Consider the following 53,764-nt stretch of genomic DNA (forward strand, 5'->3'; position numbering starts at 1 on the left):
CGAAACGGCCGGCGAGGACCACGGGGTCCCAGATGGTCGTTCCATAGATGATGGTCGTCGCGGAAGTGACCACGACACCGATAAAGGCGAAGAGCGTCATGGAAGTCGGCAGGCCGAGCGCCTGGCCTTTTATCTGCGCACGCTGGCTGACGGCATAACGGGTGAAGTCGGGAATATTGAGACTCAGGGTCGCCCAGAAGCCGACCATCCCCGTGAGACCGGGGACAAAGAAGGCCCAGAAGGCAGCGGAGTTTTGGAATTTCGATGGTTGCGTGAGGATGGGGCCGAGTCCGCCGCGAACATGCGCGATGGCCCAGAAGAGGAGGGCCAGCGCCGCCAAGGGCAGGAAAACAGCTTTGAACACGAGCAGCTTCCGGATGCTTTCCACGCCAAGCCAGACGACGTACATGTTGAGCGCCCAGAAAAGAAGGAAACAAAGGGCCGGTCCCGTTGCCAGTCCCAACACCCGCGGCAGCGCAGGCAGATGATCGAGGGCGGGGATCCAAAGATGCAGCATCTGATAGAGGGCAAAGCCGCCGATCCAGGTCTGGATGCCAAACCAGCCGCAGGCGACGATGGCCCGCAGCATCGCGGGAATATTAGCGCCCTTGGTCCCGAAGGAGGCCCGGGCGAAAACAGGAAAGGGAATGCCATATTTTGCACCGGCGCGGCCGTTGAGGATCATCGGGACCAGGACGATGCTGTTACCGAGAAAGATGGTGGCGATGGCCTGCCACCAGTTCATCCCGCCGCCGATCAGGCTGCTGGCCAGCATATAGGTCGGGATGCAAAGGCTCATGCTGATCCACAACGCCGCATAGTTCCAGGTATTCCAGGTCCGCTGACGCTGCTCCACCGGAGCAAGGTCTTCGCTATAGAGGGAGGTGGATGAGCGTTCGGGGTGCATAGTTTAACGTGCCGCGAGGTTGGGATTACCCGCAGGCTGTTTGCGTTTTTTATAAAAATTGCGAATAAGCGTTATCGCCGGCTGCTCGATATACACCATCACCAGCCACGCCGCTACAAATACGATGGCCATGGTGACCGGGACATAGACGATGGCGCTGTCGATGACCTTCTTGATATTGTAGATGATCGTCTCACCGATTGTTTCATGAATAACATATACGCTGTACGAAGTGCACCCGAGAAATTGCAGGACCCGGTTCGGGCCGATGACCAGGATGCCTTTCACCAACAGGAAAAAGACGAGGAAAAAGACGGCGACGACGACGATCGGGATCACCGAACCGGTCGTATTGTATAGGATAACAGATTCGACGCCATAACTGGCAACGAGTAACCCGATCCGATACGGTGTAAAACCCCTCTTCCACGCGTTATAATAAACGACGCCCGCGACGAACATCGGGGCAAAAGGCAGAATAAAGACCTGCTGGAGAATATTCCCAAACGGTATGGACACCACCTGGTGAAGAAGCGAAAGCGCAAGCCAGGCAACCGAAAGCACCTCGATCGTCCTCAGCTTCTTAAAGCAGAACAACACCCACATCAAAAAGTAAAAAGTGAGTTCGACCGCCAGGGTCCAGAAGGCAGCATTGATATCCTTTATCTTCAGCCAGTGCTGCAGCATGGTAAAGTTGACCAGCACCTCGGTTAACGTATAGTGGCCATAGTCGAATGGCGCCGGCACAAGAGAGCAAAACGCGATAGTGAGCAGGATGGCCGCCCAGTAAGTGGGATAAAGCCTGGAGAATCGCGACACCAGGAAATCCATGGAGGTCTTTGTCCGCTCGAGCGTCATGAAGATGACGAAGCCGCTGATCATAAAAAACAGTTGCACCCCCAGATTGCCATAGCGGAAATAGAACCTGCCGGGTTCAAAGTGGCGCAAGCCGTTATCATAGCCGTACGTGTAGTGAAAAAGAATAACCGAGACGGCCGCGAGGCCTCTTAAATAATCCAATTCAAGGAACCGTTCTTTTCCTGTTCTGTTTGTCGTCATGTGTCGGGATTAAAATCAATTTGTTGTATGCTGGTCGGCGATCGTCAGCGCCTCGCTGATCATCGCCAGGCCTTCGTCCACCTGTTCACGGGTGATGCAGAGGGGCGGAGCGATAAAGAGATAGTTCCAGCGGACGAAGGTGTACATCCCCAGCTGTCTCAGTCGCGTGGCCACCTGGTTCATCACCGTCATCTCCTCCGGTTTGGCGTTGAAGGGAGCCATCGGCTCCTTGGTCTTTCGGTTCTTTACAAGCTCGAGACATCCGAGCAGCCCGGTGTTGCGCCAGTCGCCGATAGAGGGATGTTTTTCGCTCAGGAGCGCTACCTGCTTGTCGAGATACCGGCCCATGGCGGCGGCATTTTCAATGAGGTTCTCGTCCTCATAGATCTTCAGCACTTCCACCGCGGCAGCGCAGGCCACGGGATGATCCGCATAGGTAAGCCCCAGCCAGAGGACGCGGTCGTTGAAGTGATTGGCGATGGTGTCGGTAACGATAAGCGCGCCGAGGGGCAGATAGCCCGAGGTGATCCCCTTGGCGGTGGCGATCATGTCCGGAACAACCCCATGCAGTTCGCTGGCAAACCATTTGCCGGTCCGGCCGAAGCCGCTCATCACCTCGTCCGCGATCAGCAGGATGCCATACTTGTCACACAGCGCCCGCACCTTCTGCAGGTAGTCCGGCGGATATTTTATACACCCCGACGTACCGCTCTCACCTTCCATAAGGATGGCGGCGATGCTCTCCGGGCCTTCGAATTCGATGATCCGCTCGATATGGGACACACATTCCCGGTGACAGCTGCTGATCTCCTGGCTCCAGGGGCAGCGGTAGCAGTATGGGTCTTCCACATGAATAAAATTCGGCGCCTGCTGTGCATCGGCCGGCAGCTTACGCGGATCACCGCCGGCTGTCATCGCGCCATACGAACTGCCATGAAAGGCCCGGTAACGGGCGATGATCTTAGGTCGGCCGGTGTAGAGCCGGGCGAGTTTTATCGCGTTCTCGATGGCGGTGGCACCGCAGACCGTGAACAGCGTCTTGGTGAGATTGCCGGGAGTGATCTCGGCGAGTTTCTTTCCCAGCTGGCCACGGACCTTCGTCACAGAGGAAGGCGTAACATAGCTGACCTCCTGCATCTGCCGGACGACGGCTTCGGTGACCCGGGGGTTGCCGTGACCGATGTTGACGTTGATCAGCCCGGAGGAGAAATCAAGATAACGTTTTCCCTCATAGTCGTAAAGGTAGACGCCTTCGGCGCGTTGTACGGCGATAGGCGCGATCCCCTTTTGTTTGCTCCAGGAGAAAAGAGTGTAGTCGAGACTATCCTGCAGGATCTCCTGTGTTTCGGATAAAGTGCTTGGTTGCGGCATATAGCGTGTCTTTTAGCTCATCCAGTTTACCCCGGCCTCGGGGTTCCACTTCACAGTGCTCTTCTTAAGGCGTGTCCAGAATTCGATCGAACTCTTGCCCGTGATATCCCCGACACCAAACTTGCTTTCGTTCCAGCCGCCGAAAGAGAAGGGCTCGCGCGGAACCGGGACACCTACGTTCACGCCGACCATACCCGCGCTGGCCCGGTCGATCACATAGCGGGCGAAGGCGCCGTTCTGGGTGAAGACCGAGGCGGCATTCCCGTAAGGGCTGGCATTCTCGATCGACAGGGCTTCGTCGAGGGTGTCGACACGCATGATGCTGATCACCGGGCCGAAGACCTCTTCGGTGGCGATGGCCATCCCCGGGCGGACATGGTCGATCACAGTCGGCCCGACATAGGTCCCGCCTTCCTTACCGGGAACGGTGCAGCCCCGGCCGTCCACCAGGATCTTCGCCCCCTGTTGCTCGGCTTCGGTGATATAGCGTTCGATCCGTTGTTTGGCCGTTTTGTCGATCACCGCCCCCAGGTTCTGACCCGGGACGATGCGGCGCGCTTCCACGCAGATCTTGTCTATGATGGCGTCGACAGGCCCCACGGCGACCATCGCCGATGCAGCCATACAGCGCTGGCCGGCGCAGCCGCTCATCGAGGCGGCGACATTCTGCGCGGTCATCTCTGGCTGGGCATCGGGCAGCACCAGCAGGTGGTTCTTGGCGCCCCCCAGGGCCACACAACGTTTCAGATTGTGAGTGGCACGCTGGTAGACCAGCTTCGCGACCTTTGTCGAGCCAACAAAAGAGACAGCGTCGATCCCGGGATGGTCGCAGATGCCTTCCACGATGCTGCTGTCGCCGTTGATGATATTAAAGACCCCGTCGGGCAGCCCGGCTTCCTTCAACAGGAGCGCGATCCGGGCGACACTGAGGGGAACTTTCTCGGATGGTTTGATGATCATACAATTGCCCAGTGCCAGGGCATTGGGGATGGTCCAGTTGGGTACCATGGCGGGGAAGTTGAAAGGGACGATGGAGGCCACAACGCCCAGCGGAACATGCTCCGTCCGGCATTCCACGCCCTTGCTGACTTCCAATACCTCGCCGCCGATCAGTTGGGGAAGCGAAGTGGCGAATTCGGTGAGCTCGATACATTTCTCCACCTCGGCGAGGGCCTCGCCGCGGGTCTTGCCGTTCTCCTCGCTGACGAGGGCGGCCAGTTCATCGAGATGCTGCTCCAGCAGATACTTATACCGGAAGAAGACCTGGACCCGTTCTTTGATCGGCGTCTTGCTCCAGCGGGGGAAGGCATTTTTCGCGGCGGTGACGGCCGCATCCAGCTCCGCGGCGGTGGCGCAGGGCATCTCGGCCAGCAGGCTTCCGTCCAGCGGGGAGTGAACTGAAAGGCTTCGTCCCGAGTTGCTCGTGACGAAGCCTCCGTTGATATAATTGTTGAGTCGGCCGTATTTGCTTTCGGTGGTGACGGTGCTAGCCATTGTATTACTGTTAAGTAATACAATTTAGCCTATTTTGGGCTGACCACCAAGACTCCGAAGGTTCCGGGAATCACCTTTGGACGTTCACCCGCAGCAGCAGGTTCGGTGTCGGCAAAGGGCAGATAGACTGCGTGGGTACGGCTGTCGACAGCAATGGTGCGGGCGCTGCGTCTGGTGGGAACATTTTCCAACGTCCGGAACGAAGCCGCATCCAGCTCCCGGATGATACTAAGCGTTCCCTCCCCGCAGGAGGCGAAGACAAGACCTTCCCGCTCGTCAAAACCGACACCATCGCAGCCATTGCCGATAGGCAGCTTCGTGACGACGGTCCCCGTCGTCGCGTCCATGACGACCAGCTGTTTGTCGCAGCCCGCAAAAAGGCGTTTTGTTTTGGTGTCGATAGCCAGCCCCGTCGGACTTTCGCCGCCGAGCGGCCAGTCGGCGATCGTTTTATTGCTACGAATATCCACCACCGTTATCTTGTTCTTGTCCTCGATATTGACATAGATCTTCCCCATGTTATCCGAAACGGCCGTCTCGGGTTTCCCATCGAGAGGGATCGTCGCGACGACGGCGCCCTTGGCCGCATCGATGACCGTGAGATCGTGGCTTCGGCCATTACAGGTGATAATCGTCTTGGAATATGGGTCATACATAATGGCATCGGGATTCTGCCCGGTGGCGATCTGCCCGAGGACCGCAAAGGTCTTTAGATCGAAGACGGTGACGTTGTTGAGGCGGCCGTTGCTGGTATAACCCTTCCGCGCGGATTCGTCGAAGGCGATGCCATGGACGCCGGTGGTATTGGGGATCACGCCGGCCGAGTCACCGGTCTTCGCATCGAGGATGTTCACCTGGGTGCCGTGGGAGACATAGAGTTTGCCGTGGGGGCCGACGGCGATATAATCCCAGCCGCCGGGGCTGCCGATCTTGAAGGTTTTGGCCACGGCATAGCCTTTTTCCTGGGCGCCGGCAAAGGCGGCGCATAGACAGAGCAGCAGAGTGATGGTGATAGGACGCATATTTTTTTCCCTAAGCTAGGGGCCGATTCTGGGCAAATGTTGTAGCGCCCGATACCCGCGGGGATCTTCGGCGCGCCCTAGCTCACCCTCTTCCCCTCCAGCAGCATATCCACCGCCTGATCCAGGCTGCCCGCGCGGGTGATCTCGCCGGCATTGACAAAGAAGATCTCGTCGGCATTCTCGATGGTATTCAACCGGTGGGCGATGATGACCCGGGTCGTAGTCTCAGGCAGCCGCCGCAGGATCTCCTCCAGCATCTTCTCCGTGACCGTATCGATATTGGCGGTGGCCTCATCGAGGATCAGCAGATCGGGATTGCGGAGGACAGCGCGGATAAAGGCGATAAGCTGTTTCTGACCCAGGCTGATGCTTTCACCGGCCGACACCACCTTCGTCTCCAGGCCCTCGTCAAACCGGGTGAGCAGGGTCTCCAGACCCGACCGGTGGAGCACCTCGGTCATCTGGTCATTGGTATAGTCTTTATATTCTTCGTTACCGTATAAGATATTATCGCGGACGGTGCCCGTAAACAGAAAAGGTTCCTGCAGGATAAAGCCGATCTTCTTCGCACGTTCGCCCGGCGTGTAGGTGCGGATATCGCGGCCATCGAGAAAGATCGATCCTTCGGTGGGATCGTAGAGCCGGGCGATGAGCGAGGCCGTGGTGGTCTTGCCGCCGCCCGTGGGTCCGACGAGGGCATAGGTCTTTCCCTTCTCCATCCGAAAGCTGTTATGATGGAGGACATCCTTGCCACTGGTATAGCGGAACGAGACATTCCTGAATTCCAGCAGGGCGGGCGCGCCGTTTGCCGCCGGTGATGCCAGCGCCGCTCCCCCGTTCGCCGCGGAAGCCGCCGGCGAAAGCACCGGCAGGTCCGACTCCAGCGAAAGGATATGCGAGATGCGGTCCCACCCGGCAATAGCCGTCTGGAAATTGGCCCACAACGCCGCTATCTGCCGGATCGGATCATAGAAGCTGTTGGTGTACATAAAGTAGCTGATCAGGAAACCCACCGCCAGATGACCGGTGCTGATCAGGTAGACGCCATAGAGCAACACGACCATCTGACCGGTGCTGGCCAGCAGGCCGTACACAGGGGTAAAGACGCTGTTGGCGATACCCGCCTTTATCGACGACGAATAGTTATGGGTGTTGACGGCATCGAAGCGCTGACGGAAGTAGTCCCGGCGGTTGAAGGCCAGAACGACCTTGAAATTGCCGAGGCTTTCCTGGATCTCCGCACTCATGGAGCCGGTGGCCTTGAGGCTGATGGCGTTCTTCCGCTTCACCCAGGGCGAGACGAGTTTAGTGTAGATCCACATCACGGCGGCAGGCGCAAGCGTAGCCAGGCCAAGCCGGGGATTGAGCCATACCAGCGCGACACCCGCACCGGAGATGATAAAGATACTCGAGACAAACTGCATCAGGGACTGGGAGAAAAACTGGTTGAGCTTGTCGGTATCGTTATTGATCCGGGAGATCAGGTCGCCGGCCTTATTACTGGCAAAGAAAGCGACCGGCAGCTCCTGTAGTTTGTTGAATATCGCATTGCGCAGGGTATAAAGCAGATGCTGGCCAAAGCCGCCCATAAGGATGGTCCGCATATACACCGCAGCGAGGTTGAGCAGGTAGATGACCAGCAGGATGCCGCACACCGTCAGGACAAGTCCGAAGCCGCTGCCCTGCAGGATATGCCAGCCGAAGAGATCCATCGAAGTGGTAGCCTCCTTGCTCAGCAGCACCTTGTTGATGGTAAACCCGATCAACACGGGTGGCAGCATGCTCAGGATCGCATAGATCAGCATGATGAACAGGGCCAGGATCAGTTTCCCCCGCTGTTCGGGCAACAACGCGATGAGTTTACGCAGTGCCGGCCAGGTCTTGCTCTTCGGTTGTCCTTCGGTTAAGCTGTTAAGATTGTAATTCTGGCTGCTCATAGTGGCTGGTGCTTCTTTGTGATTGATAGATTTGGACGTATTCCGGGCAGGTCTGCATCAGGTGGGGATGCGTGCCGGAAGCGATCATTTCGCCTTCCATCAGCAGGATAATCTGCTCGTAGTCCTCGATGGAAGCGATCTTCTGGGTGACGGAAAGTAAGGTGATGCCCGGATAGTTCTGCCGGACATTCGCCAGGATCTTTTGCTCCGTCTGGGTGTCGACCCGCGCGGTGAAATCATCCAGCAGCAGGATCCGGGGATCGATCGCCAGCGCACGGGCCAGCATGATCCGTTGCTTCTGGCCGCCGGAGAGGGTAGTGCCCCGCTCGGACACGACGGTATTGATCTTTTCAGGTAGAGAATCGACAAAGTCTTGCAACTCCGCGGTGGCAATCGCCTTTTCAAGCGAGGCATCGGTGACGGTATCGCCGAGGCCAAAAGATATGTTCTCGCGGATGCTCATGTTGAAGATGATGCTGTCCTGGAAAACAAAGCCTACCTGCCGGTGAAAGTCCTCTTTTTTATAATTGGCGAGCGGCTGGCCGTCGAATTCGACCGACCCGCTGTTGGGTTGGTTAAGCCCCGTCAGCAGATAGAGCAGCTGCGTCTTCCCCGCCGCGGTGGGGCCGATGACGGCCGTCTTGGAGCCGCCGGGGATCGTAAAGGAGATATCCTTGAGCGCCTGTTTCTCGCCAAAGGCGACCTCCACATTCTTCAGCTGGATATCCCCATCGAGGTCCTTTACCAGGGTGCCGCTCTCCACCGGGTCGGGCGTGTTGAGGACGCCGCTGATCCGCGCATAGGAGGCCTGGGCCTGGGCGATCACATTGCTCATAAACCCGATGACGAGGATAGGGAAGATGAGCATGTTCAGGTAGTTGTTAAAGGCCGAGAATTCTCCGAGGGTCATCTTTCCGCCGATGACATAGTGGCCGCCAAGGGCCAGGATGGTCAGGGTGGCGATATTGGCCGTGAAGATGATCACGGGGATCAGCGACGCAAAGAGTTTTAAGATCCGCAACCCCAGTCCCAGGGCCTTGGCGTTGGCTTCGAGAAATTTCGCATACTCAAGCTGTTGGGAGTGGATGACCCGGATAAGGGCCGCGCCCAGGATGCTCTCGTTGATGACCTTGTTCAGCCAGTCGATAACCTCCCGGCTGGCCAGGAACAGGGCCCGCACTTTCTTGAGGATGATATAAAAGGTGAACCCGATGATGGGGATGATGGCGATGACACAGAGCGCCAGCTGCCAGCGGATGGTCAGCAACAGGATGCTCGCGCCGATGATGATGAACACCGACGAGACGATGGAGACGATGGCCTGCGAGACGAACATCTTTATCGAGTCGGCATCCGCCGTAAGGTTCGTCAGCAGTTGCGCGCTGCTGGTCTTCTGAAGAAAACTATAGTTCTGCCGCGAGATCCGGTTGGCCAGCTGGGTCCGCAGATCGCGCGCGACTTTTTCGGAGGCATAGGTCTGGATAAAACTCATACCATAGGTGAAGATGAAGACGCCCAGGGTCGCCGCGGTCAACTCCCAAACGACACCCGTCATGTCCCATCGGCGGCTGACAAACGCGTCGATGCCCTGGGCAATGATCTTGGGGATCATCAGGCTGATGGAGTTCATGATCAGGGAAAGGATGACCAGCAGCAGGATAAGCCGGCGGTAAGGCTTTAGCAGCGAGAACAGGCTTGGGCCTTTCGGCTTTCCTTTAGGCCCCGTTGGTTTCTCTTGTGTACCCGCCGGATTGGATGGCTTTTCTTTACTCATAACGGCCCCAAAAGTAGCTAAAATACCCTTGGTGTGAAGCCTATTCCCGGAAGCAATGGGAAAAGGGCGGTGGATGGGGGAGAAATGTCGGTGGAAGGATTATATTTGCGCCTATGAGGAAAACGCTATTGTGCCTTATGCTGCTGCAACAGGTAGCATTCGGACAATTACGACAAATGCCCGCTTACCCGCTGGTCACGCATTCCACTTATTTTAGTGTATGGTCGTTTTCGGACTCCCTTGCTACGGAGGAGACCCGGCACTGGACGGGAAAGCCCCAGCCGCTGCTGGGCGTCCTCACCGTTGACGGGCAGCGGTTTCGTTTCCTCGGCAAACCAACCATCGAAGACAGCAGCATGGCATCGACCATCCCGGCCCTCCAGCAATGGGTAAGCGTGAATGCCACCCAGACCAAATATCAGTTCGCCTGCGGCGGCGTCGATCTCTCGCTGACCTTTACCTCACCTTTATTGCTGAATGACCTGACCCTGCTGTCCCGGCCGATCACCTATCTGTCATTCCGCATGCGGAGCAACGACGGCGTCCAGCACCACGCCCAACTGTATCTCGGTGTCGCGGGTGTACTCGCAGCAAACACCCCCGACCAGGAACTGAAGATCGACCAGGGCGCCAGCGGAAAGCTGGTCTGGCTGCGGGCCGGAACAAAAGAGCAGCCGGTATTGGCAAAAAAAGGGGACGATCTGCGGATCGACTGGGGCTATTGCTATGTCGCCGCCCCTTCGGAGCCCGGGCTCATCCAGACGATCGGCTCCGGGTTTATGCATACAGGTTTCCCCACGATAAAAGTGGGCGAGGACCCCGTGGAAAAACTCGTGCTCCTGGGGTATGATGAACGCTATTCCGTCCGGTACTTTCACCGGAAGCTGATGCCCTGGTGGCGCAGTCATCCGGAACCTGCCGTGAAAAAGGCGACGCTGCAGGGATTGCTTCAGACGGCCTATACCGGTTACGACAAAGTGCTGTCGCGCTGCGACACGTTTAATAAGACGATGTATTCGACGGCCATGGCCGCCGGCGGACAGAACTACGCCGACCTCTGTGTCGCCGCCTACCGCCAGAGTATCGCCGCCCATGCGCTGGTACAAAGCCGCAACGGCGAACTGCTGTTCCTGTCCAAAGAGAATTTCAGCAACGGCTCCATCAATACCGTGGATGTCACCTATCCTTCCGCGCCGCTGTACCTGCTGTACAACCCGCGGCTGCTCGAAGGCATGCTCAACGGTATCTTTTATTACAGCGAGAGCCATCGATGGAAGAAGCCGTTTGCGGCGCATGATCTCGGCACATACCCCGTCGCCAACGGCCAGACCTATGGCGAGGACATGCCGGTGGAAGAATGCGGCAATATGATCCTGCTGACCGCCGCCATCACAAAAGCGGAGAATAAACCGGACTATGCCCGGCAGCACTGGACGACGCTCAGCACCTGGGCACACTACCTGGAAACACATGGCTTCGACCCCGTCAACCAGCTTTGCACGGATGATTTCGCGGGGCATCTTGCCCGCAACGCCAATCTCTCGGTGAAGGCGATCGTCGCCCTCGGCGCCTATGGCTGGATGGCCGGGCAGCTGGGGATGCAGGCGGAAGCCACCAAATACCGCAATATGGCCGCGGGGATGGCAAAGAAATGGATGACGCTCGCCGATGCGGGCGACCATTATGCGCTGACCTTCGACCGCAAAGACACCTGGAGTCAGAAATATAATCTCGTTTGGGATAAGCTGCTGGGGTTGCAATTGTTCCCCGCAGCCGTCTATGAGAAGGAAGTGGCCTGGTATCTCACCCATCAGCAACCCTTCGGGCTGCCGCTCGACAGCCGGAAGACCTATACCAAGTCGGACTGGGTATGCTGGACGGCCACCCTGGCTTCGAACCCGGAGGATTTCATGGCCCTGATCGATCCGCTCCATCGCTATCTGACGGAGACCCCCAGCCGCGTTCCGCTGAGCGACTGGCATGAGACCACGAATGGGAAAAAAGTGGGATTCCAGGCCCGCAGCGTGGTGGGCGGCTATTTTATCAAGCTGCTGGAACAGCAGTGGCAGACCCGCCCCGGCAAGTAACCGTCAAAAAGCATTCGGTTCCCCGCGGAGCAAATTATAGATCGTCATAAAGACGATCCGGACATCCAGCCACAGACTCCAGTTCTCCAGATACCAGATATCGTGCTCGATCCGCTTTTCCATCTGGCCGATGTCCCGGGTCTCCCCACGATAGCCGTTGACCTGCGCCCAGCCCGTGATCCCGGGTTTTACAAACTGCCGGATCATGAACTGGTCGACCCGCTCGGCATAATCGCTGGTATGCTTCAGCATATGCGGCCGGGGGCCGACGATGCTCATATCTCCTTTCAACACATTGAAAAACTGCGGAAACTCATCGAGACTGGTCCGGCGCAGAAACCGGCCGACACGCGTGATGCGTCCGTCATTGCGCGTGGCCTGGTTCATATCCGAGTGGGAGTTGTTCACCATGCTGCGGAATTTCAGACAGGGGAAGGACTGGTTGTTCTTTCCCGAGCGATCCTGGACAAAGAAGACGGGCCCGCGGGACTCCAGCAGGATCGCCAGCCCGATCAGCGGCACCATCCACGTCAGCACAAAAATACAGACCAGCAGGCTGATGATCACGTCGAAGATGCGGCGGCGGATCTGGTTGCCGAGGTCTTCCAACGGTTCACGCCGCAGGGAAATGATCGGCATGTCTTCGAGGTAATCGATATACACCTGTTTCTTCAGCATGAACGACCCGAGATCGGGGACCAGGCGAAACCGGATACAACTGCGCTCGGCGCCCCGGATAAGCTCGTACAGCGAATCGTTTTGCTCCGGGGCGATCGTCGAATAGATCTCCGTCACGCCATATCGCTTGCACTCCTCCAGCACCCCGCTGATATTGGCCAGGATCGGATAGTTTGTCACTTCCCTTACATTCTCCTGGTCCTCACAAAACCCGATGACCCGGGAGTTCATACTCTGGTTCTCCAGGTAATGAACCAGCTTCTTGGCCACGGGATTATAGCCGATGACGACTATTTTCCGCGCCAGGTAAGCGCTGTTGCGAAAGTACTGGCAGATGAGCAGGAAGATAAAACGGTTGGCAAACAATAGACATCCGATGCCTACGAGTTGCGTCGCGATAAAGGTCCTGGAAATGACGGTTTGATGAAAAAAGTACAGATAGATGATGACCAGACCGGTGAAATAAAGGAACGCAGTTTTCGACCTTCTTGAAAAGGTCTCGAAGTTGACGATTGTCTTGCTGGTATACACCTGGCCGATCCAGGTCGTCAGGATCCAGCACAGATTCATAAAATAGAGAAAATAGGCGTATTCCATCGGCGCGGACACCCCAAGTCTCTGGCGGAAGAAACTCCGGGACAGAAAAAAGATGAGGTTGATCACGGCCAGATCCAACACAACCAGCGTGATCTGCAGGTGTTTGAGAAATCGGTTGTTCATGGTAAGAAGTTTTACCGGATGATGAGTAGATCAGTTCATTTCATGGTTCTCGAATTTTTTGGTGAAGGTCCGGTGCACCAGCTCACGGCTGAGGAGGTACAGAAAGACCGAATTGGTAACGAAATAGCGTTTGAAGAGCCGGCGCGGTTCCTGGAGAAACCGGAACAGCCACTCCAGTCCGGCGTCCTGCATCCATTTGGGCGCCCGCTTCTGCATCCCGATCAGCACAGGCAGCGCTCCACCGATGCCGATCATGACGGCATTGATCCTGCCTGCCATGGAAGCCATCCATTGTTCCTGCTTGGGACAACCAAGAACGACGAAGAGCAGCTTGGCGCCCGAGCTGTTGATCCTTTCGACGGTCCGGTCCTCTTCTTCCGGCGTAAGCTCGCGGAAAGGCGGACTGTACAGCCCTTTGATGCAGATGTCCGGATATTTGCGATCGAGGTAGTGCCGCGTGCGCGACAGGAGATCGTCGGTGCCGCCATAGATATAGACCGGCGTCTGGCTTTTTTCCGACTGCTTCAGCAGGGCGGGAAGGATATCCATCCCGGCCACCCGGTCCTGTTTGATGCCATGCAGCAGCCGGAGGGCCCAGGTCAGCGGTTTGCCGTCCGGGGTAACGAGTCCGGCATGGCGGACCTTCTCATTGAAAGATTTGTTCCAGAACGCCTCGACCACCATATGCACGTTCGCGACGTAGATGTACTGGCTACTGCCGTTGGACGCAGACTGCATAATGTATTCGATATAGTCCTGGTACTTCCCAACACTGATTGGGAAGTTGAAGATCTGCATTGTTTTCATGTAAACACCGATTTATGAATGTTAAGGAATAGACATCAACCGGTTTGAGGAAGGGGAGAGAGCGGGAGGGGAGAGGGGGATCAGAAAGGTTCCATCAGACCATACGTGGATTCCGGGACGCGGTTCCTGAGGCGGGTCAGATCGCTTTCCACCATTTCTTTTACAAGCATGGGGAGGGTATAGCGGGGCTGCCAGTCCAGCAGACGTTGCGCCTTGGAGGGGTCGCCGATCAGCAGATCGACCTCGGTGGGCCGGAAATAGGCTTCATCCACCGCCACCACCTTCGTACCCGGGGCGATCGAATATTCCCCGGAACTGCAGGCCGTAACGATGGCCGTCTCTCCGACGCCGCTGCCGACAAATTCCACGGTGATGCCCGCTTCGGCAAAAGCCATGCGGATAAAATCGCGGACGGACGTGGTGACACCCGTGGCGATCACAAAATCCTGCGGCACGTCCTGCTGCAGGATCCGCCACATCGCCTCGACATAGTCCTTCGCGTGACCCCAGTCGCGCCGCGCGTCGAGGTTGCCGATGTAAAGGCAATCCTGCAGACCGAGCGCGATGGCGGCAACGGCACGGGTGATCTTGCGGGTGACAAAGGTCTCGCCGCGTTGCGGACTTTCATGATTGAAGAGGATGCCGTTGCAGGCATAGAGGCCATAGGCCTCGCGGTAATTCACGGTGATCCAGTAGGCATAGAGCTTCGCCACCGCGTATGGGCTTCGCGGATAGAACGGTGTAGTCTCCCGCTGCGGGATCTCCTGGACCAGTCCATACAGTTCGGAAGTGGACGCCTGGTAGATGCGGGTCTTATCCTGCAGGTTCAGGATGCGGATAGCCTCCAGCAGGCGAAGCGTGCCGATCCCGTCGGCATTGGCAGTGTATTCGGGAGTGTCGAAACTCACTTTTACATGACTCATGGCGGCGAGATTGTAGATCTCGTCCGGCCGGGTCTCCTGGATGATGCGGATCAGGTTGGTGCTGTCCGTCATATCGCCATAGTAGAGCCGAAAACGGACGTGCTTCTCATGAGGGTCCTGGTAGAGATGATCGATCCGGTCGGTATTGATCAGACTGGACCTTCTTTTTACCCCATAGACCATATAGCCTTTGTCGAGAAGCAATTCTGCCAGATACGAGCCGTCCTGTCCGGTGATACCGGTTATCAATGCGGTTTTCATTTATTCTGTTTTGGTTTTATTCGGTTTTGTGATTTGGTTATCGGAGTGTCTGATAGGTGATGGCGCCCGAAGTAGTGACGATCTCGATATTTTGCTTTTCGACTTCCGCCACCATGATATAGCCCAGGGAAGGAAGGGCGATCTTGACAGTCCGGGTGTTTACGGCGATGACATCGCCTTCCTGCGTGATCAGGGGGCCCTTTACGACCCGGACGCGATCGTTGAGGTTGACCATCGTCTTTTCAAGCTGAACATTCGGGTACTGACCGGTAAATCTCTTTATCGCATCCACTTCCTCCTGCCGGATGACGGCCGGCTTGCGGAGCCAGTAGACGAGGTTTACGACGCCTGCCGTCCGCATCAGATCAGGGTGCCGGTTTTCTTCCGTCTGCACGAAAACATAAGAGGAGAACAGTGGTTCCAAAATCCATTTCTTGCGGTCATGCCATTGATGAAGTACTTTGTTTAAAGGGCAATAACTTTCAAATCCGTTTCTGGCTAAATTCTCTGCGACTTTTTTTTCCCACCTTGGTTTGGTGTAAAGGGCATACCAATTCATGATCATAGATGTATTTTTTGGGACAAAATAGATTTCAGGGAAAAGGCTTCGCCTACCTCAGTAACAGGGTGACCTTTTTTACTGAGTGATAAAGCGATCGATCGAATATTGAATTAACAAATAACAGGGTGGCGCATGCACAAATGAATGTGCATGCCGCAATCGGCTACAGGTGCGATAGAAAGGATGATAGGGGGCATGGCAAGCAAGCAGTCGTGTCCGGCGGGGTAGATCTATGGTTCGAGGTGGGGAAGTAGCACGGGTCTTTCAATGGATTGACGAATAGTGCCTTCGAATTACATGCCAAGCATTGCCAATTCTTACGCCGCAATATAGTAGCATTTATAATCGACTGCTAATTAGACCAATACCTATGTAAATGTGGATATGTTTTCCAGACGGGCCATGCCACGGTCCATGTGTACCGTTTTACTTCTTCTTCGAGCCGACCCCGCTGTAAACGGGGAATTTTTTTTGGCATTAAGTTTGGTGCCCTCCCACTTCATCTCGCTGAGATCGTCATGTCCGTCGGCTCCCGATCGCCCTCCTTCCGTATGCATCCCGCATAATATCCCGATAACATTTTTGCAATGGCTTTAGCAATAAGGACAGCAAGCGTATTTTTTTTGTTATTCTATTTTTCTTTCCATGGATCGGGGCAGATTTCCCTGACACTGCAGGTGACGAATTCGGTCTGCGGTTATGGGAATGGGGTCGTCTTTGCGAAGGTAAGTGGGGGAACCGCGCCCTATAGTTTCTCGGACAATGGAGGACCGGCCCAGCCGAGTCCTTTGTTTTCCGGGTTGACGGCCGGGACCCACCAGATCACCGTCGTCGATAAGACCGGAGCAACCGTAAGCGCAACCGCGACGCTGACCAACACCTTTCCGCCTCCCGTCATCACCGTGCGATCAAAGACGGCCCCAACGGATTGCAATGCCGCCGACGGCCGCCTCACCCTCGGCGCAAGTGCCGGCACTTCTCCGTATACCTTCGGCGCAAATGGCGCCGGCCCCCAGTCCTCACCCGTCTTCACCGGGCTGAGCCCAGGGTATTATACCGTGTCCGTCACGGACAACAACGGCTGCAAGCAGAGTCTCAACGTCGTTCTTCGCGCACCCTGCCGATCTGCGGGCGCGACACTCAATTATTCCCAGTCGGTTTGCGGGGCCACCGGCTTCGTCACGGCCACCCCGGCCGCCGGAGCCTCACTTCCCTATGCCTATTCATTGGAGGGAACGGCTTACCCCGCCACCCCCTACCAATCTTCGGGGACCTTTTCGAATCTTCCCGCGGGCGCCTACCATCTTACGATCCGGGACCGGCTCAGCCGCACCGCGATCTATGCTTTCGATATCCAGCAGTATTGCGGATTGCCCGCCACCGTAAATACCCAGCCGGAACATTGCCACCACAAGGACGGCACCATCGAGGTGAACGTATCCGGTGGCAACCCACCGATCTTTTATTCCACGGATGGAAAGAACTACCAGCAAAGCGACGTTCTCACCGGCCAGCGGGCGGGTAAGCATACCGTTTATGTGATCGATGCCTATCTCAACGCCGACACGCTGACCACCACCATCGCCTCCGACATTCCGCTTACCGTCGACGCCGGCAATCCGCTGCAGGTCTGCGCCGGTACGTCCGTCCGGTTGAAGGGGTCTTCGTCAGCCGCGGATGCGCAGTTCCACTGGTCGCCGGCTTCCGGACTGAGCGACACCAGCAGCCCGACGCCAACAGCCAGTCCGGCCGACAGCACCACCTATTATCTCTCGGCAACGGCGGACAACTGCACCGTCAGCGACTCGGTGAAGGTGGCTGTCGATCCCTTACCCGTCGCGGACGCGGGCAGCGATACCCGCGTATGCTATGACCAGACCGATACCCTGCATGGAAAAGGCGGCGCCACCTACCACTGGTCACCATCCACCTATCTCAGCAATGCATCCAGCAGCCAGCCGGCAGTCATCCACCCCGAACAGTCGGTCACATACCAACTAACGGTGACGGACAGCAACGGCTGCTCCTCAGCAGACCCCGCGGCCGTCACCGTCAACGTCGTCCCGCAGGCCGTCGTTGACGCGGGCGAGGATACTTCCATTCTGGCGGGACAGTCCGTCACGCTTCATGCACAGGACGTGAACAACAGCGGATTCACCACCTGGTCCTGGTCGCCCGACGCCGGTCTCGACAACCCGGCCAGCCAGGACCCCATCGTCAACACCGACCAGGAGGAGACCTATACCGTCACCGCCGCCACGGAATCGGGCTGCAGCGCAAAGGACGCCATCAAGGTCATCGTCTTCTCGAAGGCCGATTTCTTCGTGCCCAATGCCTTTACCCCCAATGGGGACGGGCATAATGACGTGCTGCATGTGCGGCCCGTGGGGATGCGCGGGCTGGATTATTTTGCGGTGTACAACCGCTTCGGGCAACAGGTCTACCAGAGCCGCGACGCCGCGCAAGGCTGGGACGGGCGAGCCAACGGCCAGCAACAGCCTGCCGGAACCTATGTGTGGACGGTAAAAGGGACCGACCTCAACGGCAGCCCCGTGCAACGCAACGGCACGGTGTTACTCATCCGTTAGTCCGGCGTCATCAAAACCGTTAATCCGGCGTCATCAAAACCGTTAGTCCGGCGTCATCAACCCGCTATTTCAGCTTCACAAGGATCGCGCTTGCCCTGGGCACAGTCACGGTCCACTGACCATTCACCGGGGCGAGGGTCTCCTTCGACGCGGCAGCCCACCTGCCCGACCGGTCGACACTCGAGCCGCCAAGGGTGATCGAATCCCTGCTAAAGATAGAGGGAGCGGAAAGCCGGGAAAGCGTTGCCCCGGAAAACCGGCCCTTCAACGCGAGATGAACGACGACATCGTTGTCCACATCCTTGTTGATCAGCGTCACCGCGACCGAATGACCATCACTAAGTGTGGCATAGGCCTTTATCGCGGGATTATCGGGCGTCTCACTTACCGGCAGCAGACTGCCCTGGCCCGCTAGATGGAAGAACAACATCGCATAATAAAGGGGCTGGGGGAGGGGAGCGGAATTCTTCTTGATCCGGATCGGTGTAAAGTTGCGGCTCCCGCCATGAAAATTGACACCCATCGCATGGTTGGCAGCAACAGTGAACATATAGTCGAGGCCCCATAAAGCCGCCGCGAACCGGTCGGCAACGCCAGGCCCCTCGTCCCCGAAGCTGTTGCATTCGCCGATGCGGTAACGCACGTTCCGCTGACGGCACATCGAATCGACGGCCCGCGAAAAGTCGGCGGCCCGCCGGGCATATTTGTCATCCAGCAGCTGATAGACGCTCTCCGGGGTTTTCGAGTCGCCCACCGGGTATTCATGCACCGTGATAAAATTCACCTTATCGGCATCCTGCCGGATAAAATCCTTGATGAACAGCTCGGGATGCAGCGAAGCAGGCCCACAGACCGGCGCATCGGGAAGCTCCTTTTTCAGCAGTTCGAAATAAGGCATCGCCACCTTCCGGTACTCGTCATAATTGCTTTTATACAGTCCGTCGGGCTCGTTGCCGATCTCAAAGGCACGGATAACATCCTTGCCTTTTGCCCACGCATATTGCAGTTCAGCAAGCGCCGCCGCCGGCGACGAGTGATAGGCGTTGACCCCAAGGATAACCTTCCATTTTGTCGTCCGCATGAACGCGAACAGCGAATCCAGATCGGAAGACGCCACCGTATCGGTCTGGTAATTGTTATTGCCCTTCGTCATGGCAAGCGTGCGGGTCCGGCTGGTCCACGGCACGAAGTTTCCGTAATACCCGTTCAATCTCAAAGTACCCTCGCCCAGGTTATTGATCAGGTTCCGGAGCCTGGCCTGACGCCAGCGGAAATAGACAGTATCGGTCAATGCAGTGATCTCGTAGCTCAACCCGAGGAAATCCGCGGGGATCACCGCGCCCGGCCGCGTGTCATCGACGGTTACGCTCACCGCAGCAGAAGCCGCCGCAGCCGAAGCCGCCGCAGCAGAAGCCGCCTTTTTCCCGGCAGAGCCCCACGTGTCAGGCAAGCGTACCGCAGCGGACAAAATACCGAGCAGGGCAATGAAGCCGGCGAGTTTCGTTACGATCCGATACATATCCCAAAGTTTTAAAGGTGTAAACGAACGGCGATACAAAAACCCCGCCAAACGCCGGGTCACCGGCATGCTTAACAACCGCGTTACATTTCACGTCGCGGCAAGTGCCCTCCCGCAACGCGGCAAGCGCAATCCCGCAACGCGGCAAGCGCCCTTTCACCTCGCAGCCAGCTTCTGTTGATGCAGCATCAGATCCTCCTTCGAATCGAACCGGTCCTTTATCTTCCTCGCCGGGTTTCCCGCATAGATGCTATAGGCTTCGACATCCTTCGTGACGACGGAACCGGCGGCGATGATCGCCCCATTATGGATCTTTACTCCCTGCAACACGGTCGACCCATAGCCGATCCACACATCATCCCCGATATAGGTGACCAGGTCCTTCCCCTTCCAGTCATAATCCTTGTCCCGGATACACGAAGCCTGGCGCACCGGCGTTCCGATCTCGGTGAACCGGTGATCATACCGGCCGACAACACCCACCTTATTGCCGAAGATGACATAGTCGCCGACAAGACAGTCCGTTTCGATCATCGAATCCCTGCCGATATAACAGTATTTCCCGATGACCAGGGTCTTTCTCGCCCAGAGCCGCACGCGCAGCCCGGCGTGAAACCCCTCCCCGATATCATACCTCCGCCAGCGGATCCTGACGAGGTACTGGTTGCGCAACCATTTCAAAAGTCTTGCAATAAATTTCATACCTGTTTATTAAATCGAAAAAATGCCCGCACCTCTGCATTGCCCATGGACCGGAAATTGCTGTTGGCAACCAGACCCATGATCAACCAAAGAAAGAACGTATTCAGATCGAAATTGGTAAACTCCTCCACGAAAAAAAGCAGCCAGCGCACCGCAAGCACGAGGCCCAGCATCTTGCAAAGGAAATTGTTGGACCGGTAGATCGCATACCAGGAACAGGAGAAGAGCACGCCGAGATAGATCAGCACCCCGATCGTCCCCGAATAAAGGGCGAGGTTCAGGACACCCACCTCGGAGCCATAGCGGCGCCCGGTATCATCCGCCGTCTCGAAGTATTCCGTGGTGTAAGTGCCGGTTGCGCCCTCCCCGGCCATGACACTGCCGTTCGTATAAAGAGTGCTCAGCACCTCTTCATAGAGAAAGGTGCGCGTATCGCCGGTGAGATTCACCTCCCCGAGATCGCCCTTTTGCGCCTTCACCGTATAGCTGCCGCTTTTCTCCGCCTGGGCGAAGATGTTGTAACTCCCGGTGATCCCCAGATAAAACAGGACGATAGGCGCGAGGAATAACACCGCGTGAACGGGTTTTACCAGCCACCGAAGATAATTTCTGAAAAAATACAGCAAGAGCACCAGCATCGACAGGCCGATCTTGATGATATTCGTCCGAAAGTCGATCACCACCAGGATCGATGCGCAGGCCACAAGCACGATCAGTTTCTTCCATCGCCCCTTCAACCAGGGAATGAACAGAATGAAGAAGCTGATGGGGATCATCAGGCGCGAATACAGTTCCCGGTTGGCGACCAGCGCCAGCGGGATGGTGACGAACCCGAAAAGAAAAAGATATTTCAGCACGTATTTGAAGACCAGCTGGGCAAAGGGCAGATGCTTCCCCACAAAAAAGGACAGCGGGATAAGAAAGAAGAGAAGCGAATTCAGCAACAGGAACTTCCAGTCCCAGTAACCGGCGGCGGAGAAGACGCCGCGGGCAATGGTGATGATGTTCCAGCCAAGAAAGGTGACGAACAGGATATACACCGGTTTGGGGATGTTGTTCCGCCAGGAGCTCTTGGCAGCTATAAAGATCAGGATCAACAGCGCCAGATACCTCACCACCAGGGACAGAAAAGTGAAATAATCCTCGTTATGCCCCGAATTGGCTACGTTCAACAAGCCGTCGGACAAGATGATAAAGAAAAGCAGGAACAATATCAGCAGGGAATATTTCAAATGGGATTGGCTTTATAAAGTTGGATGATTTGATTGACACAGTTTTCCCTGCCATGCTCCGACCGCACGTAGGCAAGGGCGCCGGCGCCTTTCTCCGCGCAGAGGCCGGGGTCCTTTACAAACCGGCGGATGCTCTCCGCGAGCTCCCGATAACCGGGCTTTATCAAAAGACCGGTGTCCTCGTTCCTTATCAGGTCACGCATACCCGGGTTGTCATACAGGATATTCGGCAACCGGCAGGCCATCGCTTCCAGGGCGGCGATGGGCGCTCCTTCGGTGGAAGAGGACATCACATGCAGATCGGCGGCGATCAGATGCTCGCGGACATCGTTGCGGTTGCCCTGGAAGGCGACCCGCGCATCGATGCCGAGGTCCGCGGCGAGTTGCTTTTCGGCGGACTCGAGATGTCCGCTGCCCAGATGAACAAGGACAAGTGGCGGAACCTCTTTCACCTCAGCGACGGCCTTGATGATATCTGCGTGGTTCTTGATCTCGGTGCACCTGCCCACGGCAATGACGACAAAGGCATCCCCGGCGACGCCGATCTGCCGGCGGGCGGCCAGCTTCTCCGCTGGCCCGGTGGCGGGAAAGAACCTCTCCGGATCAAACCAGTTGTTGATCCATACCGTCGGGTTCTTAAAATAATCCCGTTCGTTATCATGTACGCTCCGGCTGATGGACTGGAAGGTAAGCCCAAACCATTTGCGGGCGGTGAGCCGGCTCAGGTAGTGAAGCAGCCAGGTCGTCTTCTTCGCCTTGAAAACATTGTGGAGGGTCATCACGGATCGCCGGCGGGTGAGCCGGCCGAAGCCCGAAAAATACCAGAAGACATTGCTGCGATGGATGTGGATGACATCGATGCGGTTTTCCCTGATGAAGGTACAGATATCCCGCCCGTACTGCCAGATATAGAACGGATTAAGGCTTCGCCGGCGGAAAGGTTTGTGCGCCACTCGGATGCCGGCCTCGCGGAAGCGGTGGACGAAATTCCCCTCGTTGGCGCCGGTACTGAGTGCAAACAGCTCGACCCCCTTTTGCTGAAAAAGGCCCGCGGCGTTGGCATACATGATCTCCGCGCCGGAAAAGTTGATCTCATTGAATATGTGCAGCACTCTCATCCAACCAGGTTGTGTTCAATAATGTAGTTTCCAATAGCCGTAGTCGTCTTTTACCGTTCGGTTCGGGTTTCCGACGCTGATCGCTTTTGCCGGCACGTCGTTGACTACGAGGCTGCCCATCCCGACAATACTGCCGTCGCCGATGGTCACGCCTTTGAGAATGATCACCCGGCTTCCCACCCATACCTTGTCGCCGATGCGGATCGGTTCCGCGGGATTGATGAGCCGGTCGGCGTTATCATAGATGGGATGGGAGTCCCCCGCCCAGATCTCGATATGATCGGCGAAGAGACAGTCCTTCCCGATGGTCAGCGAATTGGCTTCACCGGCATTCACGATCCGCACTCCGCCGAAGGTGGTGCCGCCGCCGATATGGATCAGACAGCCGTTCCCGCGGAGGTGGATGGTCGCACTTCGCAGGTTGACGCCGGGTTCGAGGATCAGCCGGTTGTTCGAACCGGTGATCGTGATCGCCGCCCGGCTGAGGGCGGACGATTCGATGCGGACCGTATTGGCAGCGCCCCGCACCTCGATCCTGCTCCGCTGGAATTCACTACCGGAAACCTCCAGCGTATTTCCGGGTTCGCAGTGGACCCCGGTGAGGAAATAGGTGTTCGATCGCAGCGGGACCCGCGACCGGCCAACCGCCAGACGCAACTTGTTGATCGCCTGCAACAATATTTGTATGCCTTTTTTCATCCGGTTTACCAGTAACAGGCTCCCTCCACGACCTGGGCGTTTTTGGGCTTCTCCGCGCTGCCGGGGCGGACCCAATAATCGTTGTACAGGTTCTCATAGGGGTACACGATATAGTTCTCCCAACGCCTTCCTTTTATTCCGAAGAGCAACTGGGTCACGCCGCCAAGGTGGATGGCCTTCTTGCCGCAGCTTTTTACAAAAGCAGCCAGCGGAAGCCCATAAGCGCCACATCCCAGGATACAGATATCGTAATCCTGCGCAGCGATCTCCCCCTTCATCTGTTCAAGCGCCTCGAACCAGTTGTTGTATTTCGAACGTTCGCCGGCAAGCGTGAGCGCCGCCTTTACCGTGTGCAGTTCGAACTCGGGCAACAGACCGTTGTCGAATAGTTGATCCTTCCGGAGATACTGTTGCCGGATCGTTTCTTCAAACGGGTGCACCACCAGCACTTTCTTCCCCCGCAGGGCCGCCGTCCAGGGCCGCTCCACGAAGAAAGGCTCCAGGTCTTCCAGCATCACCCGCTTTGCGCCGCCAAGCTGCTCGCGGAAGAAGATCTCGTCCTTCAGCCAGGAACCGAGGATATCGACATTTTTCAAATCGGCCAGCATCAGTTCGGAGAACCGGCCAAGCATCTCCTCGGTGACGGGGAAGAACCCGGCCACATCGTGCAGGTGATCCTTCACCGACTGCTCCCACCACCACGGCGGCGTCTGCCCCTTGATAAAGCTCCCGGCATTTTTGTACCTCGCCGGCCGGGTGACGCCCAGGTAGTTGCTCACACACAACGCTTCGTTGGAACCGATGCGGGCGATCATGACCGGATCGGGCGAGAGCAAGGCGTCGGCGATCAGGTCGGACGCATACTGCTTGTTGGGAAACAGTTTCCAGTTACGGCCGAAATTGCCCGTATCGGGATGGAGGACCTTGTGGGCCTTCCGGAGAGACTTCAGGGTAAGCCGGTATATCGGATTCATAGATGATCGATTGTATGGTGATGCAGCCGGTTTTCAAGATGGGCCGCGTCGAAATTGCCTTCGTTATCCGCCAGGATGAAATCCGCCGAGGCCGGGTACTGATGCCAGAAATACCGCGGACAGAGTTTGATCCCCTTCGAGATAAGGGCAGGTTTATAAGAGAACGAGCTTTTGCTGCTGATGAGCACGTCGGCATGCACCAGGTGCAAAAAGGAATCGGGGGCATTCATGTCGAGACATAAGCGCACGTCACCCAGTTGCAGGAATTCGGTGAAGTCCTCGGCCGACCCCTGGGAAAAAAGATAGAGGCCGATCTTCTTCCCGTTGTCGAGAATCGGCAGCGCCTTCTTCAGGACGTTTAGATAGTACCCGTCATCGAGCCAGCGCTCCTGCCATTTTTCGGGACTGGCATCGCGCATGGCGACGATATCGCCGCGCCGGATATGAACAGCGACATTGAGCTCCGCCGGATCATAGATCAGTTTGTCCCGATCCATTTTGCGGGCGGCGGCATCGAAGAACTTGCGCTGCAGCGCCGGGGCCACCTCATATTGCGGGAGCCAGCCCTGATCCATCTCGAGGCTGAAACAGATCTTTTTTCCGGCATAGGAATGGATAATGCGATCGATAAGCTGCCGGTGGGCGGCATCGGCCGCGTCGAATTTCGGCAGGACGATCTTTTTGTACCCCTTCGCCAACAGGTCCCTGGCGGTGGGCTCCTCTTCGCCGAGGCCGAGAAGCTGCTCCCAGGTGGGGCTCGAAAAAGGCCAATGCGCGAAGTTGAGTCCGAAGTACCGGGCAAAATAGAAAGCGGTGTTCCAGTTGGACATCTGGTGACCGATGCCCGCACCGGGGTTGGGTTGCAGGAAAAGATACTGATCGGCTTTATCGTCGGGCCGGTCATTCCCGGGAAAAAGCCGGGCATGCCACCAGCTGGGATAGCTTCTGAACTGAAAGGGAGTGCCGTCGATGCCTTCGACGAACTTCATTTTTAATTTTCGTTTGATCTTGTTCCACATAGACCTAGGTTTGAACGATACGGGCACGCCCATTGCGGCCGATGGCCGCGAGAATGCCTTTTATCTCCTTTTTAAATGCGGGGCTGAACAGCGCCACCAAACCGACGAAAAGGATGCCGTAGCCAAGGCTGCCCGCCGCCAGCAGGGGCCAGCTCAGATCCACACGCAGGTAGAACGAGCCGATGCCGCTGGCGACCAGGAGAAGTAAAATAAGTCTGACCTCTTTCCAGGCGCTTTGTTTCAGCGGCCTGTCAAATAGGGTATGGGTGAGTTTCCGGGGGTAATACAGGACCATGATGATGGAAGGGACCAGGAAGGCAGCGACCGCACCCATCATCCCAAATCCTTTTACCAGCGGTAACAGCGCCGCGATATAACAAAAGCTGCGCAGGATCGTGACGATGGCGTTGTTGCGGAGATCGCCCATCGAAAGCGTGACATTCGACAGGTTATAGCCAACGGTCCACAGGAAGATGGAGCAACAGATGAGCAGGTTGTTGGTCGTCCCGATCCAAAAACGTTCGCCTACCCAACGGCTGACAAAGGAATGGTTGAAGATCAGGAAGCCGCCGATGATCAGCCCCGACATCCAAAAGATAAAATGCCATACCCGGATGACCGTCGCCTTGATCTTTACCTGATCGCCGGACCCGAAAAGATGCGGCAGGGACGGTAACATCGAGATCGTGACGTTATTGGCCAGGCTGCACACCATGCGGATCGGCCGCCGGCAGAGGTCCAGCACCGTGACGGAGGAAGAGCCGAGATACCGCGAGACCAGGATAAGATCGACATTGTTGGCCACCGTCTCGAAAAGGCTGCTGGTAAACGTAAAGGAAAAGATCTTTGAGAACGATAAAAAATACCTCCGGTTGAACTTCAGCCGGATCCGGTTCTGCTTCAGCAGCCGGCCCGCGAAAAACACGGCAAAAAGCAGGGTGAAGAACCCTTTGAACAGCGCAGTGTACGCCAACGCATAGACGCCCGAATGGAGGATCAGCAGGGTGACGTTCAGAAGGATGCCGGCGATAAGCACCGAATAGAGCATGATCCCGTGCAGCCTCGTCTTCTGATAGGCGAGAATGATATTCCGGAAGGTGTCGGCCAGCAACGAGAAGGCCGTTCCCCACATGGCTATCCGGAACGAACTGAGAATCTCCCCGCCATAGCGCGGGTCGATCCGGGCGATATCCAGCAGGAAGAAGGAGAGTCCATAGCCAAAGGCGAGTGCGAGGAAGAAAAGAGAGCCGGAGATGACGATCCCCGAGGTGATGGCAAGGCCAACCTCATCTTTATTGTTCTCCCCGATGCTAAAGGAAACCCGTTGGAGAAGCACACCGGCAACCCCCGGGTCGATGATCGTGATCCAGGTGAGGATATTGCCCGTGGCCAGCCAGGCGCCATAAAGGGAAGTATCGATATAGTGAAGGTATAGCGGGATGATCAGCAGTCCGTTGAACAGCGTGATCAGGAATCCGACGTTGAGGAAGATGAAATTCCACATCGTCGACCGCTTCCTGCTGATATTACCCTTTTCCTTCCTTGATATAGTCGCCATAGGTTGCTCCGTGGTAACCAAACCCGTAATATGCGCGTTTGTTCTTTTTAATATCGTTAATGATCACATAGGGCTTCCGGAACTTCCCATCGTCCATGAGATGGTTGAGGATATCCAGCTGTGATTTATACGTAAAGTTCTGCCGGACGATGTAGAGGCTGATATCCGCATGCTGTTCGATGATCTGCGCATCGGAGACGAGACCCACCGGGGCGCTGTCGATCACAATGAAGTCGAACTCGCTTCTCAGCTGGCCGATCAGTTCGGACAACCGGCCGCTGAGCAAAAGCTCGGCCGGATTGGGCGGAATGGGGCCGGAAGAGACGATCCAGACATTCTCCGAGACCTCGGTCGGCTTGATGATATCGGCGGCGCGGAGGGTATTCGAAATGGCATAGTTGGTAAACCCATAGTCGTGGCTCATGTTAAGACTGTCGGAGAGCTTGGGCTTTCGAAGATCGAGCTCGATCATCACGACCTTCTTGCCCGTGGCGGCGATGATCCCCGCCAGGTTGAGCGTGATAAAGGACTTGCCCTCCCGGCCCTTGCTGGACGTGATCAGGATAACATTGCCCTTTTTCTGGGGGAGGATAAACTGCAGGTTCGTGCGCAGCGCCCTGAATTGCTCCGACAACAACGTCCTCGTCCCTTTGCCGACGACAAACGCCCGGTTCTCGGAGTTGTTGCCGATCTCGCCAATGACGGAGGCCGGGGTATTCTTTACCACATCGTCGCGGCTGATGATCTTATTGCTGAGGGATTTTTTCAGGGAGACAAAACCGAGGGGCAGGAGTATCCCCGCTCCAAGACCCATCATTAAGATATAGAGTTTATTCGGTTTGAAGGGACCGCTTTCGCTTCGCGCGGGATCGATGATCCTGGCGGTGGAAATAGTGGAGGTGCGGGTAATAGCCGTCTCTTCCCGCTTCTGCAACAGGTAGAGATAAAGTTCCTGTTTCAGGTTCTGCTGCCGGGCATAGTCCAGGAAAACCCTTTCCTTTTTAGGAACGCTTTTAACCTGGTTGTATAACACGGCATTTTGTCCCTTCAGGGAATTGAGACTCACCACGATGCTGTTCCGATAGGTGTCGAAGCTCTTCAACAGGCTCTGGTGGGCGGCCTCGATCTCGCCGTCGAGGTTCTTGATCACCGGGTTCGATTCCTTATAGGAAAGCTCCAGCTGACGGCGCTGCATCAGCAGCTGGTCATAGGAGCCGATGGCGGCGGCAAAGACCGGATCGGCCACGGCCATCGAACTCGGGATGATCTGTTTGCTCGCCGGGTCGTTTAGCTTCCTGGAGATATCATCCAGCACCGACAGCTGGATCTCCAGCTCATCCTGCTTCCCCTTCGCCGTCGAGACGTTGCCGATCAGCGCCTTCGACTGCTCGTCGACGGCCGCGATATTATTCTCCTGCTTGAAATCGGTGAATTTCGATTCGACGGCGGAAAGCTCGCTGCTGACGATCTTCAGCCGGTTATCGATAAATGCCAGGGTGCTGTCGGCGATCTGTTGCTTGTTGACGACATTGTACCGGAGATACACATCCATCAGCTTCTCCAGGATCGCCTCCCCCTTGGTGGGATTGGTGTATTCGAAGGTCAGCGACATGGTCGTGCTCTTCTTGTCGGTGAGGTCGACGCTCAGCCGGCGGACCAATTCCTCCATCTTACTCTCCGCCGACTGGATGACCAGCCGGTAGGCGCCGGGCTCCACCGCCGTATCCTTCTGGGTCAGGATCAGGTTGAAACCGCCACAATCCACGGGCTGGCCGAATTTCACGGCCCCATCCACCTTCTTTACCAGCGGGTCCCCGAATTTGAACAGTCCGAAATGATTTTTTATCTGAAAGCCGCCCTTGTTGACTTCGATATCGTACACATGCGGTTTGTCGAAATCGCTCTTACCCGCGATAAGGACATTGAACGGCGCATCGTCGTAGCATTCCGCCATGCCGAACTGATCCTTTTTATAAAGGACGATATTCAACTGCATCTCCCTGACCACATCGTACATCAGTTTTCTCGACCGGATGATGTCCATCTCGTTGTAAGCATTGTTCGGCGTACCCAGCAGATCCGAAAAGTCCATGGCGCCGCTGGTACCCACGGATTTTCCCAACGGGTTGGCGCCCTGGTCTTCCACGGTGATCTGGCTGTTGACGCGGAAAAGGGGCGACGCACTCAGGGTATACAGGAAGGCCAGGCCGAGACAGACCGGTATCGCGATGAGAAAGAGGTACCAATTGATCTGAAATGCCGCAACCACCCGTTTAAGATCAAAACCGTCTTCGTCATCAAAGTCCTTTTTCAAATTGTCTGGCAGAGATTTCATTTGTGCGAATTTAATTGACACGGGTAGCAACGACGATGATCACCGTCAGGATAGAAGCGAGGATGGCATAATTCCTGGCCGTAGCCTGATCGAGGGATGCCGCTTTGCTCTTATCGGGCTCTACATAGATGTAGTCATTCTGTTTCAGGTAGAAATAAGGCGAGGTCATGAAGTCCGTCTTCCGCAGATCGAAGCGGAAAGGCGTCCGGCTGCCGTCGGGGTTTTCCCGGATAAGCAGCACATTGCCGCGTCTTCCAAAAATAGTCAGATCCCCCGCCATCGTGATGGCGTCAAGGATACTCACCCGTTCGTTGGGCATGGTATACGTGCCGGGACGCAACACCTCGCCGGCGATATTGACCTTGAAGTTGGCGAATCGCACGATCACCGACGGCGACTTATAAAAGGAATCCGCATGGGTCTGGATCATATCCCTTGCCCGGGACGTGGTCATGCCCGCAACCTTGATCTTGCCGAGAATGGGAATGGTGATGGTGCCCTCCTTATCCACCAGGTAGCCTACCGGCGAGGTCGAATTACTGTTCACCGGCGGAGCCATCGCCGAGATCGATGGGATAGGCATCGACGTGGTAGGATTGTTCTGCCCGCCGCCGACATTGCCGGCATTGACAAGACCCGAGGCCTGCGGATCGATGGTTTGAATGATCACCGTTAATATATCATCCACCTGGATGTTCGGCTCGATGTATTCGGCCCGCGGGATGTTCTTTAACCGGCCGGAATCGGCGATGTCCTGGAAGTATCGCGTCTTTTTTGTGGTGGCACAGCTGCAAAATAATAGCGACAGCGCAACAATGGATGGCAAGCCATACCTTAGTTTTAACGTTAAGGGACGAAGCATATAAAAATTTGGCATACTTATTTTATATCGTAAAGGGTGCGGAACAGACCCGTTCCGTTTCTATGGCAAGCAGCATTGGCACATTTTTCGCGAAATGGAGAAAACAAAAGATAGGCCAAAAGCAATTTTTGAGCGGCTTTTTGGCCATTTAGTTGGAAATGAGGTATATTCGCCTATTCTTCTGCTTCTCCACTGGTAGTGAGCAGGGCGTAGCCTGCGAGTCCCTCTTCCTTTTTAATTTTTATAATGATTTACATCGTCATCCCTGTCTATAATAGATGGGCTTACACAAAAGCGTGCCTGGAAAGTCTCCGGCGGCAGACGAATAAAAAATTTGTCACCGTCGTCGTCGACCATGGTTCAGAAGACGGTACGGCCGCAAATATCGCCGCGGAGTTTCCGGATACGGTCGTTTTGAAAGGCGACAAGAGCATGTGGTGGACATCCGCCACCAACTTAGGCGTACGCTATGCCTTGCAACACCAGGCCACGCATATTCTGACCCTCAACAACGATCTCCGCGTCGGCGAAGAGTATCTCGCCGCACTCCGGGAAGCCGCCGCGGCCAATCCGCGCGCGATCATCGGCAGCGTATCACTGAACATCGATGCGCCGGAACAGGTTGTCTTTGCTGGAGTTAGATGGAGTCCGTGGAATTCGAAATATCGAAATCCGATACCCGTGGACATGAACTACTCACAGCTGAAAGCCCGGGTCTTAAATATTCCTTCCAATCTCCTGCCCGGAAGAGGGACCCTGATCCCGGAAGCCGTTTTCAGGGAGATCGGCCTCTTCGATGATGAGATTTTTCCCCACTATATGGCGGACGAGGATTTTTCTCTGCGGGCGGTAAAAGCCGGCTACTCCTTGTTAGTCAACACGCGCTGCGTGGTGTTCAGCCATGTCGCGGCAACCGGACTCGCCGAAAAGAAGAAAAAGGGGCTTTCTTACCTCAGAGAAAGTTTCACCTCAAAAAAATCCCCGAGCAAATTATCCGTCCGCTGGAACTGGGCGTCGAGACATGGGAAGATCCCGATATTCTATTTTTTTATGGATTTCGGCAGAGTATTTGTTTCACAGTTATTTAAGAGCTTCTGAGCATGAATAATAAGATCAGGGATAATGCGCCGGTCCTTTTATTTACTTTTAAAAGGCTGGATACATTGAAGCACACGGTTTCAAATCTTCAGCAAAACGCTCTTGCAAAAGAAAGTGATCTGATCATCTTTTCCGATCAGGCACTGGTCGAAGCGGACACAGCGAAGGTGGCAGCGGTAAGGACGTATATCAAGACGATCGCCGGATTCAAATCGATCCGGATCGTCGAAGCGCAGCAAAACACCGGACTGGCGAATTCCATCATCAACGGAGTGAGCAAAATGCTCGATCAATATGGCAAGGTCATCGTCCTCGAGGACGATCTGCTGACGACGCCAAATTTTCTTTCCTTTATGAACCAGGCACTGGATGACTATCAGCACGAAGATGCCGTATTCTCCATCTCCGGTTATTCTTTCGATCTCGCCGTGAAAAAAGGGCCTTCCGCCCCCGATGCCTACTTCCTCAACCGGGGTTGGTCGTGGGGTTGGGGCACCTGGAAAGATCGCTGGCGCCATGTGGATTGGAATATGCAGGATTATCGTTCCTTCTCCACCGATCCTTTTGCAAAAAAGAAATTTGCACAGGGAGGCTCGGATCTCAACGGGATGCTCCGCCGGCAGATGCAGGGGAAACTGGACAGCTGGGCCATCCGCTGGTTCTATCATCAGTTGAAAACCGGCGGTCTCACCTTGTATCCGGTCTTGTCCAAAGTGTACAATGACGGCTTCGACGAGATGGCGACCCATACCCGGGGATCGAATAGCCGCTACCAGCCAATGCTGGACGATACCGGCCGGGACGTCTTCCGGTTGCCTGAAGAAATTCAGATCGATCCCGCCTATCAGCGAAAGTTCCAGGGAAAGTTGGGCGTTCCCGCAAGGATCCTTTCGCGCATCCAAACGATCATCGACAAAATAATCAAATAGCCGCTTCATCATTATTATCAATTCCTGTGAAACCTATTTTGCTCATAGCTTTTTTATCGATGGCCGTCCTGCCTGCCATGTCGCAGACCGGCGGCTTCTCGCCATATATTTCCGTCGGCGGCGCATTGACCACCAACGGCCATGTACCCTTTTGGCTCCGGTCGGATAAATATGGAAGTATCCCGCCCGCAGGGACCTCGGGCAATGTGATCGTCGGTTTTCACAAAAAGTATGACAGTGCGGGCCTCCGGCTCTTCGACTGGGGTTCCTCTTTCGAACTCCGGACCAACGCAGGCTCCACCGTCCATGCCGAACTGATCGAAGGCTACCTGAAGGCCCGGCTGTGGATCTTCGAGGCAAGAGCCGGGCGGTCGAAAGATTTTATCGGGCTCGTGGACAGCACCCTCTCCAGCGGCTCGTTCGCGATCTCGGGAAATGCGCTGGGCGTCCCCAAGGTGGAGCTCGCGATCCGCGACTATTATGTCCTGCCCGTTCTCGGCGGGATCTTCGCGGTGAAAGGCAATTTCTCCTATGGATGGATCGGCACCGTGCCGGTGAGGGATAGCAACGTGAGACAGGCAAACGCCCTGTTAAGCACCGAATCGGTGTATGGCCGGTTCGGAAAAGCAGACTGGAGACTGAAACTTCATCTGGGGATCAACCACGAGATCATGTGGGGCGACGAACGCCGGCTGAACGGGCGGGGATACCGCTTGACCCCTTTCCAGACCTATAAATATGTGGTGCTCGGCAAGACCTATGCCGGCTCGAAGGTCGGCAATCATCTCGGCTCCATCGATCTCGGCGCGGAATACGAGACGGACGGCGTTCGCATCATGGTCTACCGGCAGAACTTCTATGATGAAGGCGCGCTATATCATCTGGCCAACATCGCCGATGGGCTCAACGGGATCAGCATCACCAACAAACAGGATGAAAGCGCCTATCACGTCCGATGGCGGAAATTCGTCGCCGAATTCTTTTACAGCAAGAACCAGGCGGGATATCCCTGGTCGAAACGAACGGCCTCAGGCGATGAGAACTACTATAACAACTATCAGTATACCCAGGGCTGGTCGTATAAGGGACTGGGAATGGGTAACCCGTTCATCACGCCCTATCCCTCCACCCGGAAAGGACTCGTCAATGACCCGACGGATTATTTCAACAACAACCGCGTAGCCGCTTTTTATCTGGGTGCGGAACTTTCGATCGACGATATGGTCGCTACGACGAGACTTTCCTATTCATTCAACTACGGCACCTTCGGTACGAGTCAATATGGGTATTCCACCGGCAATTCCTTTACACCGCCCATCTACGGACTCTGGCAAACGCGGAAACAGTTCTCCGCTTATCTGCGGCTGGCCAAACCGCTCGGCAACGGGCTGACCGCCGGCTTTGAAGGGGCGCTGGATGCGGGTCAGCTGTTCGACCGGTCGGCCGGGCTGACCCTCAGTCTCTCCAAAACGTTTTGATCCCCTATATTTGCAGGATGCGACGTCTCCTCCCACTCGTTCTGCTTTTTCCCGTATTATCATTGCAAGCCCAAACCGGCCAATCTGCCGGTGACAACCTCATTCAATATGTGCGGCCGATCATCGGCACCCAGCGGATGGGCCATGTCTATCCCGGCGCCACCGTGCCTTTCGGCGCCGTGCAGCTGAGCCCGGATACTGACACCATTCCCTATGAGATGAATGGCAAGTACAACCCCGATGTCTATAAATACTGCGCCGGCTATCAATATGACGACAAGACCATCGTCGGCTTCAGTCATACCCATTTTAGCGGCACGGGCCACTCCGATCTGGGGGACTTCCTGATCATGCCCACAACGGGAGACCTGAAGTTGAATCCCGGCACAGCCAACCAACCCCACAGCGGCTTCCGCTCTGCGTTCAGCCATGCCACGGAAACGGCGGAGGCCGATTACTACAAGGTAAAGCTGGATGACTATAATATCCTCGCCGAACTGACCACGACGACGCGGGTGGGTTTTCATCAGTATACTTTTCCGGCAACGGATAAGGCGCATATCATCCTGGACCTGATGCACGGCATATATAATTATGAGGACAAAAATGTATGGACCTATGTACGGGTCGTAAACGATACCCTTGTCACCGGTTACCGGGAAACAAACGGCTGGGCCCGCACCCGCACGGTCTATTTCGCAATGACCTTCTCCAAACCGTTCTATCAGTACGGCGCCCGGAAGTATGACCGGCGACAGGTCTATCGCGGGTTCTGGGGACATTTCGACCAGAACCACAATTTCCCCGAGCAGGCCGGCCGGCAGATCAGGATGTATTTTGATTTCAAAACACAGGAAGGGGAGAAGGTGAAAGTCAAATTCGCCCTTTCCCCCGTGAGCAGCGAAGGCGCCCTGCTGAACCTGCGGACCGAGACTCCGGGCTGGGATTTCGAGGCAGTCAAACGCCAGGGCCAGGAGGCATGGAATAAAGAACTCGGGAAGGTCGTCATCGATGCCGGCCAGGAAGAAAAAGAGAATTTTTATACGTCGATGTACCATGCCTTTATCAACCCCACCGTCTATATGGATGTCGATGGCCGCTATCGCGGGCTTGACCAGCAGGATCACAAGGCCGACGGTTTTGTCAACTATACCACTTTTTCACTCTGGGATACCCATCGCGCGCTGCATCCCCTTTTCAATATCCTGCAACCCACCCGCAATGCCGATATGATCCGGAGCATGCTGGCGCATTACAGCCAGAGCGCCGAACACATGCTGCCCATCTGGTCGCATTACGCAAATGAGAACTGGTGCATGTCCGGCTACCATTCGGTTTCGGTTATCGCCGACGCGATCGTCAAGGGGAACGCACCCTTCGACGCCAACCAGGCGCTCGACGCCTGTATCGCCACTTCCACCCGGCGAAGCTTCGAGGGCATCGGCGCGTATATGGATAGGGGATATATCCCCTCCGAACAGGATGGGGTCTCGGTCTCTTCCACGCTGGAATATGCTTATGATGACTGGTGTATCGCACAGGCGGCAAAGAAACTGGGGCGGATGGATGTGTATGAAACCTACATCAAACGGTCGGGGAACTATAAGAACGTCTGGGATCCCGGCATCGGCTATATGCGGCCGCGGCTCAGTGACGGCAGCTTCCGTAAGGACTTCGACGTGCTCAGCACAAACGGCCAGGGTTTTATCGAAGGAAACGCCTGGAATTACAGCCTGTATGTGCCGCATGATCCCGCCGCGCTGGTCGCACTCTATGGCGGCAACAAACGCTTCGTACAACACCTGGATTCGCTGTTCACGATGAACCTGCCGGACAAATTTTTCGCCGAGACCGAAGACATCACCCGCGACGGCATCATCGGTAACTATGTCCATGGTAACGAACCGTCCCACCATGTCGCCTACCTCTACAACTGGACGGACCAGCCCTGGAAAACCCAGGAGCGGGTGCGGATGATCCTGAAGAAGCAATACAAGCCGGCGCCGGATGGGCTTGGCGGAAATGACGACTGCGGCCAGATGAGTGCCTGGTATATCTTCACTGCCCTGGGCTTTTATCCCGTGGCGCCGGGTTCGGTGGATTATTCCCTGGGCAGCCCGGCCATCAACAAAGCGGTGATCCGGTTGGAAAATGGGAAGACATTTACCATCGAGGCTGATAATCAAAGTGATAAGAACGTTTACGTAAAGAAGGTCACCCTAAACGGGCAACCTTTGACAGGCCACATCCTTACACATCAGCAGATTATGAATGGAGGAAAACTGATATTCTATATGAGTGGAAAACATTAGATCCGTCTTTTTCCACTTGCAGATATCCCGTTTTTTTCATATATTGAGTATGTGGAATTGATATTTGTCAAATAAAATCCCGTCATATGAAAAAAACCACACATTCCATGCATCTCGGCGAAGCCGCACAAACCATCGCACTGGCGATCGCCTTCCTGGGTCTGGTCATGTTCTTATCGTACCTCTTTATTTCCGGCAATAGCTAAGGGCCGATGACGACCTATACATCTATCCGGCCGGCTCGCAAGAGCCGGCCTTTTCAATTGCGGACGGCTGAGATCATTCCTTCGAGTAGGTAGTAGTGAACTTTCCTCCGGTGACGACAATGCTGTCATTGGCGTTGAGGTCGTTGATGAGGGTCCCGCTAAAAGTTCCGGCGATGCTGTGGACCGTGGTATCAAACTGGCTGAAGGTGACGACGGCATGACCATTGCCGGAGAACGCGTCATAAGACTTGCTGCCGCTGCGGGTATAGTAGGAGAGTTGCCAGGGGCTGTTATCCGTAGAGATAGGCTGGCCGGTGGGTTCGGGATAGGGTAGGTTGAGCTGGATGAAGGTGGAGTCGCTTGCCGCGGGGACGACGCCGAGGATGGTGACCGCCTCCAGGGTCTGGAAATAGGTGGCGAAGACGAGGTTGGCGTTGACGGCGGAAGATCCGGTAACGGCGGAGAGGGTCCCCTGGGAATGGTTGTTGTTGCCGGAATTTTTGGAACAGCCGGTGACAGCGAAGAAAAGCAGTAGGCCGGGGACGGTATAGCGCATTTTTTTGGGGGTAAAGATAAACGAAAAGGCCGGCGGGTGCCGGCCTTTAGTCGTTATTTAGGAAATGTTTAGTTACTGTTCGGTGTATGCGGTGTTGAACTTGCCATTGATGACCGAAATGCTGTCTTTGTCGTTGACCGAGTTGTACAGCGTTCCGGAAAAGGTTCCGGCAATCTTGTGGTTGACGGAGTCCAGCGTGGTCACCGTCACGGTTGCCGTACCAATACCGTACGCCGAATAGTAATCCTTGGTGGCGGTAAAGTAATCCATGGTGACGAGGCCGCTGTTGTCCAGAACCTTATTGAGGGTAAACGGCGTGCCGATCGTGATGTCCAGCAAGACAGAATCCTTGCCGTTGACACCCAGGCCGCCGAGGTCGAAATACCCGTTGGCTGCGTAGTGGGCAGCAGCGGTTCTAACGGGATTGAAAGCGGCTCCGCCGATAGTGGCCGAAACGGCTGCGGAACTATTATCGTTGCTTTTTTTACAGCTGGCAAATACGGCGAGGAGGGTTACTGCGGAAAGGGCAAAAAGAAGGTGTTTAGACTGCATAGTCAGGTTTTTTTTATAGGAATGAATTTACCCGCTAAAAACGCGCTCCCATCCGCTTTATTGCCGTTCCAACCGGCCCGCCGGCTAAAAATTATTCACCACGGAATACGTCGCGTCGAAGCTGCCGTTGGTCATGGCCAGGCTATCGCGGTTACTCGTGGCAAACAGGGTCCCCGAGAAGTTGCCGGCGATCTTGTGATTCACCGAGTCAAGGGAAATGACCTTGCAGGACAGCGGTCCCGAGCCCGGACCCGAGAGATATTTCTTCCCCGCGTACTGGTAAGTGATAGCGGCCTTGCCGGACGTTCCCAGGTCCGTATTGAGAGAGAAAGGAGCGGTCAGAACGAGCGTGAAAAGGGCGGAGTCCCCGTTATTGATGGTCGAGCCGCCGAGGATATACGTGCGGCTGAGGGTTCCGTAAATGGCGTTGTTGACGCCGGGTTTAAAGAAGGAACCGCCGATGGTGGCCGAAAGGACGATGGAGTTGGAAGAATTGTTGTCGTCTTTGTTCTTTTTGCAACCGGCGGCCACGATAAAAAGGGTCGTCGCGGCGAGGAAGAGGGTGTTCCATTTCATGGGCTATAATTTCCACGAAGATAATCGATGTTAGCTATCTTTGCATCGGTGATAAAAATTGGCAACGATCTGACTTTCAATGAATTTCCACTTCTGCTGGCACCGATGGAAGACGTGAGCGATCCGCCGTTCCGGGCGGTTTGCCGGGCTTTTGGGGCTGATCTCGGCTTTTCGGAGTTTATTTCGAGCCAAAGCCTGGTGAAAGGGGCAATCCATGCCCGGCGCAAGCTGGATATCTTCGAGGCCGAGCGGCCGGTGGGGATCCAGCTGTATGGCGGTGACGAGGACAGCCTTGCCCTTGCCGCCGCGATCGTCGAAGCCACGAACCCTTCGCTGCTCGATATCAACTTTGGATGTCCGGTGAAAGGCGTCGTCGGCAAGGGGGCGGGCGCAGGGGTCCTTCGGGACGTCGGCCTGATGGTGCGCCTGACGGACGCCTGTGTCCGAGCGACGACACTGCCCGTAACGGTGAAAACTCGGTTGGGCTGGGATGAAGGATCGAAGAATATCGTGGAAGTCGCCGAGCGGTTGCAGGATACGGGTATCCGGGCGCTGACCATCCATGGCCGGACACGCTCCCAGCTCTATAAGGGGGAAGCGGACTGGTCGCTGATCGCCGCGGTAAAGAACAATCCCCGGATGCAGATCCCCATCTTCGGCAACGGCGATATCGACAGTGCGGAAAAAGCCGTCGAATACACCAACCGGTATGGCGTGGACGGCATCATGATCGGCAGGGCCGCCATCGGCTATCCCTGGATCTTCCGGGAGATAAAACATTTTCGTCAAACGGGAATGCCGGCCCCTGCCCCTACAGTTGAGGAAAGGGTGGCAGTCTGCCGCATGCACCTGTCGGGAGCACTGCGATTCAACGGTCCAATTCAGGGTCTGAATGAAATGCGCGGGCGGTATGCACATTATCTCAAAGGACTTCCGGGTATCCACGAATATACCCGCCGGCTGGTGCGGCTACCGGATGCCGGCGGCGTCGGGGAATTACTGCAGGAGATAGAAGCGGAATACCGGGGTTATGTGACGGAACCCGAACCGATCCGCCTCGTGGATTATCACAGCAACTGCTCGTTGTAGGGTTGGGAAAACAACCCTAACTTCGCCGGGCAACCAAAAAACATACACGTGTTCAAAACGAAAAGCCTGCTGCTGGCTGCGACCCTGATCGGATCGGTCGCGATGGGCCAGCAACGATCGGTTACGGTCTTTACGACTGCCGCCAACACCAAATTGAGATTGTCGGAGAGCGCCACGCTACACTTCTCGCCCGCACGCCAGCCGCTCGAGACGGAGCCGTTTGTCCTTGTCGACGCCTCGGCGCCTTTTCAATCGATCCTGGGGATCGGCGGCGCACTGACGGATGCCTCGGCGGAGACCTTCGCCAAACTCCCGAAAGACAAGCAGCAGCAACTGCTTACCGCCTATTATAGCCTCGGGACCGGTATCGGGTATACGCTTGCCCGGACCAATATCCAGAGCTGTGATTTCTCAAGCGGCAGCTATAGCTACGTCTCCGACAACGACGCGGCCCTGAAGACCTTTAGCGTAGCCCACGACGAACGATACAAGATACCGCTGATCAAACAGGCAATGGCCGCTGCGGGTGGAAAGCTGAAGCTGTTCGTCTCCCCCTGGAGTCCGCCTGCTTTCATGAAGGACAACAACAGCGTCACCGGCGGCGGAAAGCTGAAACCGGAGTTCGCACAGGCCTGGGCCAATTTCTATGTGAAGTTCATCAAGACCTATGAAGCAAAAGGGATCCCGGTTTGGGGACTGTCGGTACAGAACGAGCCGATGGCCAAACAGAAATGGGAATCCTGTATCTATACAGCCGAAGACGAGCGCGATTTTATCAAGAACTTTCTCGGACCCACGCTGGCAAAGTCAGGGCTGGGAGACAAGAAGCTCATCGCCTGGGATCATAATCGCGATCTGATCTATCAACGCGCGAGCACCATCCTGGAAGACCCGGCCGCCGCCAAATATGTCTGGGGCATCGGCTTTCACTGGTACGAGACCTGGACAGGCGGTCCCATGCAGTTCAATAACGTGGCGCTGACCCATCAGGCCTTCCCCGGAACGAACCTGATCTTCACGGAAGGCTGCAAGGAGAAGTTCTCCTTCGACAGCCTCCAGGCCTGGTCGCTCGGCGAAAGATATGGCTACTCGATGATCAACGACTTCAACGACGGGGCGACGGCGTGGACCGACTGGAATATCCTCCTCGATGAGAAAGGCGGTCCCAACCATGTCGGTAACTTCTGCTTTGCACCGGTGCATGCCGACACCCGTACCGGTCAACTGATCTACACCAATGCCTTTTACTATATCGGGCATTTCTCAAAATTCGTTCGCCCCGGTGCAAGACGGATCGCGAGCTCCTCCAACCGGGCGCAGTTGCAAACCACGGCTTTTGTGAACAAAGACGGGAGTATCGTTGTCATTGTCATGAATACGACGGACGAACGGATGCCTTATCAACTGATCATGAAAGGACAGTCGGCCGCTTCCGAAAGTCTGCCGCATTCTATCGCCACGTTAATCATTAAAAAATGAGACCTGTTCTGAGATCGACCCTGATGACCGTTGCCTTCGGCTGCGCCATGGGAACCCTTTCCGCACAAAAAGACCGGCCGGTAGCCATCTGGCTCACCGATCCGGCCCATTCTGTTTTCTTTCAGCGACAACCCGAACTACCGATGGCCAGGCAGGACCTCGTTGCTTCGGACCCGGTGATCACCCTGGACGAAAAAAAAACCTTTCAGCATGTCGACGGTTTTGGCTGGGCCCTGACGGGCGGCAGCGCGCAGCATCTCATGAAGATGAGCCCGGCCGCGCGGAACGCCCTGTTAAGAGAGCTGTTCACCACCGACAGCAACCATATCGGGGGTAGCTACCTGCGCGTAAGCATCGGCGCCTCCGATCTCAACGACCACGCCTTCTCTTACGACGACCTGCCCGCGGGCAAGACGGATACCCCACTCGCGCACTTCGACCTGGGCCCGGACAAGAACGATGTGATCCCCATATTACAGCAGATCATCGCCATCAACCCCGAGATAAAGATCCTCGGTTCGCCCTGGTCGGCGCCGGCATGGATGAAGAACAACCATGACACCCGCGGTGGCAGCCTGTTGCCCCAGTACTATCGCACCTACGCCAACTACCTCGTGAAATATATCCTGACGATGCAGCAGCAAGGCATCGGCATCAACGCGATAACCGTACAAAACGAGCCGCTGCATCCGGGGAACAACCCCAGCATGTATATGCCCGCGGTGGCCGAAGCAGCCTTCGTCAAAGTTCTCGGTCCCGCCATCGAACAGGAAAGGCTGGATACAAAGATCATCGTCTATGATCACAATGCGGACCGCCCGGACTACCCCGATTCCATCTACCGGGATGCCGAAGCGGCGAAATGGGTCGACGGCGCGGCCTTTCATCTCTATGGCGGCAAGATCGAAGCCCTCACCCCCCTCCACGATTCCTTCCCGGATAAAAACCTCTATTTCACGGAGCAATGGGTCGGCGCACCCGGCGATCCCGCCCGCGACATCCCCGAAAATATCGACAAGCTGATCGTCGGGGCGATGCGCAACTGGTGCAAGACGGTGATCGAATGGAACCTTACATCAAACCCCCAGCTGGAACCGCATACCGACCGCGGCGGATGCGATCGTTGTCTGGGCGCCGTGACGCTCGACGGCGATGTAGTAAAACGCAACCCAGCCTATTATATCATCGCCCACGCGGCCAAGTATGTCCGGCCGGGCTCGGCGCGGATCGTAAGTAATTCGGACGAGCAGCTGCCCAATGTCGCCTTCCGGACACCGACGGGCCAGGCAGTGCTGATCGTGCTGAACAATACAAAGGATACAAAAGGATTCTCAATCGAGTTAAAAGGAAAGCGACTGCACACGACGCTGAATAGCGGCGCAGTCGCGACCTACGTTTTCCAATTATAAAAGAAAAGGGCCGCTGGTGCGGCCCTTTTCTTTTATTGTCCATCCCACCAGACCCGGTCGGTGAATTGTGCCGACTGTTGGGGTTGGGGATTGGTGTTCAATTCGGATTGCGGGTAGATCAGCCGGCGCGGAATGCCCGCCGTCTGCGCATTCGGAACGATGGTCAGCGCGGGCCAGCCCGTACGGCGCCAGTCATTGTAATTCTCCGGCGACAGCATATGGGCGATGCGTTTCTCTTCGATGATCCGTTGCAGGGCATTACCCGCCGTGAGCGTACCGCGGGACGCGAGATACGTCGCGATATCCCCCGAAGCCACGCCGATCTTCGTCATATTGTTCGTGATCGCGGCCGTATAGAAGGGCTGCGCGGCAGCGGCGCCGGTGACCAGCCAGTTGGCTTCCGCCTGGATGAACTGCACCTCGGTGTAAGGTAGGATATACTGCGTGGCATCGATTGCCGCATAGTAGTCCCCGATAGAGGAGTAATCGTCCAGGTTGCCGATCGACGGAGTCCCGATCGCCCGGCCCGTATAGAGACCGGTATTCTTGGACTTGGTGATCACGAAGGGCAGCCGCGGGTCATTGCGATTGACCAGCGTGTCGACGATGGCCGAAGAAGCGCAAAGGGTCGAATACGGCAGCATGATGGTGTACCACGCGCTTTGTGACGTCGCGCCGCCGGGATAGTCGAATTTCCAGTCGTCGCCGTTCGCCGTCATCCCGTTCTGCAAGGCCGTCAGCGCCAGCTGCGCCTGTGCCACCGCCGTATGCCCCGGCGCTTTCGTAAGATGCATATAATACCTCGCCTTCAGGCTATAGGCCAGCTTTACCCATTGAGGCATTTTTCCGCCGTAGAAATAGTCGTCGGCGCCCACTTTTAACCCCTGACTCTTCCCGATGTTCGCGATGCCGAGGTCGAGCAGGGCCTGGACACTGTCGTAGATGTCTTCCTGCTTGTCATACGTCGGAGTGAGGTTCGATGCCCCATTCAGCGCCTTCGAATAAGGGATATCCCCCCAGAGATCGGTGGTAAACGCCACCACATAGGCCTTGAGGATCTGGGCGATGCCCGTATAGTTCGCATTGCCGTTCTTCTCGCTGATCTGGATCAGCTGCTGCAGGTTCTCCAGCTCCGTGTTATACAGCTGCTGCCAGCTGAGGTTCATATCGGTGCTGACAAAGTAATAGGTGCCATAGTTAAGCGCCACCTGGTTATAACAGATGGTTTGCATAAAGTGATTGGTAAAACTGGCGGCTTCGCCTTCGCCGTCGTTGCCCGCACTGCCGCCGGCGTCGACGCCATGGGCGATGTTCAGCTCGATGGGCGCCAGCAGGATCTTCTCCTGCACCGTCAGCGGGCTGTTGGGATTCTTGTTGACGTCCACGAACTTCTTACAACCCGTCCCTGCCAGGGCCGCGAGGAACGCCGTATATGCTATTATTTTTTTCATGGTGTTTGTTATTTGAAGTTCACGTTGAGGGTCAGGTTAAACGAACGGGAGGTGGGAACAGTGTTGCCATATACCCCCTGCGAACCGTTGCCCGTTCCATAGCTGCTGACCTCGGGATCGGAACCCGTGAACCCCGGTTTATAGATAAAGAGGTTCCGGCCGGTAAGCGTCAGGCTCACCGTGCTGAAAGGCCCCTTGCCAAGCATCTGCGCAGGCAGCTTATAGCCGATCGACGCCGTCCGCAGCTTCAGGTAGGTCCCGCTTTGCATCGCCGCCTCGTAGTTCGTGTTGAGGCGCTGGAAATAGTCCTCGGCATGGACAACCTTCGTATTCTGCTGTTTGGTCCCCTGCACAAGGCCTTTTACGACGAGGTCCTGCCGGTTCTGCGTGACCAGCGGCGTCCCATAGAAATAGCCATACCGGTCATCGGAATTGAGGATATCGCCTCCCTTCCGGTAATCCAGGAAGAAGCCGACGGTCCAGTTCTTAAAAGTGAAGTTGTTGTTCACCCCCGCGAGGAAATCGGGTTGCAGGTTGCCGATGATCTCGTTGTTCTGCGTGGAGATAGGCAAGCCGCTTGCATCGACGATGATCTCATGCGTAGACGAGTCGCGGAGATAGCCGGGGCTATAGAATACGCCATAAGGCTTCCCGAGAAAGGCCCAGGTCTGGCCGATCTGCAGCTGTGGCGTGTTGCCGAAGATCTTGGTGACCTTGTTGCGGATGCGGGTATAGTTCAGCGTCATGTCCCAGGTGAAATTGCGGCTCTTGACCGGCGTGATATTCACCAACGCTTCGATACCCTTATTCGTCATAAAGGCCGCGTTCAGCGTGGTGGAATTGAATCCCGTCGAGGGCGCAATGGGTACACCCTGGGTCAGCAGGTTGTCGTGATTGCGGTTGAAATAGCTGACCTCGAAACCTACGCGGTTGTGGAGGAACTGCATTTCGAGCCCGACCTCCGCTTCCTTGGTGATCTCATTGCGCAGATACGGGTTGCCGAGAGACTGACTGATCAGGAAACCGGCATTACCGCCATAGGGGAAGGCGCCGGCGGACTGGTAGGGCGTAGTCAGCGAATAGGGTCCGACATTGTCGTTACCCACGCTGGAATAAGACACCCGCAGTTTGCCAAAGCTGATGGCGGGCACCTTGATAAGCTCGGAGAAGATAAAGCCGGCGCTGGCCGAGCCGTAAGGATAGAAGTTCTTTTTATCCGCAAGGACCGAAGTGCCGTCATAACGGCCGGTCAGCGACAGGTTGAGGAAGTTCTTGTAGCTGACGTTCGCCTGCCCGTAGAACCCTATCTTCCGGACGCGGTAAAGGGTATCATAACCGGTGATCACCGCCCCATTGGAGATATTGTCGAGGTTGGCGATGGAAATACCCGTTCCCGTCGTACTCTGGGTCTGGGAATAGGTGGACTGAATATTATTCCCCACCAGGAAGCTGACGTCGAAGTCGCCGAAGCCATGGCGGGCCTCAGCGATGAGGTCATTGTTCAACTGCCGGAAGTTCGAACTGTTCTGGATGACCCGGCCCGTAGTCACGAGGGCCGTACTGGGGGCCTCGTAATAATCCGGCTGCTCCGTGTACGTGTCGGCGCCCCCGCGTTCGGTGATGGTCAGCCAGTTTAACGGCTTGTAAACGACGGTGACGACGGGGATGAAGCGGCTGTTCTTGTTGTTCGTATAAATATTGTGCAGGTCCCAATAAGGATTGTTGCGGCTCAGCCGGAAGACCCGCTGGTTGCCGTTTGCATCGAGATAGGGCAGCGGGTTCCAGGTGGACGGCGAGGTATATACCGTCCAGAGCGGGTCGGTAAGATCATACCCTTCCGGGATGGTATGGCTGGAGGAAAGGCTATAGTTGAGTTGCAGGGTGGCAGTCACCTGGTCGGTGATCTTGTTGGTAAACTTCCCAAAGATGGCGTTTCGTCCGTATTTGGTCGTAGGCACCGTTCCGGTCTGATTCAGGTTGGAATAAGAGAAGAAATAACTGCTCCGGTCCGTTCCGCCGCCGACACTGACCGTATTGGTCCAGGTGTGGCCTGTCGTGAAGAAGGCCTTTAGCGGGTCCTTATAATAGGAAAGCAGACCCACACTGCGCAGGCTGTCGATCGACGGACCCCAAACCGCGCTGGTCTTCTTCGTGTCCCCGTCAAAGTATACGCCACGGTCACCCAGGGCATACCTGGTCTGCATCTTCGGGAGGATGGGGTTTTCGAAGGAGTACTGCGAGTTGACCATCACTTTCGGCTTGCTGTTGATAGCGCCGCCCTTTGTGGTGATCAGGACCACGCCACGGGCCGCGGCCGAGCCATAGAGCGCGGAGGCCGCCGATCCCTTCAGGACGTTGATGCTCTCGATCGTATTGGGGTCGATATCGGACAGCCGGCTCGTGCCGCTGCCGCTTCCACTGGGGTTGCCGGTCTGATCGTTATTGATGGGGATCCCGTCAAGAATGATCAACGCTTCGTTGTTCCCCAGCAGCGAGCTGTTACCCCGGATGACGATCCGCGAGGAAGCACCGGGCTGACCGCTGGACGCCGTGATCTGAACTCCCGACACCTTACCCGTCAACGCATTGAGCACCCCCGTCTCTTTGGAGGCCGAGAGCGCCGCGCCCGTCACCTGCTGGGTGCTGTAGGTAAGTTCTCTTTTCTCGCGCTTGATGCCAAGGGCCGTGACCACCACCTCATTGAGGCTGTTGTCCCTCGGCTTGACCTTGATGTCGTAATTGTCGGTCTCACCGACGGTGATCTCGCGGGGTTCGATACCCACGGAAGTGACGATAAGGACGGCATTGTTTTTTACCGTCAGACTGAAATTCCCTGCCGCATCGGTGGCAGTCCCACGTCGGCTGTCTTTTTCGCGGACCGTGGCGCCGGAGACAGGATTACCCGCCTCATCGGTCACCTTCCCGGTGATCTTTTTTGTCTGCGCGGCCGCGGGAATGGCGGCCAGACAGAGGAGCAGCACCAACAGCAGCGGCCACCGGCGTACAACCTGCCGGCAGCGGTTGGATTGTTTTGGTTGATTCATACCTTTTTTGTTTGGCGTTAATAATTAGGTCAGAGAGGAGTGTTCAACTACTTAAGGTTCATGTCATCATAGAATCGCCATTTGGCGGTATAGTCCTTGTCGAGTGGTTGCTTGGTCAGGATAGCCCGGATCATCTCGATGGGCATGGCATTCAGACTCATCACGTCATCGTGGTACTCCTTGTAGGTCATCTTGCCGCTGTCGACAAGTTCCTTTTTCAAGGCGTAGAATTGCCTGCCGCCCGTGAGATAAGCCAGTTGGTAGAGTGGGGGGTAACGGTCTTCGAACGACCGGCGCACCTCGCCCGCGGCATTGGCCCGCTCATGCCCTACACGGTCAACGAGGAAATCGATACATTGCTCCGGTGTCCATTTTCCGAGATGGTAATTGAGAGAAAAGATGATCCGCGCACAGCGGTGCATATGCCAGAAGAGCATCCCCACGCGGTCTTCCGGCGTCTTGGGGAATCCCATATCCCACAGCAGCAATTCCCAGTAGAGCGACCAGCCCTCGGTCCAGAACCCCGATCCGAAATTCCGGTAGGTGCGGTGCCGCGCGTTGGCAAAGGCCTCGAGGTTGTGACCCGCGATCAGTTCATGATGCACCGTCGCACGCGACAGATAGGGGTTGTTGCCACGCATGCTCATGAGCCGGTCATCTTCTTCCATGGTATTGGTGGGATAGGAGATGCTGATCTCGTTACCGCCGGTGAAGAAGGGGTTGACAAGCTGCCGTTCAGGCGTCATCATGATCATGCCCCAGGTCTCTTCCGCCAGCGGGGGAATGGTCACCAGGTCGTGCTTCTTCAGGAAGTCGACGGACTCGTTGAAAAGCCGGAGGATCATCTCGGGCTGCTGTCCGGGCGGGACATAGCTGTTCTTCACTTTCTCCAGCGCCGCCTTCCAGTTATCCCCAAAACCCATCTCATGACTGGCCTTGAGCATCTCCTTGTCACACCAGGCAAATTCCTTGTTGGCGATGTCGATCAGTTCTTCAGGGGTGTACGGGATCATTTCATATTTCAGCTGCCGCATCAGCTCTTCCCGGCCTACCGGCTGACCGACGATGCCGCTCTTGTCCGGAGCGGTGAATTTGCTGTTCTTCTCCTTGAAAGACGCCGCGTAGGCCGTGAGCGCGTCATCCAGTTCTTTATAGACCTTGGGCATCCACCAGGTGTACAGTGGATCGTACCCGTTGTAAAAATCGTTGATGCTGGTTATGGCTCTTTTGAGATCGGTGATCACCGTTCCGGCTTCGAAGATGGCTTCTCGGTCGAGAGACGAATCGCCGCGCAGTTTCTTTTGCAGGTCGGTGATCGCTTTCTTATAGTCATACCAGTCCTTGGCGAGGAGCTCGGCATTGAGGACATGTCCCCGGCGCCTGAGTTTCTCGATGGCATAGATGCTGTCGGAAAAAGGGAAATAGTTCTTCACCTTCTTATATTGGTTGGCTTCGGTGGCCGACTGCTCGAGTTTCTGGTTCAGGTCGCGCTTGAAAAGGATATAGTCCACCTTGCACTCCTGCTGCAGACCCTTGAAGTCCAGCTTCGCCAGCTTGTCCAGGTATTCATGATACAACGTGTTCAGACGGGCCCTTTTCTCGGGCGACCCGCCATCGGTGGGTACAAAGTTGCCGCCGTTCCGTCCACCATAGAAACTGCTGGTATAGAACCGGACGAGCGCCCGGAGATCGGCATTATAATTCTCCATCAGGTTGGGCATCTCCTGACAGGGGGCATAGGCATTTGGGGAGATCTGGGCGAGGGAGGGGTTGGAATAGAAAAGGAAGAGGAAGAGCAATAGCATTGGATTGAAAATCCACATACATTTTCTCATAGTTCTGATTTAAATGGTTAAAAGCACCGTCCAACCAAATATAATCCCACTAAGCCGATCATCCTGTTTACGGATTGATCGATCCTTTACCAATTTTAACTAAATTCTAATCTAGTCTGACATTTGTCGGCGCTCCCGGTTTAACAGTCACTTCGACATTTTTTGCGGAGCCACCCTTTTTCAGGGCGTTTGAGGGCTCACCTTTCGCCGGCGGGTTTGATGATTCGTGTTTTGTCAGCGTAATAGTCGTGATATGGGTGTCGCCCGACCGGTTCTCGATGGCGAAGCTGATCCCGCCGTCCGGCGTGGCAATGAGAATGGGTTTATCCTTTGCAAAGCCGTCTCTGTCCAACTCCAGATCGAATCCATCGGCCCCGTTGCGGTAGAAGAATCTTGTCCGCAGTCCGTCGCGGGGAATAACGGCCATGCGATGATCCTGCATACTTAGCGTGCCGCCGAGCGCAGTCCACCCGAAAACGGGGTCCTTTGTCAGGATAGTCGCCGCGCTGCGGGTCGCACCGCCATAGCCCAGGTCAACCTCGCCGTCATAATACCAGGGGCCCCGGTCCTGCACCTTTTGTATCCAGGTGTTGGTGTGCTGCTGCGATTCGAAGGCCCAGCCGCTCGCCCCATCGTTGTCCTTCCCCGGATACCAGAAGCCATATCCACTCGCGGCCGTACCCGTATTCATCAGGGCAAACGGCGCAAGATAGGCGGCATAACCAAGCCGCAGGTATTCCGCCGGATCAGCCGCAAAATGCAGGCCATAATCCAGGATGGACCAGCCACCCATCTGGGTCATATAAGTGAGGGTAAAATTATCGCTGCGCCCGCGATAGTCGCTGCCCAGATAATAGTAGGCCGGTTCGATGGAACCCCGCAGGGCGATGTTGGCCGCCATCTGGCGATCCATGAAATTTTTTGCATCGGCTTTGTCGATATGCGGATGCGAGTACCAGCGCTTCAGGTTCTTGTCGAACCAAAGATTGCTGTCCGGCTGCAGGGTGTGGAGGAGCGCGTATTTTGCCAGCGCCTCCGTGGACTCGAAAGCCGTAGCGTCGATCGCGTATTCGGAGCGGAAAGGATAGGGGTCGTCGTAGATGAAGTATTTCACCTTCTTTTCCCATTCGCTGCGCAGGAAGGCCGCATCTTTCGCAAATCCCTCCTTTTCCAGGTCGCGCATCAGCGGCACCAGCAACAGCTCGTTATAGCACCCCCATTTATAGGTCTCATACCAGGGCAGGATCTCGTACGGGTAAAGAAAAAAGGCCTTTGCCGTTTCCTTGGCACGTTCAAGATACCCCTTTGCGTCGAGGTAATGCGTCATGCCGGGGTAGCGCTTGGCTATCTGGTAGAGATGGTAGTACAGCATGACGATATGCGGGTAGTCATAGGACCGCCAGACATGCATCTTGTCCTTGTTGCGGTCGTTGGCATTGCGCTTGCGCAGCGCGGTGTCCCGGTTGACCTTCCAGTTGGGCGTTCCATAAACGCCATAGGGGTAGGGGGTCTCCTTATCGGTGCGCTGGAGCCCGCCCCAGACATAATGCCGGATATAATATTCGAGGCCGTCGATCTCGTGGGGGTTGGGATAGTATAGATTTTTTGCGGCTACAAACGGCGCCTTGTCAAGGGCCGGATCGTCACAGGTGAGGACATAGCTGAGCCGGCTGGTGTCGAAATAATCCGGGTTGTCCGGTCCGCGCAGGACATGATGTTTCATGTCATAGATGGAGAAGAGTCCGTCATACCATTTTGTCCGGTCTTTGTGCTGCTGGTGGTCGACGATAAAGGCCGCGCGCTTTTTATAAAGGGTCTCGAGTGGTTCGGTGACGAAGAATTCGAGATAGGTACGCTCGCCCTCCCCATAGTCGATCGTCAGGCGGTTCTCGCCAAGTCGGCTGAAGTGGATTTTGTAAAGTCTTGTGCCCGGATGGAGTTGCCTTTCCGCGCTGATAGTAGTCGCGGCAGGAAATTCAGCACTGATGGAGCCGATCTTCCGCCGCGTCCGCAGGGCAAGGGTCGCGTCGAGATCATTGGGGACCGTCATACCCGGTGTGACCCGGACATCGATTCCACCCTCGTCGACGATGATATCACGGAGTTCCTGGTAGTTGTTCGCCCAGCGGAAGACAAAATGGTATTGCTTCTGCTCGCCGGCTTTTAAAATAAGTTTCGTGTTGGGCTGCCGCCAGCTGCCGGTCTTGGTAGTGACCGCATGGGCCGAATGGATAAAAACCTGGAACGCGCCGCGGTTCTCGCCCGTTCCCGTGGCGAAATATTCCAGCGAGGTGCCTTGCGTAGGCAGCATGAGGAGATAGGGCCCGACGCCCGTTGGACGCTCCCAGAAGATGAAAGAATTGTTACCCGAGATAAAATGGTGCTTGACGACACGCTGTTCGAATATCTCGGTGGGGTTCTCTCCGCCGCCGCTGTTGTAAGGCAGGGGCAGGGCGAGGTCTTCGATAGTGACGGGATGCGCGCCGGGGTTGCGCAGGCTGATCGTCCAGAGGAGCTTTTGGCCCTTCAGTTCCCAGCGCGTATGGACGAGTTGTTGGCTGGTATCGCTCGCATGGACGACTACGTCGCCAAAAACCCGGCCCTTGCGGACATAGTTGGTCGGATAGCGGTCGCCCGTCTTCCAGATGCCGGCAACTCCGTTTGTAGCCGGCTGGACGGTAAAGGCATCATTCTTCCAAAGCGAGTCCTTTTGCTGGGCGGAGGCCAGCAAAGAAAAGCACAACAGCGGCCAAAGGCCTATTTTTTTATCCATACGATGGAGATGGGCGGCTTATTACCATTTTCAGGAATCGCCGTAGGTGTAAGGCGATTCAACCTTGCATAGTTGGGAACGGCCACCAGCGGTGAGCCATCGGCCCATTGCCCTTTGATCACCATGACACCATGGAGCAGGGTAGGCTCCCACGCGAGGGAAAGCGGCGCCGACCCGATGGGTTGGGTGATATCCTTGTTATCCGCCGCCTCGACATTGTACAGCAAGGGTCCGTAGCGGAGGGCCACTTTGCCGCGATCGGCCTCGATCTTCTCGTCGGCGGTCACCTGCTGGATCTTCATGGGCAGTTCGATATCGACCTTGTCGCCTTTCTTCCAGGTGCGATGGATGACGGCATAACCATGTTCGATCACCGGGTTCATGCGCTGGCCATTCACGCTGAGCGAGACAAGACCGTTCACCTGCGGGGTGGGCGTGTAGAGTTCGGACGTCGTCCGGTTGGGAACACGGACATAGAGGGTAAACGTAGCCGCTTTATCGGGGTTGACCGTCATATCGACCTTGCCACTCCAGGGATAGTCCGTCTTTTGAACCATTTGAACATCCGTTCCGGCGATCTTCTCCACCTTGATCGTACTGCCGGCGAAAAGATTGACATAGAGTCCATCGTCACCGCGGACATAGGTCCAGGTAGGCATCATCAGCAGGGTGCGGGGGATATTGCCGACGCAGCAGGGACAGACATGCCATTCATAACGGGGCTGGGCGCTCGACAAGGCGTTGGTGTAGGTGAAATCCTTGCCGTCCAGCGAGAGAGAACCCAGCAGGGCATTGTACATCGTCTCCTCATAGAGATCGGCATATTTCCCGTCGTGGTACGCCAGGTTCATCTTGTACTCGAAGAAAATGAGCCCGCAGCTGGAGCAGGATTCGCAGTAGGCGTTGTTGCGCAGGGAATAGTCGGGGCCGAAGCCTTCCGAGGTCTCGCCGCTGCCGATGCCGCCGGTGATATAGTATTTCCGGTTGACCATATTGTCCCAGAGCGAATACACGGCGCTCTGGTAATCCACATCCTTCGTCTCGGCCGCCACATCCGCCATCCCCGAATAGGTGTACATCGCGCGCACGGCATGACCCACCGCCTCATATTGTTCCTGAACCGGCACATGGCTCTGATCGTATTCCGTACCGCCATGGCGGTTGTCGAGGAGAAACTTTGCGAGTTTTATATAGGCGTCGCCATGACCCTGGCCTTCCATATCGTTGACGAACCGGCCGAAGCGGACCAGGGCCTGTTCCATCTCCTGGTGACCGTCGAACCAGGCGATCTTACCCGGGCCGATATTCGCTACCCAGCAGTCGGCGAGCTTCTTGGCTGCGTTGTATAGCCGCTTGTCCTTCCCTTCGGTGAGGGTATAATGGTTGATGGCCGATTCGATGAAATACCCCGAGACATAGCCTTCGTGGTTACCCCTGCCTTCAGGCGACCAGCGATGATGCCAGCGGCTGGTGTCGCGAAGCGTCCAGGCCGTTTGCAGATAGCCATCGGGTTCCTGTGCCGCGAGGATGATGGGGATCCATTTTTCGAGGGTGCTCTTCATCCTGGTTTGCGCCGCGATGATGTCGGCATCGCCCTTCGGGTCGACCATCAGGGCTTCGCACATGGCTTCCACGGTCTGGTGGACCCAGGCGTTGGAGAAGACATAGCCCTTGTGTTTGCCGTGAGGCTCGCCTTTTAAGGCCTTGGCTGCTTCGATGAAATTGTCCAACCCGCCTTCACCAGTAGTGAGATCCGTGCGTTCGCACTGTTCGATACACCAGGGGATCCAGTTGGTGATGATGACCTTGGCGCGATCGTTCCAAAGTTTGCTGTCGATGCTGTAATGTTTTGTATAGACGACGTCCAGCCGCTTGGAGGGCGGCGGCGCGACCGCTTTCACGCGGATATTGCCGCTGGTATGGAGGCCGCCCTGCCAGGCCGTAAAGCGGAGCTCATAGGTGCCGGCAGCGGAGAAGGTGGCGGTAGAATAGGCGGCATCGGGTTTGGCGATGCTGACGGTGCCCGGGCCGTTGAGTTTTGTCCATTCGACCTTGGTGATGGGATGGACGCTCCTGGTATGCGCGTCGAGATAGGTCTTGCCGTCGAGCATCACGTCCCGGTCGTCACCGGCTTCCACGATGGGGGCGATGGGTTTGGAATGTTCCGACTCGGCGACGGTCCATTCGTCCAGCGTAGAGTTGTAGCGATCGCTGGAATCCATGACGAGGCGAAGTTTTGTCGTCGTCACCTCGTCGAAGGTCGTGGTGTTATACTTCTGACTTTCGAGGCCGAGGCCGGCGGCATTATGTACAGGCTGGAAGGCGTTACCGTCCCAGTATTCGACGTGATAGTTCGATGGCAGTTTTGCGAGATGATTGAGGTCCCACCAGTAGACGGCGACCTGTTTGGTGGTCACCGGTTGGGCCCACTCATATTGCACCCACTGGTTGGCCTGGCGGGGAGGCCGCGGATAGCGGGAGTTGCCTTTAGGGGTTGGTGTCTCCCCGTCGTTCAGCGTGGTCAGCGTGCCGCTGTTGCGGCCGGAGCCCGTGGCGGTGGCGACGATGGCAAGGTTGCCTTCGGTGGTGGATTGGGCGCTCGCTGACAGGAGACCGGTCGTCAGCAGGAGCGCGGTAAGGATATGGTGCTTGTTCATTCTTAAAAATACGCCGGCAACGCGAAAACCGCTTATCTATAATTCACCGAAACCTGTCTGATTTTGACCAGCGCCGCACCTCAGCCGATGACGACCACCTCGTGGTCGAGGA

38 protein-coding genes are annotated in these 53,764 nt (G+C 56.1%); 9 read left to right on the forward strand and 29 right to left on the reverse strand.

Annotated features, from left to right (window positions below; genetic code table 11):
* The 7 genes from VGM48_RS22350 to VGM48_RS22380 form a co-directional block, all read right to left on the reverse strand.
* Window positions 1-907: cytosine permease (locus VGM48_RS22350; RefSeq protein WP_331582680.1), on the reverse strand; the 907-nt coding region annotated here is incomplete at its 3' end.
* A gap of 3 nt (window positions 908-910) precedes the next feature.
* On the reverse strand, window positions 911-1,966 hold the full coding sequence (locus VGM48_RS22355) for an acyltransferase (protein ID WP_331582681.1): 1,056 nt from the start codon (window positions 1,964-1,966) through the stop codon (window positions 911-913).
* Window positions 1,967-1,981: 15 nt separating this feature from the next.
* Complete coding sequence (locus VGM48_RS22360) at window positions 1,982-3,337, reverse strand: aminotransferase class III-fold pyridoxal phosphate-dependent enzyme (protein WP_331582682.1); 1,356 nt, start codon at window positions 3,335-3,337, stop codon at window positions 1,982-1,984.
* Window positions 3,338-3,349: 12 nt separating this feature from the next.
* A complete protein-coding gene (locus tag VGM48_RS22365; protein ID WP_331582683.1) occupies window positions 3,350-4,831 on the reverse strand; it encodes a CoA-acylating methylmalonate-semialdehyde dehydrogenase in 1,482 nt (493 codons plus the stop codon).
* A gap of 29 nt (window positions 4,832-4,860) precedes the next feature.
* The gene (locus tag VGM48_RS22370; protein ID WP_331582684.1) at window positions 4,861-5,853 is read right to left on the reverse strand and encodes a YncE family protein; all 993 of its coding nucleotides are present in this window, start codon (window positions 5,851-5,853) and stop codon (window positions 4,861-4,863) included.
* A gap of 77 nt (window positions 5,854-5,930) precedes the next feature.
* Window positions 5,931-7,790 carry an ABC transporter ATP-binding protein gene (locus VGM48_RS22375; RefSeq protein WP_331582685.1) on the reverse strand — a complete coding sequence of 620 codons (1,860 nt, stop codon included), beginning with the start codon at window positions 7,788-7,790 and terminating at the stop codon, window positions 5,931-5,933.
* Window positions 7,765-9,564: an ABC transporter ATP-binding protein gene (locus VGM48_RS22380; RefSeq protein WP_331582686.1), complete on the reverse strand. Its 1,800-nt coding sequence runs from the start codon at window positions 9,562-9,564 to the stop codon at window positions 7,765-7,767. Before VGM48_RS22380 ends, VGM48_RS22375 begins: the two co-directional genes overlap by 26 nt.
* 113 nt (window positions 9,565-9,677) lie before the next feature.
* Here VGM48_RS22380 and VGM48_RS22385 point away from each other — a divergent pair, with 113 nt between their 5' ends.
* Window positions 9,678-11,651 (forward strand): glutaminase domain-containing protein, encoded by a 1,974-nt coding sequence (locus VGM48_RS22385; protein ID WP_331582688.1) that lies wholly within the window; start codon window positions 9,678-9,680, stop codon window positions 11,649-11,651.
* Between the two features lie 3 nt (window positions 11,652-11,654).
* On the opposite strand, the gene VGM48_RS22390 is transcribed toward VGM48_RS22385, so the two are convergent.
* The 4 genes from VGM48_RS22390 to VGM48_RS22405 form a co-directional block, all read right to left on the reverse strand.
* Window positions 11,655-13,049, reverse strand: coding sequence for an undecaprenyl-phosphate glucose phosphotransferase (locus VGM48_RS22390; protein ID WP_331582690.1), 1,395 nt, complete (start codon window positions 13,047-13,049; stop codon window positions 11,655-11,657).
* 30 nt (window positions 13,050-13,079) lie between these two features.
* Window positions 13,080-13,856 carry a WecB/TagA/CpsF family glycosyltransferase gene (locus VGM48_RS22395; RefSeq protein WP_331582693.1) on the reverse strand — a complete coding sequence of 259 codons (777 nt, stop codon included), beginning with the start codon at window positions 13,854-13,856 and terminating at the stop codon, window positions 13,080-13,082.
* A gap of 80 nt (window positions 13,857-13,936) precedes the next feature.
* Window positions 13,937-15,040, reverse strand: coding sequence for a GDP-mannose 4,6-dehydratase (gmd, locus tag VGM48_RS22400; RefSeq protein WP_331582695.1), 1,104 nt, complete (start codon window positions 15,038-15,040; stop codon window positions 13,937-13,939).
* A 37-nt stretch (window positions 15,041-15,077) separates the two neighbouring features.
* Window positions 15,078-15,605, reverse strand: a complete 528-nt coding sequence (locus tag VGM48_RS22405) for a UpxY family transcription antiterminator (RefSeq protein ID WP_331582696.1) — start codon at window positions 15,603-15,605, stop codon at window positions 15,078-15,080.
* 584 nt (window positions 15,606-16,189) lie between these two features.
* Here VGM48_RS22405 and VGM48_RS22410 point away from each other — a divergent pair.
* On the forward strand, window positions 16,190-18,190 hold the full coding sequence (locus VGM48_RS22410) for a gliding motility-associated C-terminal domain-containing protein (protein ID WP_331582698.1): 2,001 nt from the start codon (window positions 16,190-16,192) through the stop codon (window positions 18,188-18,190).
* 64 nt (window positions 18,191-18,254) lie between these two features.
* On the opposite strand, the gene VGM48_RS22415 is transcribed toward VGM48_RS22410, so the two are convergent.
* From VGM48_RS22415 to VGM48_RS22460, 10 genes are all read right to left on the reverse strand, one after another.
* On the reverse strand, window positions 18,255-19,709 hold the full coding sequence (locus VGM48_RS22415) for a glycosyl hydrolase family 79 C-terminal domain-containing protein (RefSeq protein WP_331582700.1): 1,455 nt from the start codon (window positions 19,707-19,709) through the stop codon (window positions 18,255-18,257).
* 156 nt (window positions 19,710-19,865) lie between these two features.
* Complete coding sequence (locus VGM48_RS22420) at window positions 19,866-20,411, reverse strand: CatB-related O-acetyltransferase (protein ID WP_331582702.1); 546 nt, start codon at window positions 20,409-20,411, stop codon at window positions 19,866-19,868.
* Window positions 20,408-21,643 carry a hypothetical protein gene (locus VGM48_RS22425; protein ID WP_331582704.1) on the reverse strand — a complete coding sequence of 412 codons (1,236 nt, stop codon included), beginning with the start codon at window positions 21,641-21,643 and terminating at the stop codon, window positions 20,408-20,410. Before VGM48_RS22425 ends, VGM48_RS22420 begins: the two co-directional genes overlap by 4 nt.
* On the reverse strand, window positions 21,640-22,761 hold the full coding sequence (locus VGM48_RS22430; protein WP_331582706.1) for a glycosyltransferase family 4 protein: 1,122 nt from the start codon (window positions 22,759-22,761) through the stop codon (window positions 21,640-21,642). The genes VGM48_RS22425 and VGM48_RS22430 overlap by 4 nt, the downstream gene beginning before the upstream one ends.
* 15 nt (window positions 22,762-22,776) lie before the next feature.
* A complete protein-coding gene (locus VGM48_RS22435) occupies window positions 22,777-23,460 on the reverse strand; it encodes an acyltransferase (RefSeq protein WP_331582708.1) in 684 nt (227 codons plus the stop codon).
* Window positions 23,461-23,465: 5 nt separating this feature from the next.
* The gene (locus VGM48_RS22440) at window positions 23,466-24,434 is read right to left on the reverse strand and encodes a hypothetical protein (protein ID WP_331582710.1); all 969 of its coding nucleotides are present in this window, start codon (window positions 24,432-24,434) and stop codon (window positions 23,466-23,468) included.
* Window positions 24,431-25,453, reverse strand: a complete 1,023-nt coding sequence (locus VGM48_RS22445) for a hypothetical protein (protein ID WP_331582712.1) — start codon at window positions 25,451-25,453, stop codon at window positions 24,431-24,433. Before VGM48_RS22445 ends, VGM48_RS22440 begins: the two co-directional genes overlap by 4 nt.
* A 4-nt stretch (window positions 25,454-25,457) precedes the next feature.
* The gene (locus VGM48_RS22450; RefSeq protein ID WP_331582715.1) at window positions 25,458-27,011 is read right to left on the reverse strand and encodes a lipopolysaccharide biosynthesis protein; all 1,554 of its coding nucleotides are present in this window, start codon (window positions 27,009-27,011) and stop codon (window positions 25,458-25,460) included.
* The gene (locus VGM48_RS22455) at window positions 26,980-29,346 is read right to left on the reverse strand and encodes a GumC family protein (RefSeq protein WP_331582717.1); all 2,367 of its coding nucleotides are present in this window, start codon (window positions 29,344-29,346) and stop codon (window positions 26,980-26,982) included. The genes VGM48_RS22450 and VGM48_RS22455 overlap by 32 nt, the downstream gene beginning before the upstream one ends.
* A 10-nt stretch (window positions 29,347-29,356) precedes the next feature.
* Window positions 29,357-30,172 (reverse strand): polysaccharide biosynthesis/export family protein, encoded by an 816-nt coding sequence (locus VGM48_RS22460; protein ID WP_331582719.1) that lies wholly within the window; start codon window positions 30,170-30,172, stop codon window positions 29,357-29,359.
* 282 nt (window positions 30,173-30,454) lie between these two features.
* Between VGM48_RS22460 and VGM48_RS22465 the strand changes: the two genes are divergently transcribed.
* Genes VGM48_RS22465 through VGM48_RS22480 form a run of 4 tightly spaced genes read left to right on the forward strand, consistent with a single transcriptional unit; the run spans window position 30,455 to window position 36,025 of the window.
* Window positions 30,455-31,306: a glycosyltransferase family 2 protein gene (locus VGM48_RS22465; protein ID WP_331582721.1), complete on the forward strand. Its 852-nt coding sequence runs from the start codon at window positions 30,455-30,457 to the stop codon at window positions 31,304-31,306.
* Between the two features lie 2 nt (window positions 31,307-31,308).
* Window positions 31,309-32,235, forward strand: a complete 927-nt coding sequence (locus VGM48_RS22470; protein WP_331582723.1) for a glycosyltransferase — start codon at window positions 31,309-31,311, stop codon at window positions 32,233-32,235.
* Between the two features lie 26 nt (window positions 32,236-32,261).
* Window positions 32,262-33,713 carry a capsule assembly Wzi family protein gene (locus VGM48_RS22475; protein ID WP_331582725.1) on the forward strand — a complete coding sequence of 484 codons (1,452 nt, stop codon included), beginning with the start codon at window positions 32,262-32,264 and terminating at the stop codon, window positions 33,711-33,713.
* 17 nt (window positions 33,714-33,730) lie between these two features.
* Window positions 33,731-36,025, forward strand: a complete 2,295-nt coding sequence (locus VGM48_RS22480; protein WP_331582727.1) for a GH92 family glycosyl hydrolase — start codon at window positions 33,731-33,733, stop codon at window positions 36,023-36,025.
* A 279-nt stretch (window positions 36,026-36,304) separates the two neighbouring features.
* Here the strand turns inward: VGM48_RS22480 and VGM48_RS22485 are convergent, their stop codons facing one another.
* The 3 genes from VGM48_RS22485 to VGM48_RS22495 all read right to left on the reverse strand — a co-directional run bounded on the left by VGM48_RS22485 (window position 36,305) and on the right by VGM48_RS22495 (window position 37,915).
* The gene (locus VGM48_RS22485; protein ID WP_331582729.1) at window positions 36,305-36,787 is read right to left on the reverse strand and encodes a hypothetical protein; all 483 of its coding nucleotides are present in this window, start codon (window positions 36,785-36,787) and stop codon (window positions 36,305-36,307) included.
* Between the two features lie 72 nt (window positions 36,788-36,859).
* The gene (locus tag VGM48_RS22490) at window positions 36,860-37,339 is read right to left on the reverse strand and encodes a hypothetical protein (RefSeq protein ID WP_331582731.1); all 480 of its coding nucleotides are present in this window, start codon (window positions 37,337-37,339) and stop codon (window positions 36,860-36,862) included.
* Between the two features lie 84 nt (window positions 37,340-37,423).
* Window positions 37,424-37,915, reverse strand: a complete 492-nt coding sequence (locus tag VGM48_RS22495) for a hypothetical protein (protein ID WP_331582733.1) — start codon at window positions 37,913-37,915, stop codon at window positions 37,424-37,426.
* A 27-nt stretch (window positions 37,916-37,942) separates the two neighbouring features.
* Here VGM48_RS22495 and dusB point away from each other — a divergent pair, with 27 nt between their 5' ends.
* From dusB to VGM48_RS22510, 3 genes are read left to right on the forward strand one after another with little or no spacing between them, the layout of a single operon-like run.
* Window positions 37,943-39,004, forward strand: coding sequence for a tRNA dihydrouridine synthase DusB (gene dusB / locus VGM48_RS22500; RefSeq protein ID WP_331582735.1), 1,062 nt, complete (start codon window positions 37,943-37,945; stop codon window positions 39,002-39,004).
* A gap of 48 nt (window positions 39,005-39,052) precedes the next feature.
* Complete coding sequence (locus VGM48_RS22505) at window positions 39,053-40,483, forward strand: glycoside hydrolase family 30 protein (protein ID WP_331582737.1); 1,431 nt, start codon at window positions 39,053-39,055, stop codon at window positions 40,481-40,483.
* Window positions 40,480-41,892, forward strand: a complete 1,413-nt coding sequence (locus VGM48_RS22510) for a glycoside hydrolase family 30 protein (protein WP_331582739.1) — start codon at window positions 40,480-40,482, stop codon at window positions 41,890-41,892. The genes VGM48_RS22505 and VGM48_RS22510 overlap by 4 nt, the downstream gene beginning before the upstream one ends.
* Before the next feature lie 32 nt (window positions 41,893-41,924).
* On the opposite strand, the gene VGM48_RS22515 is transcribed toward VGM48_RS22510, so the two are convergent.
* The 5 genes from VGM48_RS22515 to VGM48_RS22535 all read right to left on the reverse strand — a co-directional run bounded on the left by VGM48_RS22515 (window position 41,925) and on the right by VGM48_RS22535 (window position 53,652).
* Window positions 41,925-43,343, reverse strand: coding sequence for a SusD/RagB family nutrient-binding outer membrane lipoprotein (locus VGM48_RS22515; protein WP_331582740.1), 1,419 nt, complete (start codon window positions 43,341-43,343; stop codon window positions 41,925-41,927).
* Between the two features lie 8 nt (window positions 43,344-43,351).
* Window positions 43,352-46,387, reverse strand: a complete 3,036-nt coding sequence (locus tag VGM48_RS22520; protein WP_331582742.1) for a SusC/RagA family TonB-linked outer membrane protein — start codon at window positions 46,385-46,387, stop codon at window positions 43,352-43,354.
* A 47-nt stretch (window positions 46,388-46,434) separates the two neighbouring features.
* The gene (locus VGM48_RS22525; protein WP_331582744.1) at window positions 46,435-48,222 is read right to left on the reverse strand and encodes a DUF885 family protein; all 1,788 of its coding nucleotides are present in this window, start codon (window positions 48,220-48,222) and stop codon (window positions 46,435-46,437) included.
* Between the two features lie 106 nt (window positions 48,223-48,328).
* On the reverse strand, window positions 48,329-50,995 hold the full coding sequence (locus VGM48_RS22530; RefSeq protein WP_331582747.1) for a DUF5695 domain-containing protein: 2,667 nt from the start codon (window positions 50,993-50,995) through the stop codon (window positions 48,329-48,331).
* Window positions 50,980-53,652, reverse strand: coding sequence for a glycoside hydrolase family 127 protein (locus VGM48_RS22535; protein ID WP_331582749.1), 2,673 nt, complete (start codon window positions 53,650-53,652; stop codon window positions 50,980-50,982). Before VGM48_RS22535 ends, VGM48_RS22530 begins: the two co-directional genes overlap by 16 nt.
* Window positions 53,653-53,764: the final 112 nt, after the last annotated feature.

The sequence above is a fragment of the Puia sp. genome (assembly GCF_036500295.1).
Taxonomy (GTDB): domain Bacteria; phylum Bacteroidota; class Bacteroidia; order Chitinophagales; family Chitinophagaceae; genus Puia.

Excerpts from the sequence above, each read along its gene's own strand:
- VGM48_RS22440 (WP_331582710.1), bottom strand. The coding sequence starts at position 24,434 with ATGAATCCGATATACCGGCTTACCCTGAAGTCTCTCCGGAAGGCCCAC.
- VGM48_RS22355 (WP_331582681.1), bottom strand. The coding sequence starts at position 1,966 with ATGACGACAAACAGAACAGGAAAAGAACGGTTCCTTGAATTGGATTAT.
- VGM48_RS22365 (WP_331582683.1), bottom strand. The coding sequence starts at position 4,831 with ATGGCTAGCACCGTCACCACCGAAAGCAAATACGGCCGACTCAACAAT.
- VGM48_RS22375 (WP_331582685.1), bottom strand. The coding sequence starts at position 7,790 with ATGAGCAGCCAGAATTACAATCTTAACAGCTTAACCGAAGGACAACCG.
- VGM48_RS22360 (WP_331582682.1), bottom strand. The coding sequence starts at position 3,337 with ATGCCGCAACCAAGCACTTTATCCGAAACACAGGAGATCCTGCAGGAT.
- VGM48_RS22485 (WP_331582729.1), bottom strand. The coding sequence starts at position 36,787 with ATGCGCTATACCGTCCCCGGCCTACTGCTTTTCTTCGCTGTCACCGGC.
- VGM48_RS22415 (WP_331582700.1), bottom strand. The coding sequence starts at position 19,709 with ATGTATCGGATCGTAACGAAACTCGCCGGCTTCATTGCCCTGCTCGGT.
- VGM48_RS22420 (WP_331582702.1), bottom strand. The coding sequence starts at position 20,411 with ATGAAATTTATTGCAAGACTTTTGAAATGGTTGCGCAACCAGTACCTC.
- VGM48_RS22405 (WP_331582696.1), bottom strand. The coding sequence starts at position 15,605 with ATGATCATGAATTGGTATGCCCTTTACACCAAACCAAGGTGGGAAAAA.
- VGM48_RS22410 (WP_331582698.1), top strand. The coding sequence starts at position 16,190 with ATGGCTTTAGCAATAAGGACAGCAAGCGTATTTTTTTTGTTATTCTAT.
- VGM48_RS22525 (WP_331582744.1), bottom strand. The coding sequence starts at position 48,222 with ATGAGAAAATGTATGTGGATTTTCAATCCAATGCTATTGCTCTTCCTC.
- VGM48_RS22465 (WP_331582721.1), top strand. The coding sequence starts at position 30,455 with ATGATTTACATCGTCATCCCTGTCTATAATAGATGGGCTTACACAAAA.
- VGM48_RS22455 (WP_331582717.1), bottom strand. The coding sequence starts at position 29,346 with ATGAAATCTCTGCCAGACAATTTGAAAAAGGACTTTGATGACGAAGAC.
- VGM48_RS22510 (WP_331582739.1), top strand. The coding sequence starts at position 40,480 with ATGAGACCTGTTCTGAGATCGACCCTGATGACCGTTGCCTTCGGCTGC.
- gmd (WP_331582695.1), bottom strand. The coding sequence starts at position 15,040 with ATGAAAACCGCATTGATAACCGGTATCACCGGACAGGACGGCTCGTAT.
- VGM48_RS22435 (WP_331582708.1), bottom strand. The coding sequence starts at position 23,460 with ATGAAAAAAGGCATACAAATATTGTTGCAGGCGATCAACAAGTTGCGT.
- VGM48_RS22515 (WP_331582740.1), bottom strand. The coding sequence starts at position 43,343 with ATGAAAAAAATAATAGCATATACGGCGTTCCTCGCGGCCCTGGCAGGG.
- VGM48_RS22380 (WP_331582686.1), bottom strand. The coding sequence starts at position 9,564 with ATGAGTAAAGAAAAGCCATCCAATCCGGCGGGTACACAAGAGAAACCA.
- VGM48_RS22535 (WP_331582749.1), bottom strand. The coding sequence starts at position 53,652 with ATGAACAAGCACCATATCCTTACCGCGCTCCTGCTGACGACCGGTCTC.
- VGM48_RS22450 (WP_331582715.1), bottom strand. The coding sequence starts at position 27,011 with ATGGCGACTATATCAAGGAAGGAAAAGGGTAATATCAGCAGGAAGCGG.
- dusB (WP_331582735.1), top strand. The coding sequence starts at position 37,943 with ATGTTAGCTATCTTTGCATCGGTGATAAAAATTGGCAACGATCTGACT.
- VGM48_RS22445 (WP_331582712.1), bottom strand. The coding sequence starts at position 25,453 with ATGTGGAACAAGATCAAACGAAAATTAAAAATGAAGTTCGTCGAAGGC.
- VGM48_RS22490 (WP_331582731.1), bottom strand. The coding sequence starts at position 37,339 with ATGCAGTCTAAACACCTTCTTTTTGCCCTTTCCGCAGTAACCCTCCTC.
- VGM48_RS22520 (WP_331582742.1), bottom strand. The coding sequence starts at position 46,387 with ATGAATCAACCAAAACAATCCAACCGCTGCCGGCAGGTTGTACGCCGG.
- VGM48_RS22370 (WP_331582684.1), bottom strand. The coding sequence starts at position 5,853 with ATGCGTCCTATCACCATCACTCTGCTGCTCTGTCTATGCGCCGCCTTT.
- VGM48_RS22390 (WP_331582690.1), bottom strand. The coding sequence starts at position 13,049 with ATGAACAACCGATTTCTCAAACACCTGCAGATCACGCTGGTTGTGTTG.
- VGM48_RS22495 (WP_331582733.1), bottom strand. The coding sequence starts at position 37,915 with ATGAAATGGAACACCCTCTTCCTCGCCGCGACGACCCTTTTTATCGTG.
- VGM48_RS22480 (WP_331582727.1), top strand. The coding sequence starts at position 33,731 with ATGCGACGTCTCCTCCCACTCGTTCTGCTTTTTCCCGTATTATCATTG.
- VGM48_RS22385 (WP_331582688.1), top strand. The coding sequence starts at position 9,678 with ATGAGGAAAACGCTATTGTGCCTTATGCTGCTGCAACAGGTAGCATTC.
- VGM48_RS22470 (WP_331582723.1), top strand. The coding sequence starts at position 31,309 with ATGAATAATAAGATCAGGGATAATGCGCCGGTCCTTTTATTTACTTTT.
- VGM48_RS22395 (WP_331582693.1), bottom strand. The coding sequence starts at position 13,856 with ATGAAAACAATGCAGATCTTCAACTTCCCAATCAGTGTTGGGAAGTAC.
- VGM48_RS22430 (WP_331582706.1), bottom strand. The coding sequence starts at position 22,761 with ATGAGAGTGCTGCACATATTCAATGAGATCAACTTTTCCGGCGCGGAG.
- VGM48_RS22530 (WP_331582747.1), bottom strand. The coding sequence starts at position 50,995 with ATGGATAAAAAAATAGGCCTTTGGCCGCTGTTGTGCTTTTCTTTGCTG.